This window comes from Paenibacillus piri, assembly GCF_004354045.1.
In the GTDB taxonomy this organism is placed as follows: Bacteria; Bacillota; Bacilli; order Paenibacillales; family NBRC-103111; genus Paenibacillus_S; species Paenibacillus_S piri.
In genome coordinates this window covers 1-57,671 of the sequence record NZ_SMRT01000014.1, presented here as the reverse complement: position 1 = coordinate 57,671, position 57,671 = coordinate 1, and the positions used below count along the sequence as shown (strand labels likewise).

General features: G+C 51.5%; 51 protein-coding genes (1 of these 51 running past the window's edge). 10 read left to right on the top strand and 41 right to left on the bottom strand.

Annotated features, from left to right (window positions below):
* The 24 genes from E1757_RS24525 to E1757_RS24410 all read right to left on the bottom strand — a co-directional run.
* A protein-coding gene (locus E1757_RS24525) for an LCP family protein (RefSeq protein WP_133233150.1) crosses the window boundary here: on the bottom strand, positions 1-358 show its 5' end (the start). 1,130 nt of this gene lie to the left of the window's left edge; 358 of the gene's 1,488 nt are visible here — the first part of the coding sequence; the start codon lies at positions 356-358; its stop codon lies beyond the left edge, outside the window.
* Positions 359-930: 572 nt separating this feature from the next.
* The gene (locus tag E1757_RS24520; RefSeq protein WP_133233148.1) at positions 931-2,127 is read right to left on the bottom strand and encodes a chromate transporter; all 1,197 of its coding nucleotides are present in this window, start codon (positions 2,125-2,127) and stop codon (positions 931-933) included.
* A 37-nt stretch (positions 2,128-2,164) separates the two neighbouring features.
* Positions 2,165-2,386, bottom strand: coding sequence for a hypothetical protein (locus E1757_RS24515; protein ID WP_133233146.1), 222 nt, complete (start codon positions 2,384-2,386; stop codon positions 2,165-2,167).
* Between the two features lie 131 nt (positions 2,387-2,517).
* Entirely contained in the window at positions 2,518-2,835 is a 318-nt protein-coding gene (locus E1757_RS24510; protein ID WP_133233144.1) for a hypothetical protein, read from the bottom strand.
* A 77-nt stretch (positions 2,836-2,912) separates the two neighbouring features.
* Positions 2,913-3,407 carry a dihydrofolate reductase gene (locus E1757_RS24505; protein ID WP_133233142.1) on the bottom strand — a complete coding sequence of 165 codons (495 nt, stop codon included), beginning with the start codon at positions 3,405-3,407 and terminating at the stop codon, positions 2,913-2,915.
* Between the two features lie 302 nt (positions 3,408-3,709).
* Complete coding sequence (locus tag E1757_RS24500; protein WP_133233140.1) at positions 3,710-4,594, bottom strand: AraC family transcriptional regulator; 885 nt, start codon at positions 4,592-4,594, stop codon at positions 3,710-3,712.
* Positions 4,595-4,615: 21 nt separating this feature from the next.
* Positions 4,616-5,395 carry a phytanoyl-CoA dioxygenase family protein gene (locus tag E1757_RS24495; RefSeq protein ID WP_133233138.1) on the bottom strand — a complete coding sequence of 260 codons (780 nt, stop codon included), beginning with the start codon at positions 5,393-5,395 and terminating at the stop codon, positions 4,616-4,618.
* Between the two features lie 289 nt (positions 5,396-5,684).
* The gene (locus E1757_RS24490; protein ID WP_133233136.1) at positions 5,685-6,506 is read right to left on the bottom strand and encodes a sugar phosphate isomerase/epimerase family protein; all 822 of its coding nucleotides are present in this window, start codon (positions 6,504-6,506) and stop codon (positions 5,685-5,687) included.
* A 47-nt stretch (positions 6,507-6,553) separates the two neighbouring features.
* Positions 6,554-7,435, bottom strand: a complete 882-nt coding sequence (locus E1757_RS24485) for a carbohydrate ABC transporter permease (RefSeq protein WP_165972266.1) — start codon at positions 7,433-7,435, stop codon at positions 6,554-6,556.
* 12 nt (positions 7,436-7,447) lie between these two features.
* The gene (locus E1757_RS24480) at positions 7,448-8,419 is read right to left on the bottom strand and encodes an ABC transporter permease (RefSeq protein ID WP_133233134.1); all 972 of its coding nucleotides are present in this window, start codon (positions 8,417-8,419) and stop codon (positions 7,448-7,450) included.
* Positions 8,420-8,549: 130 nt separating this feature from the next.
* A complete protein-coding gene (locus E1757_RS24475; RefSeq protein ID WP_133233132.1) occupies positions 8,550-10,229 on the bottom strand; it encodes a type 2 periplasmic-binding domain-containing protein in 1,680 nt (559 codons plus the stop codon).
* Between the two features lie 67 nt (positions 10,230-10,296).
* Positions 10,297-11,475 (bottom strand): Gfo/Idh/MocA family protein, encoded by a 1,179-nt coding sequence (locus E1757_RS24470; RefSeq protein WP_133233130.1) that lies wholly within the window; start codon positions 11,473-11,475, stop codon positions 10,297-10,299.
* 391 nt (positions 11,476-11,866) lie between these two features.
* Positions 11,867-12,661, bottom strand: a complete 795-nt coding sequence (thyA, locus tag E1757_RS24465) for a thymidylate synthase (RefSeq protein ID WP_133233128.1) — start codon at positions 12,659-12,661, stop codon at positions 11,867-11,869.
* A 257-nt stretch (positions 12,662-12,918) separates the two neighbouring features.
* Positions 12,919-13,179: a metal-sensitive transcriptional regulator gene (locus E1757_RS24460; RefSeq protein ID WP_133233126.1), complete on the bottom strand. Its 261-nt coding sequence runs from the start codon at positions 13,177-13,179 to the stop codon at positions 12,919-12,921.
* 176 nt (positions 13,180-13,355) lie between these two features.
* Positions 13,356-13,838: a DsrE/DsrF/DrsH-like family protein gene (locus tag E1757_RS24455; RefSeq protein WP_133233124.1), complete on the bottom strand. Its 483-nt coding sequence runs from the start codon at positions 13,836-13,838 to the stop codon at positions 13,356-13,358.
* 22 nt (positions 13,839-13,860) lie between these two features.
* The gene (locus E1757_RS24450; protein WP_281282532.1) at positions 13,861-14,043 is read right to left on the bottom strand and encodes a sulfurtransferase TusA family protein; all 183 of its coding nucleotides are present in this window, start codon (positions 14,041-14,043) and stop codon (positions 13,861-13,863) included.
* Between the two features lie 24 nt (positions 14,044-14,067).
* Positions 14,068-14,643, bottom strand: coding sequence for a sulfurtransferase TusA family protein (locus E1757_RS24445; protein WP_133233120.1), 576 nt, complete (start codon positions 14,641-14,643; stop codon positions 14,068-14,070).
* A gap of 40 nt (positions 14,644-14,683) precedes the next feature.
* Positions 14,684-15,835: an MBL fold metallo-hydrolase gene (locus E1757_RS24440; protein ID WP_133233118.1), complete on the bottom strand. Its 1,152-nt coding sequence runs from the start codon at positions 15,833-15,835 to the stop codon at positions 14,684-14,686.
* A gap of 13 nt (positions 15,836-15,848) precedes the next feature.
* Positions 15,849-16,628 (bottom strand): sulfite exporter TauE/SafE family protein, encoded by a 780-nt coding sequence (locus tag E1757_RS24435; protein WP_133233116.1) that lies wholly within the window; start codon positions 16,626-16,628, stop codon positions 15,849-15,851.
* Between the two features lie 322 nt (positions 16,629-16,950).
* Positions 16,951-19,305: a helix-turn-helix domain-containing protein gene (locus tag E1757_RS24430; protein WP_133233114.1), complete on the bottom strand. Its 2,355-nt coding sequence runs from the start codon at positions 19,303-19,305 to the stop codon at positions 16,951-16,953.
* 71 nt (positions 19,306-19,376) lie between these two features.
* On the bottom strand, positions 19,377-20,711 hold the full coding sequence (locus E1757_RS24425) for a sulfatase-like hydrolase/transferase (protein ID WP_133233112.1): 1,335 nt from the start codon (positions 20,709-20,711) through the stop codon (positions 19,377-19,379).
* An 18-nt stretch (positions 20,712-20,729) separates the two neighbouring features.
* Complete coding sequence (locus E1757_RS24420) at positions 20,730-22,253, bottom strand: extracellular solute-binding protein (protein WP_246079461.1); 1,524 nt, start codon at positions 22,251-22,253, stop codon at positions 20,730-20,732.
* A 36-nt stretch (positions 22,254-22,289) separates the two neighbouring features.
* A complete protein-coding gene (locus tag E1757_RS24415) occupies positions 22,290-23,177 on the bottom strand; it encodes a carbohydrate ABC transporter permease (RefSeq protein ID WP_133233110.1) in 888 nt (295 codons plus the stop codon).
* A 2-nt stretch (positions 23,178-23,179) separates the two neighbouring features.
* Positions 23,180-24,145: an ABC transporter permease gene (locus E1757_RS24410; RefSeq protein ID WP_165972265.1), complete on the bottom strand. Its 966-nt coding sequence runs from the start codon at positions 24,143-24,145 to the stop codon at positions 23,180-23,182.
* A 224-nt stretch (positions 24,146-24,369) separates the two neighbouring features.
* On the opposite strand from E1757_RS24410, the gene E1757_RS24405 reads away from it, so the two are divergent.
* Positions 24,370-25,173, top strand: a complete 804-nt coding sequence (locus E1757_RS24405) for a Cof-type HAD-IIB family hydrolase (RefSeq protein WP_133233106.1) — start codon at positions 24,370-24,372, stop codon at positions 25,171-25,173.
* A gap of 465 nt (positions 25,174-25,638) precedes the next feature.
* Here E1757_RS24405 and E1757_RS24400 read toward each other — a convergent pair whose 3' ends face one another.
* The 4 genes from E1757_RS24400 to fucU form a co-directional block, all read right to left on the bottom strand.
* Positions 25,639-26,328: an MBL fold metallo-hydrolase gene (locus E1757_RS24400; RefSeq protein ID WP_133233104.1), complete on the bottom strand. Its 690-nt coding sequence runs from the start codon at positions 26,326-26,328 to the stop codon at positions 25,639-25,641.
* 95 nt (positions 26,329-26,423) lie between these two features.
* Positions 26,424-27,086 carry a TetR/AcrR family transcriptional regulator gene (locus E1757_RS24395; RefSeq protein ID WP_133233102.1) on the bottom strand — a complete coding sequence of 221 codons (663 nt, stop codon included), beginning with the start codon at positions 27,084-27,086 and terminating at the stop codon, positions 26,424-26,426.
* Positions 27,087-27,315: 229 nt separating this feature from the next.
* A complete protein-coding gene (locus E1757_RS24390; protein ID WP_133233100.1) occupies positions 27,316-28,329 on the bottom strand; it encodes a zinc-binding alcohol dehydrogenase family protein in 1,014 nt (337 codons plus the stop codon).
* Between the two features lie 61 nt (positions 28,330-28,390).
* Entirely contained in the window at positions 28,391-28,828 is a 438-nt protein-coding gene (fucU, locus tag E1757_RS24385) for an L-fucose mutarotase (RefSeq protein ID WP_133233098.1), read from the bottom strand.
* A 168-nt stretch (positions 28,829-28,996) separates the two neighbouring features.
* On the opposite strand from fucU, the gene E1757_RS24380 reads away from it, so the two are divergent.
* On the top strand, positions 28,997-29,896 hold the full coding sequence (locus E1757_RS24380; protein WP_133233096.1) for an AraC family transcriptional regulator: 900 nt from the start codon (positions 28,997-28,999) through the stop codon (positions 29,894-29,896).
* Between the two features lie 138 nt (positions 29,897-30,034).
* On the opposite strand, the gene E1757_RS24375 is transcribed toward E1757_RS24380, so the two are convergent.
* Entirely contained in the window at positions 30,035-30,445 is a 411-nt protein-coding gene (locus tag E1757_RS24375) for a VOC family protein (protein WP_133233094.1), read from the bottom strand.
* Between the two features lie 130 nt (positions 30,446-30,575).
* On the opposite strand from E1757_RS24375, the gene E1757_RS24370 reads away from it, so the two are divergent.
* A complete protein-coding gene (locus E1757_RS24370; RefSeq protein WP_133233092.1) occupies positions 30,576-31,340 on the top strand; it encodes a spermidine synthase in 765 nt (254 codons plus the stop codon).
* Positions 31,341-31,375: 35 nt separating this feature from the next.
* Here E1757_RS24370 and E1757_RS24365 read toward each other — a convergent pair whose 3' ends face one another.
* Positions 31,376-32,779, bottom strand: a complete 1,404-nt coding sequence (locus tag E1757_RS24365; RefSeq protein WP_133233090.1) for an MFS transporter — start codon at positions 32,777-32,779, stop codon at positions 31,376-31,378.
* Between the two features lie 557 nt (positions 32,780-33,336).
* Here E1757_RS24365 and E1757_RS24360 point away from each other — a divergent pair.
* Positions 33,337-33,753 carry a collagen-like protein gene (locus tag E1757_RS24360; RefSeq protein ID WP_133233088.1) on the top strand — a complete coding sequence of 139 codons (417 nt, stop codon included), beginning with the start codon at positions 33,337-33,339 and terminating at the stop codon, positions 33,751-33,753.
* 151 nt (positions 33,754-33,904) lie between these two features.
* Here E1757_RS24360 and E1757_RS24355 read toward each other — a convergent pair whose 3' ends face one another.
* On the bottom strand, positions 33,905-34,234 hold the full coding sequence (locus tag E1757_RS24355; protein ID WP_133233086.1) for a hypothetical protein: 330 nt from the start codon (positions 34,232-34,234) through the stop codon (positions 33,905-33,907).
* Between the two features lie 220 nt (positions 34,235-34,454).
* On the opposite strand from E1757_RS24355, the gene E1757_RS24350 reads away from it, so the two are divergent.
* On the top strand, positions 34,455-35,501 hold the full coding sequence (locus E1757_RS24350; RefSeq protein WP_133233084.1) for an acyltransferase family protein: 1,047 nt from the start codon (positions 34,455-34,457) through the stop codon (positions 35,499-35,501).
* A 155-nt stretch (positions 35,502-35,656) separates the two neighbouring features.
* Here E1757_RS24350 and E1757_RS24345 read toward each other — a convergent pair whose 3' ends face one another.
* Entirely contained in the window at positions 35,657-36,973 is a 1,317-nt protein-coding gene (locus E1757_RS24345) for a deoxyguanosinetriphosphate triphosphohydrolase family protein (RefSeq protein ID WP_133233082.1), read from the bottom strand.
* A 376-nt stretch (positions 36,974-37,349) separates the two neighbouring features.
* Between E1757_RS24345 and hisA the strand changes: the two genes are divergently transcribed.
* Complete coding sequence (hisA, locus tag E1757_RS24340; protein ID WP_133233080.1) at positions 37,350-38,111, top strand: phosphoribosylformimino-5-aminoimidazole carboxamide ribotide isomerase; 762 nt, start codon at positions 37,350-37,352, stop codon at positions 38,109-38,111.
* Positions 38,112-38,433: 322 nt separating this feature from the next.
* On the opposite strand, the gene E1757_RS24335 is transcribed toward hisA, so the two are convergent.
* The 7 genes from E1757_RS24335 to E1757_RS24305 all read right to left on the bottom strand — a co-directional run bounded on the left by E1757_RS24335 (position 38,434) and on the right by E1757_RS24305 (position 51,763).
* On the bottom strand, positions 38,434-41,343 hold the full coding sequence (locus tag E1757_RS24335; protein WP_133233078.1) for a chitobiase/beta-hexosaminidase C-terminal domain-containing protein: 2,910 nt from the start codon (positions 41,341-41,343) through the stop codon (positions 38,434-38,436).
* Between the two features lie 116 nt (positions 41,344-41,459).
* Positions 41,460-42,992: an extracellular solute-binding protein gene (locus tag E1757_RS24330; RefSeq protein WP_133233076.1), complete on the bottom strand. Its 1,533-nt coding sequence runs from the start codon at positions 42,990-42,992 to the stop codon at positions 41,460-41,462.
* 47 nt (positions 42,993-43,039) lie between these two features.
* Positions 43,040-43,921 (bottom strand): carbohydrate ABC transporter permease, encoded by an 882-nt coding sequence (locus E1757_RS24325; RefSeq protein WP_133233074.1) that lies wholly within the window; start codon positions 43,919-43,921, stop codon positions 43,040-43,042.
* Between the two features lie 28 nt (positions 43,922-43,949).
* Complete coding sequence (locus tag E1757_RS24320) at positions 43,950-44,873, bottom strand: ABC transporter permease (RefSeq protein WP_133233072.1); 924 nt, start codon at positions 44,871-44,873, stop codon at positions 43,950-43,952.
* A 28-nt stretch (positions 44,874-44,901) separates the two neighbouring features.
* Positions 44,902-47,664 carry a glycoside hydrolase family 2 protein gene (locus E1757_RS24315; RefSeq protein WP_165972264.1) on the bottom strand — a complete coding sequence of 921 codons (2,763 nt, stop codon included), beginning with the start codon at positions 47,662-47,664 and terminating at the stop codon, positions 44,902-44,904.
* Between the two features lie 263 nt (positions 47,665-47,927).
* Positions 47,928-49,445 carry an extracellular solute-binding protein gene (locus E1757_RS24310; protein WP_133233067.1) on the bottom strand — a complete coding sequence of 506 codons (1,518 nt, stop codon included), beginning with the start codon at positions 49,443-49,445 and terminating at the stop codon, positions 47,928-47,930.
* Between the two features lie 17 nt (positions 49,446-49,462).
* Positions 49,463-51,763, bottom strand: a complete 2,301-nt coding sequence (locus E1757_RS24305; RefSeq protein WP_133233065.1) for a helix-turn-helix domain-containing protein — start codon at positions 51,761-51,763, stop codon at positions 49,463-49,465.
* A gap of 131 nt (positions 51,764-51,894) precedes the next feature.
* Here E1757_RS24305 and E1757_RS24300 point away from each other — a divergent pair, with 131 nt between their 5' ends.
* The 3 genes from E1757_RS24300 to E1757_RS24290 all read left to right on the top strand — a co-directional run bounded on the left by E1757_RS24300 (position 51,895) and on the right by E1757_RS24290 (position 54,907).
* A complete protein-coding gene (locus E1757_RS24300; RefSeq protein WP_133233062.1) occupies positions 51,895-52,617 on the top strand; it encodes a FadR/GntR family transcriptional regulator in 723 nt (240 codons plus the stop codon).
* Positions 52,618-52,783: 166 nt separating this feature from the next.
* A complete protein-coding gene (locus E1757_RS24295) occupies positions 52,784-54,112 on the top strand; it encodes an MFS transporter (RefSeq protein ID WP_133233060.1) in 1,329 nt (442 codons plus the stop codon).
* An 18-nt stretch (positions 54,113-54,130) separates the two neighbouring features.
* Entirely contained in the window at positions 54,131-54,907 is a 777-nt protein-coding gene (locus E1757_RS24290; RefSeq protein WP_133233057.1) for an ABC transporter ATP-binding protein, read from the top strand.
* Here the strand turns inward: E1757_RS24290 and E1757_RS24285 are convergent.
* Complete coding sequence (locus E1757_RS24285; protein WP_133233054.1) at positions 54,900-55,115, bottom strand: hypothetical protein; 216 nt, start codon at positions 55,113-55,115, stop codon at positions 54,900-54,902. The genes E1757_RS24290 and E1757_RS24285 overlap by 8 nt on opposite strands.
* A gap of 240 nt (positions 55,116-55,355) precedes the next feature.
* Positions 55,356-56,258, bottom strand: a complete 903-nt coding sequence (locus tag E1757_RS24280; RefSeq protein WP_133233051.1) for a LysR family transcriptional regulator — start codon at positions 56,256-56,258, stop codon at positions 55,356-55,358.
* A 161-nt stretch (positions 56,259-56,419) separates the two neighbouring features.
* Here E1757_RS24280 and E1757_RS24275 point away from each other — a divergent pair, with 161 nt between their 5' ends.
* Entirely contained in the window at positions 56,420-57,247 is an 828-nt protein-coding gene (locus E1757_RS24275) for an SDR family NAD(P)-dependent oxidoreductase (RefSeq protein ID WP_133233048.1), read from the top strand.
* Positions 57,248-57,671: the final 424 nt, after the last annotated feature.

Genomic DNA, 57,671 nt, shown 5'->3' with positions numbered 1-57,671 from the left:
CTGTATTATTGAAATAAGGATAATAGTAGTTGGCTTTACGCGAAGGCAAGCCTTTAGGGGCCATCTGCAAATCGCGCGGCAATGAAACAAGTGTGGCGGAATCGTTCTCCGGATTGAGCGTAACTACCATGATGACGTCCGAGTTCAGACTGCCGGAATCCTCCCGGTAATCAATGCCCATCAGCAAAAACGTCAACGGCTTCACTTTGGCCGATTGCTCGACGGGAACGATCTCGGGCGTACCGATTTTCTCTAACGCCTGCGTCGTTTTATCGAATACGGAATATGCATAAACGCCAGTCGTTGCCGCAATCACGGCCGTCCCGGCCAGTACGATTTTCAAAACCGCCTTTTTCATCCCAGTTTCCTCGCTTCCCGCAAAAGTCGCTGTTACGATTATAAACGCTTCTCATGGCCGAAAGGTTACAGGAAGTTTACAATTCGCCATTTTTCGGCATTTTTTGTCTACTTTGTGACCTGAATCGATCCATCCTTGTCGAAATGCCGGATAGCTCGCCCGTACAGCTCCCTTCTACAGGATCAGACAACGGAGGCTTCCGCATTTCTTTAGACTTCAATACATGAAAGCTGGAACCAACAGATGAGAGACAGCCCGGGAATCGATAGAAAGCCGCCGAAATACCCGATATAAAAGCAACTTCGGCGTTCGCTAATTTACAGTACTTGTTGTGATCAGGTAAAATTCGGGTACACCTGCAGCGCTGCAAAATCGTGAGGAATCATGGAAGCTTCCGCACAATATTTCTCGGGAAATAATGCGGAATGCCGTAAAATATCGACAAGCGCCTACACAGCCGATCTTTGCCGTCATTTTAGGTTTGACGAGACAGAACGCGGCAGACAGAGGGGCAGAACGCGGCTCCACTTTAAAACATGCGCATCGCTGCGAACATGGAGCCGGCAGCCCTATCACAAGCCGGCCAGAGACAGCAGTGCGCCGCCGCATGCCGCTGCCGCGACCACGACCCATGCCGGCAGCTTCCAGAAAATAAGCGCGCCGAACAGCGCCAGAGCCAGCGCGAAATCGCCCGGCGTGCGAATCGCACTCACCCATACCGGGTCATACAGCGCGGCAAGCAAAATGCCGACAACCGAGGCGTTGATGGCGATTAACGCGCCTTTCACTCTGGGATGACGCCGCAGCTCCTCCCAGAAAGGAAGCGCTCCCATTACCAGCAGGAACGCCGGTAAAAAGATGGCGACCGTAGCGACGGCCGCACCGCCCCATCCGTGAATAAGGAAGCCCAAATACGAGGCGAACGTCGACAACGGGCCGGGAATCGCCTGGGTCGCTCCATAGCCGGCCAGAAACTGTTCCTTGCTCATCCAGCCGGAAGGGACCACTTCTTTTTCCAGCAGCGGCAGCATCACATGACCGCCGCCAAATACAAGCGAGCCGGAACGATAGAAGCTGTCGAAGATCGCCAGCCACTGCGACGGATAGACGGAGCGCAGCAGCGGCAGCAGCGCCAGCAAGCCGAAAAAGGCAATCAGACAGCCGACGGCCAGCTTTCGATGACTCGCCGGAATACCGGATGCCGCAGTCGCGTCCGCCGGACCCGCCGATGCCTCCCTCTCCCTGTATACCCATGTTCCAATAATGCCTGCCAGTGCAATAAGCGCCACCTGTACCAGCGCCGAGTTGAGCAGCAGGATGATGATGCAGGTCGCGATCGCAATCGACGCGCGGCCGCGGTCGGGCGCCAAGTTTTTCCCCATGCCCCATACCGCCTGGGCAACGATGGCCACAGCCGCCAGCTTAAGTCCATGAATCCAGCCGGAGCTGCCGACATCCAGTCCCTGGCATAAAAAGGCGAATAATGCCAGCGCCACGGCTGAAGGCAGCGTAAACCCGAGCCATGCCAACAAGGCTCCCGGTATGCCTCCGCGCATATAGCCGATCCCGATACCTACCTGGCTGCTGGCCGGTCCGGGCAAAAACTGGCACAGCGCGACCAAATCCGCGTAGCTGCGCTCGTCGATCCATTTGCGCCGCTGCACGTATTCCTCACGGAAATAACCGAGGTGGGCGACAGGGCCGCCGAAGGAGGTTAATCCCAGCCTCAAAGCGGTTTTTACAATTTCAATATACGATCTATGACGCATCCGATTACACCGTCCTCAAGTACGAATCGATTATAGATTACCATTGAATATTAACGAGGTAAACTAAATTTCGATCGTATGTCGAAGACAGGCCGCGGACGGCGCCGGACTTGACAAAAACGGACAGATACGCTGCATACCATCTTCTCGCAAATTGACGAGTGCTGCGTACTTGATAAGATATTTGCTCTTGCCGCCAACCGCCCAACAGCCGTCCGACAGCCGTAACAAGCGCATCGACGGCGTTCTTGAGCTTCAAGCGTATACCGCCGCTAGAGCAAATAAACCCGAAGCGCCGTGAATCGACGCTTCGGGTTATTATGACTCAAGGGCAAATGCAAAGTCTGCGCTGCCCTTCACAAGCGCCGATGCGAACGACAGACCGGCAGCCTAACGCACCTGCTTCGGCTGCAGTGTGTTGCCGTCCACGATATCCATCGTCTGACTCGCCTGCGTCAGCTGCTCCTGCACCTGCTGGAGCTCCTGCCCGTTCGCATCGTTCCGATGCGCATCGAGCTGGCTTCGCGCCTGCGCCACAGCCCGCTGTGCCGTTTCCAGCTGCTGGATCGAGCTGGCAAGCTTCTGCGGGTTGGAGTCGAGCTGGGCTTGTCGGACGGCCATCTCGGCGTCCTGTGCGGCCTGGATCGCTTTCTCCGCATTGTCTATAACATGCTGCAGCGGCATTTGATGCTGGTTAACATTGGTCATTCGGGCACATCCTCTCAGTTTTTTCAACCATTAAGATGCGCCGAAATGCCCGATTTCATTCCTCATCCCGCTGCCGGCTAACGGACTCTTTCATACGTAACGAACTCGTAATCGTAGCGATTTTTTTCATCCTTGACGCCTGTCGTTCTGGAAACCGCCTTCCACTGTGCGGCATCGATCTCAGGCATAAACGTATCCGCCTCAAAGCTATGTGCAATTTCCGTGATGTACAGCTTGTCCGCATGCGGCATAAATAAGCTGTACACTTCAGCCCCGCCCATGATGAACAACTCTTCATCAGGGACGCCTGCATACCGCTTCAGCGCCTCGTCGACCGAATGAACGACCTCGCAGCCATCGGCCTTAAACCCGCTGTCCCTCGTTAGTATGACATTATGCCGTTTTGGCAGCGGCTTGCCGATCGATTCGTAAGTTTTACGGCCCATCAGCACGGTATGGCCATTGGTCGTTTTTCTGAAAAACGCCATGTCCTCCGGCAATCGCCATGGAATCTTATTGTCGATTCCGATCCCCCGCCGTTCGTCCATTGCAAAAATCATCGATATCGTCATGTCCTGCACTCCTTGTCGTACTCTGCTCGTCAATTATGGACATTGTACCATTTCTTTTGCAATATCACGAGGGCTTTGGAGGAACGGTCAGGACAATCGCTTACGAAAGTGAAGACCGGGAAACAAGCCGCTCCGTGGATCCAATGATCTTCCAATCTCTCCTGAACACAGTCCCCTTTGAACAACTTGAAGCGGTTGGGGACCGTGTTCAAAGGCGACCGCTGCGCTTTTCCAGATTCATTTGCTCCCCTCCGCTTCTGTTCCCCTGTCCCAAATCCGTATGCGATTGCCCTGGAGGAACGCTAACCGGCTTGTTTTTTGCGAAAAAAAGTTGGCGTCATTTTCATTTCTTTGGAAAAAATACGGGTAAAATAATGAATCGTTTTAAAGCCGGTTATTTCGGCAATCGATTTTATGGGCAAATTGGTTGTAACCAACAGCTGGATTGCTCTTTCAATCCGCACCTTGCGGATGTAATCCGAGAAGCTCTGCCCTCTTTCCTCGAAAAAAAGCCGGCTTAAATGCCGTGGCGATAAATGAACGTAGTTGGCTACTTGAATCAGACTCAAATTGGACGACAGATTATCCTGGATATAACTCATCGCCTGAGACAAAGTTTTACCGCCCAGCCTCCTGGTTCTTTTTTTGGCCGGCAAGCTTTTGTGCTGCTTAAAATTGTCCGGAATCGATAACAGGAACTGGTAGGCCATGCTGCGAATAAATTCATCCTTGTCGTTTTTCGTATTTAACGCCGTTTGATGCAGCAGCGCTTTCCACATCAGGACTGTCAAGGTTTCATGAGAGTCATGGCAAACCGTTTTATCGGCGGAGTTCTCCAATTCCAAATATTTCACGTTCAGCTCGGCAGAAGATAACGGCGCTTTCAGCTCGAAGCCGATGTACAGCATAAACAATCCGTCGTCGCTAATAATCTGGTGCATGACACCCGGCCGGCAGCAAACGAACGTTCCGCTGGTCAAGCGATGCTGGACATTGCCCTCCATATAGAAGCCTTCTCCTTCGACAACATAAAAAACTTCATAAAACGTATGTTTATGCGGTTTATTGGTGAAATGCAGCTCGTCTCCCGACCAGTACAGCACCTCGAATACTCCCAGCTCGCCCTTGACCTCTTTTGCGATCTTTCTTAACAAATGGTTGGATTTCAGGAAACAACGATAATCCATTTGCCTCACCTCGCGAAAATATTAGTCATCGCTCAACTTGCCTGTATACGTATATTTTCTGAATATGGGGTTAATGCCGTTAAGCATCAGCCCTTGTCCCCAGCTGACATGCGTATCTTTCGTCGGAAGATCTTCCGGATCGCGAACCTGAACGAGTATATTTCTTCGGGTGTGGCTGCTGCTGTTGACGGGCGAACCGTGAATGGTCAAATAATTGAAAAACAACACGTCTCCGGCCTCGGCTATGCAAGGTACTCCGCTTGAAATGGGATATTCTTTATGATTCAAGTAATAACTGCCGACATGGGGAAGCGGGCCTAATTTATGGGAACCGGGGATGACAAACACACAGCCGTTTTCCTCATTGGTCGTATCCAGATGGATACTGGCCAGCATCATCGTATGTTTTTCATGCGGAAAGTACGGATAATCTTGATGCATCGGGAAAGCGGCGCCTTTCTCGGGCGGCTTGACCATCATCTTGACATGATGGAGCTGGACATTCTCGCCTATCAGTCCGGCAAAAGCTTGGACAAGATTCGGGTGCAGGATCATCCGTGTAAATTGGGCATCATGATACTGCACGTCATGGAAGCCTTTCAGCACCAGCTTCTTCAATTCCTCCGGCGGCAAATAATCGCCTTGCCAGGCATGGCTCCGGTCAAATCGGGAGGCGGCCGCCCGCTTCAGGAACATGTCCACCGAGTTTCGGAGAATTTCGACTTCCTCCGCGGCGTACACTCCTTTCACCAGCAAATACCCATTTTCCTGATAAAATCTTACCTGTTCCGAAGTAATCATGTCGACTCCTCTTTTCCTGAATATAATTCGGGCGCGCACCCCAATTATATTGTATAGCTTTCCGCATGACTTGTATTTGCCCCATCCTGACACGTTTTTACACTTTGAAGTCATTTATTTCGCCTGCGGCCAGTATGGGTCTCAACTTGCCGTTCCGACTCCATACCGACCTTCGAATTTAAAGCCAAAACTCGCGGAAGCCAATCTTTTCGCTTTCCACTCCTCGTTTCCACAGTTCATCGACAGCCATCTCCGGCGACTTATTCACCTTTTCAAGCAGCCGTTCTGTTTAATTCCAGGCTATGGACTGCGCCGCCAGCAGCGTTTTCAACGATTGGATGGCCTTGACAAACCGTTCCGGCCCGGAGCGATCCGGCATGTAGGCGTGCAGATGCGGCTCGATCGACAGGAAGCCGGAAAAATTCGTTTCCTTCAAGCTGCGGATAAACGGAACGAACTCCCCGTCTCCTTCGCCGGCCGGAACGAACATCCGCTTATCCGCTACAGCGTCTTTCACATGCACGTACTCGAGATACGGCTGCAATTTGGGCAATGCCTGCGTTACCGGCTTCACTCCGTTCATAATGAAATTGCCGGGATCGAAGGCTAAGCGCAGCCGCGGACTATCGCAAGCCTGCAGAATATCCAGGCATCTGTCGTCGACGTCTCCGTAAACCTTGCTTTCATTTTCCAACAGCAGCGTCGCCTCATACGACTCCGCCATTTCTATTAACCGCTTCATACGCGATATGACTTCATCCCTGAATGACGAGGCTTGCTCTCCCTCCGGGATAAAATAGGAGAAGACGCGTATATACGGCGCGTTGAAAAAACGGGCGGCCTCGCAGGCCAGCCGGATTCGCTCCAGCTCGGCTGAAAAATCGTCCCGGATTCCGTACTTGCCCAAAGGCGATCCGATCGACGAAATGCGAAATCCGCGGGCATCCAGCCTCTCTTTAATTTGTTCCATTTCCGCAGCCGTCAGCGCAAGCACATTTTTTCCGTTAACGCTGCGAAACTCGATATGGGAAATGCCTTCCGATTCCATCACATTCATTTGCTGCTCCAGATCGGGGGAAATTTCATCGGCAAAGCCTGTAAGAGTGACCACAACATACACCTCGATTGTTCATAGATTTGTCTGGAAGCAACTACGGTTTAACCTTTCACCGCTCCGATCATGACTCCCTTGGTAAAATATTTTTGCAGGAACGGATAAACGACGATAATCGGACCGGTGGCGACGACGATGGTACAATATTTGACGATTTCGCTGACCGGCTCTTTATCGCTGCCGCCGGAACCGGTAATCATGCTGTCGGTGCTGCTGTTGATTAAAATCTCGCGCAAAAATAACTGCAGCGGATACATGTCCCTTTTTTGCAAATAAATCATCGCGCTGAACCAGGAATTCCAATGTGCGACGGCATAAAACAAAATCATGACCGACACGACCGCCTTTGAAAGCGGCAGCACTATTTTCATCAGGATCGTCACATCGTTGGCCCCGTCGATTCTCGCAGACTCTTCCAGGCTGACGGGGATCGCCGCAAATGCCGTCCTCATAATGATCAGGTTATACGTATTGATCGCTCCCGGTATGAGCAACGCCCACATCGTATTGTACATCCCGAGGCCTTTGACCAATAAATAGGTTGGAATCAAGCCGCCGCTGAAAAACATCGTAAACACGATGATCATCATCAGCGGGTCCCGCAGCATGACGCCTTTCCGGGATAAAACGTAAGCCCCGAGCGAGGTCATAATCAGATTGATAGCGGTTCCAACCGTCACGTACAGGATTGTATTGGTATAGCCTGTAATGATGTTGGGATTGCTGAACACTTTGACGTAGCCGTCGATATTAAATCCGAGCGGCGACAGCAGCATGCCGGAATGGGCCGCCAATTGCGACGGATCGCTTACCGACGCGAAAGCGACGTAGAGGAACGGATACAGCGTGATGATCGTTAGAAATAGTAAAAAACATACGTTAAAGACACCGAAAATGCGTTCGGTTGTACTTCGTTTCTGGTTCAATATGCTCACTCCTTACCAGAGACTTGTCTCGTTGACTTTTTTGCTGAATTGGTTGGTAGCCACAAGGAGCACAAAATTGATGATCGAGTTAAACAGCCCGACTGCCGCGCTGAAGCTGTAGTTCGCCTCCAAAATCCCTTTTCGGTACACATAAGTCGAAATTACATCCGAGGTCTCGTACGTCAGCGGATTGTACAATAAAAATATTTTATCGAATCCGACATTCATCATGCTGCCCATCTTCAAAATAAACAGGATGATGACGGTCGGCATGATCCCGGGAATCGTCACATGCAGCATTTGTTTAAACCGCCCGGCCCCGTCGATCGTTGCGGCTTCATACAGATCCTGGTCAATGCCGGCCAGCGCCGCCAAATAAATGATCGAGCCCCAGCCAAGCTCCTGCCATATGTTGGAGCCCACATAGATCGATCTGAACAATTCCGGTTTGAGCAGCATCGTGACTCGCTCCATGCCCATGAAGGCCAACAGATCGTTGATGATCCCGTTGCGCGATGTGAAATCGACAATCAGACCGCACAACACCATGACCGAAATGAAATGGGGCAAATAAGTAACGGATTGAACGAATCGTTTGAACAGCTGCTTGCGCACCTCATTTAATAGAAGCGCCAATATAATCGGTGCCGGAAACCCGAAAATCAGATTATATACACTGAGCAGCAGCGTATTGCGGACTATTCTTGTAAAATAAACGTCTTTAAAAAAATCGCTGAAATTTTGAAAGCCTACCCACGGGCTCCCCGTAATTCCTTTCATGGCCGAAAAATCTTTAAACGCAATCGAAGCGCCGTACATCGGCCCGTAATCGAAAATCAAATAGTAGGCGATCACGGGCAGAGCCATCAAATAAATTATTTTGTTTTTAACCAAATCTTTGGAAAGTCTGCTGGCAAAGCTGTCCTTCCTTCTCACATACACATGGCCGGAAATGGCCTGTTCGCCAATTTTTAAATCCCCCATCTGCAGTCTCCTTAACCGTTAGGATTTCATGCCCTTATGGCGGTTCCCATAGCACAATCACAGGAGCCTGTATGCCCTGCCGGCATTTCGCTTGGGCGCTGCCGGCAGGGGCAGCCTGCCTGCTTGCCGCTTATTTTCTGGCCATATATCTGTCGTAAGCGGCTTGCTGAATTTTTATCGCATCTTCAATTCCCATACTCTTCATGGACTTCATATAATTATCGAACTCGCTGAGCGGAGTTTGTCCCATGACGAACTTCAGGAACTGCTCGTCCTTATACGTATTGACCGCAGACAAAATGGACGCCATTCGGGTCGATTCCTCGATGGTCGGCGTTACTCCGGGAGGCATTGTTCTATCGTACGAGCCTTCCTTCCATAACCCGATAATTTTTTGTTGTTCCGGCAATGACATCCGCTGGTGCCATATTTCCGGCGTCATAATAAAGGCTAAGCCTCCGGACCCTCTGGAATATTGGGATAACGCCTCATCAATGGACAAGCCTTTCGGGTTATTCGTAATGACGGGAAGCAATTGCGGCGAACCGTTCACCATCTGATAGCTCTCGCCTTCGATGCCAAACGTATTGAGCAATCCTCCTTCGGGACTGTATCCGTAGTCCAGCCACATTGCAGCTTCCTTGGCGTGCTTGCTTTTGCCGGAGATGGCTACGCCGCCGCCGCTGGCAACCTTGATTTCATCGATATTGAAATTATACGATTTCGTGCCTTTGACGTAAGGAGGAACCGTGCCGAGCAATTTCACGTTCGGATCTTTGGCTTTCATCAATTGCACAAACCGGCCGAATGTTCCCGATGTAGCCCCTGTCCATGCGCCCGCACGGTTTCCCATGACCTTCGCATCGAATTGTTTAGCGTCCGTGATCGCAAAGTCGGGATCGATCAAGCCTTCCTTGTACCATTTGGCCAATGTCGTCAACGCATCTTTATACTCCGGCGTATAAGGCCCGAATTTTACTTTGCCATCCTCATGGTACCAGCCGTAGTTGATTCCCCAAGCCCGGATCCAGTTCTGCAAATCCCCCGCTCCTTTCGGCGCCAAAGGAATCTCGTCGTTTTTACCGCTGCCGCTAGGGTTCTTGGTCTTAAACGCCGTTAATACTTCATACCAGTCGTCGATCGTTTTCGGAGATGCCAGATTTAACTTCTCCAGCCAGTCCTGGCGGATTTGCCAGCCGAACGTCTGGAATGCGGGATTCGGATTCGGATTGACTTTGGCGTACTGATTGGGCGACTGCGACTCGGGAAAAACGTAGATCGTTCCATCGTCCGTACGCATTTGCTTATTCGCCTTCGGGTCGGAATTCATAAACGCTTTAATATTGGGCGCATATTTATCCACCAGATCGTTCAGCGGTAAAATCACGCCGTCCTTGATCGCCTTGTTGGGACCGCCGTTAAAATCGTTGATCCAATTGTAATAAATCATATCCGGCAAATCGCCCGATGCGACCATTAAGTTGAATTGTTCTTTAATCCCTGCCGAGTCCATCGCTGCCGGATGAATGAAATCAATATGAATCCCGGTTCTTTTCTCCAGTTCTTTGAAAGCGGCGATTTCGTTATAATTTTTCATGGTAGCCGCTACCTTCGGGTCCATGGACACAAACATCGTTAACGTGAGCGGCTTATCGACAATAGGCAGCGGAATCGAAGCCAGCGGGGCGTCGTCGCTTTTTTGTTGTGACCCCGCATCTTTTGCGGAATTGGGCGAACAGCCTGCGAACAGGCTGGCAAACAATGCAAAGGAAATCACGAATGCCGAGGGTTTGCGGAATTTGCCAAGCATGGAAAGTTTCCTCCTTCATAGTTCCCGATCAATTTTCGAGAAGGCTGAGCGTTTTTGCTGCAACAGGCTACCCTTTAGTGAACGTTAGATCCGTTCCCTCTACGCTTCTTGTCTTTTTTACATATTTGGAGGATTGAATGAGCTCCTGAAGCTTCTGCTCATAGGCGTCGCCGTCCATAGGAAGCGTGACGGTCTGATCGGTAAATGACGAAAGCATGATCGCATTGCCGATCGTCAATCCGTTTATCCCCTCCGGCCCGTAAGCGATCAGCTCTCCGCCGCCGTTCTGGACGGCAGCAATGAATTTTTCCATCACGATCCGGTGTCCGCTCGGGGCATTCGTATCGACCGGAATTTCGGTGTACCAGTTTTCGACATTTCCCATCCGGGATTGCGATTCTTTAATGAACTTCAGCATCGACTCGCGGGTTCTATAAAAAACAAGCTTCTCGTCCTCGTAAACCAGCTTGCCGAATTCCCCCACCACTTCCATGCGGTTCGATCCCGGCGTTTCGGCCGTGGTTACGATAAAATGTCCGACCATCCCGTTTTCATGCTCAAAATAGCCCGTCACTTCGTCTTCGACTTCTATATCATGGTATTTGCCGATGTGCGCAAACCCGTTAATGCGGGACGGCACGCCAAACAGCCACTGGTATAAATCGAGATTATGAGGACACTGGTTGGTCAATATCCCGCCGCCCTCTCCGGCCCAAGTAGCGCGCCAATCTCCGCTGTCATAATAAAGCTGGGACCGGAACCATTTGGTATTAATCCAGGTCGCCCTGATTAATTTCCCGAGCTCGCCGCCGTCAAGAATATCCTTGATTTTTTTATGAAAGGGCAGCGTTCTTTCCTGAAACATAATGCCGAAAATAAGCTCCGGCTTTCGTTCCTTCGCTTGCTCATAGGCGGCGATCATTTTCTTGGCGTCATTGACATGAACCGCAATCGGCTTTTCACAAAGAACATGAATGCCCAGATGGAAGGCGTCGATCGATACCGTCGTATGGTCATAGTGCGGCACCGCGATCAGGACGGCCTCCAAGCCCGATTTCTCGAACAGCTCCGCATGGCTGTAATACGACGTCGTTTGATAGTTAGCCGCTACTTTGTCGGCCTCTTCCGCAACAACATCGCATACGCCTACGATTTCTACGCTATCCATTTTACTCAAATACCGGAGATGGCTTTTTCCCATTCCGCCTAAACCGACCACACCCAGTTTCACTTTTTGGTTCTGCATTTTTACCCCTCCTATGGATGCCCTTGTATAAAACAATATGAATGCGCATACAATTTATCCCGGAATATATCGCCCGCCTTCCTCTTTCTATGGTGCAATCTAAACATATCTTACGTTTTTTTCAATTTTATGTATTTATCAAAAGGGGACATATATTTGCACTTTGAGGCCATATTTTTGCCCTGCTTCGTCCTGTACCGCCGCGTCTTCTTTGGCCTATTCGGGTACTTTGCGGGAAGATCCGAAACTTATAAATTTGTCAAAAAAAAGAGAGACGGTTCTCCGTCTCTCCGTTTCACCTCTATGTTTTCTTCACGTTCCGCCACGCGCATACGCAAACAACCCCCTTTACGCTTGCGCGTACAAAGGGGGTTGAAGTTGGCCGTATCGATTAGATCGCTATCGGCGCCTTAATGCCGCGATGCGGCTTATAGCCCTCGAACTCAAAATCTTCAAACTTGTAGTCGAAAATCGATTCCGGTTTGCGTTTGATTTTAAGTTTCGGCAATGGAAGCGGCTCTCTGGTCAACTGCAATTGAACTTGCTCCATATGATTTAAATAAATATGCACGTCGCCGCCCGTCCAAATCAGGTCGCCCACTTCAAGATCGCACTGCTGCGCCACCATATGCGTGAGCAGCGCATACGACGCCAGATTGAATGGAAGTCCCAGAAAAGTATCGACCGACCGCATCTGGAACATACACGACAGCCGGCCATCGGCCACGTAAAATTGAAAGGCGTAGTGACAGGGCGGCAAAGCCATCTGATCCACTTCCGCGACGTTCCAGGCGCTGACCAGATGTCGGCGGGAATCGGGATTCGCTTTGATTTGATTGATCACATTCGTTATCTGGTCAATGGCCTGTCCGTCCGGAGCGTGCCAGGTACGCCACTGTGCCCCGTACACCCGGCCCAGATTGCCGTCCTCGTCGGCCCACTCGTCCCAGATGCTAACGCCATTTTCGCGAAGATAGCTTACATTGGTAACGCCGCTTAAAAACCACAGCAGCTCGTGCACAATAGATTTGATATGCAATTTTTTTGTCGTCAGCAGCGGAAAGCCTTCCGCCAAGTTGATTCTCATCTGTCTGCCAAAAACCGAAATCGTGCCGGTGCCGGTGCGGTCTTCTTTACGAACGCCATGATCCAGCACATCTTGAAGCAAATCTAAATAAGCTTTCATTAATCCACCTCTAAATACAGATTGTAGCGCCGCAGCGCAAAATTTATTATTAATCTTTATTATATAACGTCACCTGCTTTTCAACCACCGTTTCATAATCATCCGTATTGACCGATCATTCCGATTCATGGATCAAAGGTAAGGTCAATTTCGGCAAGCTATAGTTGCTAATCGACGAGCCTTATGTAAGTCAACAAAAAAAATCATTAGCCTCATCCTAGAGCTAATGATTTTTCGTTTGTCCTTTGCCCTCGTCCTTAACGGCTTTTGACTAACAAGTCAATCGCCTGCTGAACCATTTTGCTCGTATCTCTGCCGGCTGCTTTTTCTTCCAGTATGCACTGTTCCAGGTTTACGGCAACGATATAGGCAATTGCTTTATCGGCTGCGCTTCTTACGGCGGATAATTGGCTTACGACGTCTTTGCAGGGCTGTTCTTCCTCCATCATTTTTAAAACCCCGCGAATTTGACCTTCGACACGCCGTAATCTTTTTTTCATATCATCATCGTATTGCATCTGTAATCTCCCTTTCCTTATACCTGTATAGGTATATTATGGCGGAATGAACGGACAAAGACAACGTTAAGGAAAAAAAGGCCGGGCACCGGAATAAATGGCTTCGCCGTCCTCGGATGAAGAGCGCGTTTGTCAAGGTTGGCGAAGCAAGGCATTGAGCTTATATTTTCAGCAGCTTAAATAAATAAATTCACTTTTGCGTCTGCGGCGTCGCCCAAATAAGCCGCAACCCCTGCATAATCGATCCCGTCAAGCAATTCTTCCTTTTGCAGCCCGAGCAGGTCCATCGTCATCGTACAGGCCACCAATTTAACCCCTTGCTCCTGAGCCAGTTCGATTAATTGAGGCAATGTCAACGCATGATGCTTTTTCATGACATGCTTGATCATCTTGGGACCCAGCCCGCCGAAGTTCATTTTGGACAACCCGAGCTTATCCGCGCCACGCGGCATCATTTTGGCAAACATGGCTTCCAGCCACTCTTTTTTCACCTGAACAGGTTCGTCCTTGCGCAGCGCATTGAGTCCCCAAAAGGTAAAGAAAATCGTCACTTCATGATCATATGCGGCTGCGCCGTTGGCAATAATAAATGCCGCAATCGCCTTATCCAGCTCCCCGCTAAAAAGTACAATCGTCGATTTCTCCTTATTCTCCGCCATGAAGCCCATCCTTTCATTTTGCCTATACTCGTATAGCTCTCGCTTCCATTAATTCGTGACCTGTTTGGTTGACCCAAGCCTGAAAATCTTTCATCGAGCCTTTATCCGTCGTTTGCAGCTTCATAATTTGTCCGGGCGCCAGAGAGTCCATTTCTTTTTTCGCCTTAACAATCGGCATCGGACAAGCAAGTCCTTTGGCATCCACAACTAAATTTTCTCTCGTTATGTTTCAATTTTCCTGCTCCTGGTCATACGTCCACCCGGACATCCCGGGAGTTACATTTTTAACTTGTTGAAATCCGTTATCGGTGAGGATCTGGCACGCCATATCGCTTCGATTTCCGGTGCGGCATACGACATAATAGGACTTGCCCGGATCAAGCCCGGGTAATTGCTCCTCAAGCCGGCCCAAAGGGACCGAAATCGCACCCGGGATACGTCCAAACGCATATTCAGCGGGTTCCCGGACATCGATGACGGTGATGGCTTGCCCTGAACAAATTTTGCTGTGCACCTCTTCGTTTGTAGCGGTATGAGGGTATTTCTTTTCCGCCTTCGTATCGGCCGGTTCGGCTTTGCGAATAAAGTGATGAAACACGCCATTGTCTTCCTTTAATCCGACGTATTGATGACCTGTACGGTTGGACCAGCTTTTAAGATCGGCAACCGAACCTTTGTCCGTTGCGCGAACTTCCAATACTTCGCCTGCATTCAGTTCGTCAATCGCCTTTTTGGTGCGGACTACGGGCAGAGGACAAGCAAGCCCTACACAATCCAACATGCGATTCGCTTGTAATGATGTCATGAATAAAACCTCCACTGATATAAAATGATTTCGATTTGATTTAAGCGTCATGAATGGCACAACGATTGGGTCCGATCTCCATCTCTCGTTGTTCCTCCTCCGTCGGTGTCATTTTTCCCATATTGATTTGCCGTATTTCCTCATAAGCGTTGGGCTGCGGCGGCAGCTTCCCGGTAACCGTATGACGGAATGCCGATTCATCCTGTATATTCAATCCCGGATTTTCCTTATACAGATCCCCAAGCCGGGCGCATACCCGGCCTCCCTCGCCTAACTCCGTCACTTGGCCGAAATGGGCGGGAAGGACGATTAAATCAGCCGATAACCGTTTATACCGCTCGTACAGCGTTGCTCTGAGATCGGAAGCCCAGTCCTCCGCTTTACCCGCCAAGTCGGGGCGACCGATGGATTTGACGAATAAAATATCGCCGGAAAGCAAATATTGATGATCAATGATTAAAGATGTGCTTCCGATCGTATGGCCCGGGGAATAAATCGGTTGTATCGCAATTTCGGTATCACCCACGAGAATACGATTCCCTTCTTCAAGCTGTTCGTAGTGAAACGCCACTTCTTCCGCATCCTTTGGCGGCAGCCAATATGCGCCTCCCGATTGTTCGGCTAGTCGACGTCCCCCGGAAATATGGTCGGCATGAAGATGCGTATCGATCGCGTGCTTAATTTGTACGTTTTTCTTTTGTGCAAAGCTTTCAAAAATCGATGTTATACGAACGGCGTCAATGACGGCAGCCTCACCGTTCGAGATCACCATGTAAGACAAGCAGCCTTTCCCAATGCGGACAAATTGATAAATTTCCCCTCCATCCTTCAAATCGCCGATTTTAACGGGCTCCAGATGCTCGCTCCATGCTTTCATACCTCCCATCAGGTAGGCAATGTTCGCTTTGCCTTGTTCAATCAATTGTTCCGCAACAAATTTTGAAGAGCCTTCCTTGGCACAGACGACCAACACTTCCCGATCATCCGGAATTTGTTCCAAAACAGCGGCTGCTGCTCCATCGAGTATCTCAAAATAAGGCACGTTGATGACATGAACATGCTTGCCTTCGATTTTCCATTCGTCAAAGTCGCTTTCATTACGCACATCTAAAATAAACAGCGGTTCGTTGTCGAAAAGCTTTTTCGCCAATTCGGCCACGCTCATCCCTTGCAATTGAACTTCGTTTAACATACTGCCTTCCTCCCTAGAACAATATTGAAATCCAAATTTTAATGACGGTCGCCGTAATCAGGGCAGCCAATAACCATTGAAGTATGCGGGTATTGATCTTTTCGCTTAATTTGGCGCCGATCGGCGAAGCGATGATACTGGCAACCACAAGAACGATGGATGGAATGAGAAGCATATGCCCGCCCATCAGCTTGCCTGTCGCCGAACCGATGGATGATATGAATGTAATAGCCAACGACGATGCGATCGCTACTCGTGTCGGAATCTTCAAAACAACCAGCATGACCGGCACCGTGATGAACGCGCCCGCGGCACCGACAATCCCCGATACCATCCCTATTATTAACGCAACAATAATAGAAAGAGGCTTATTAAACGTAACCTGGCTTATATCCTGGACGTCGCTGACTTTATTCGGTAGAAACATCATGACTGCCGCGATGAGCGCCAAGACGGCGTAAACCATATTGATTACTGCACTTGGCAAAAAATTGGAAACAAAGCTCCCGACAAAGCTGCCAATAACAATGGAAATACCCATATAACCAACTAACGGCTTATGCAAAAACCCTCCTTTGCGGAAAACAAGCATTCCCGTCAAGCTGGCGAAGAACACCTGAACCGCACTAATCGCCGATACTTCCTGAGCGGAAAAAGCTGCAAAGCCTAATGCCGCCGGAATAAACAGCAGCATCGGATAGTTGACGATCGATCCGCCGATCCCCACCATACCGGAAATAAACGAACCCAGGAAGCCAATCGCGAAAATGGTCAATATCCATGCCAATTCCATAAGGCTCCTGCCTTTCTACGATACAATTTGTTTTTCTGATGCTTAAAGCCTTTTATCTTATACCCTATGGGGTATATTTTCGAGCAAAAAAAATGGCCTATTCGATTAGACATTTTAGTATTGGACAGCTTTCCCATGGATGAACCCATTTGGAGCGGGAATCATTTTAAATGAACCCTCCTTTACGATTATGCTTGAAATACATATACCTGTATAGGTATTAATTTACTATAATAAAATTTGTCCGCTTCGTCAACCCCCGGATTCTCTTTCCAAATGTCATGATGCAAAGAACCCCGACATGCACAAGCATATTCGGGGTCTAATACTTCTCATATAACTGACGGTAACGGCTTGGCGTAATGCCTTCGCATTTTTTAAAAATCCGGTTAAAATAGGTCGGTTGATAGCCGACCCGCTCGGCGATCTCGTTGATTCTGCAGTCGGTTTCCGCGAGGAGCTGCTTGGATTTGTCAAGACGGATGCGGGTCAAGTAATCGATGAAGTTCACACCCGTTTCCTGTTTGAATATACGGCTCAATGTAAAAGGATTGATCCCGAACTTATCCGCGCACCATTCGAGCGAAATATCCTGATGGTAGCTCGCATGCAGCAAATCGGTCATCTGCCGAATCATCAGCTTATGCTGTTCGTCGTGGGATTCCACAAGCTGCTGCACTTCCCGGGTGTAAGGCCCGATAATGTGCTGCCGAAACCACGATTCCGCATCGTCCGGCTCGCTGATCCCCGCCAGCTCCACGTGCAGATCGGCGGACACGCCGATCTTGTACGGATTGCGTCCGGCCTTGAGCAGGCCGAATTGCACATTGCCAAGCAGCTGCAGCATCCATTGGATGAACATCGACTGCGTCGCTTGATGCCGCTTCAGCTCCCGGCAAAAGCCGCTCAGCGCCTGCACGGCCTGCTCCTCCTGTCCGGCACATACGGCTTGAATCAATTCCGTTTCCAGGGCGAACGGATATTGAACCGCTTCCGGTTCATTCGCGGTATAGTCTTCCACATCCAGAATTTGATCGGAATCCGACAAGCTCCGGTGCTTGACCGTCTGCCTGGCTTCCTCCAGTACCAGCGGAGCTGACTTCGCCTCGTACGTCAATCTGCCGATGCATACGGTAATCCCCATCCGGATAAACCTTCCAAGCACTTGCGTCAGCTGCTCAGCCAAACCGTTAAGCTCCCCTTTGATTTGCGCGACAGATTGATCGGCGGGAAGCAGAATGAACAGAGCTGCCGTCAAGTCTTGAAAATTGATGACTTCCGCATGGGAAAACTTCGATCTGGCCGCCTCCTCGATAATATTCGAGGTGGCGTACGAGATCAGCTGGCGGTCTCCTTCCGTAAACCGGCCGGACAGCTTGGCGATGCCGTGCAGCTGAATAAACAGGATGGCAGCGGAAAACCTGTCCATATCCCATCCGAGCTGCTGCATATGCCTCCTGATCTCTTCCTCCGTCCATGAATAAAAATTCCCTTGAACGAGCTGCAGCAGGAAGCCTTCACGCAGCTTCGGCAGCTGCCGCTCCACGCGCTCGCGCAAGCTTTCGCTCTCCGACGTGAGCCGGTTCCATTCCTTCTCGATCAGCTCGATCTCGTTGTCGGAGCCGCCGGAGCCGGCGGACATCCGGTTGATCCGGAACAGTCCGGTCAAATAGCGGACAGGCTCGTACAGCTTGCGGGAAGCGACAACCGACATGAGCAGGCCGACAAGCAGCCCTCCGATGCTTACCGCGTAAATCAATCTTGAGGCGAATACCACCGGGGCGGTCATTTTGGAAACCGATACGGCGGAAATGTATATCCACTTTTTCCCCAACCGATTGAATGTACTATAAGATACGCTATATTCCTCGCCTTGCCAGCGGAAAGGAAACGTATCCGATAGGCGGCCGCTTCCCAGTACTGCTTGCTTCAATGCTTCCTCCTGCGGGGTCATGCCGGACGCGTCCGTGGTGACAACGAACTCCCCTTCATCCGTAATCAGAAAGGAGCCGGAATTCTCATCAGCGGACGGTTCGCTGATCAACTGCTCCAGCTTCACCTTATCCAGGTAAACGATCAGCGCCGCCGCCGACTGCCCGTTCTCCACAGGAAGCCGGTATATTAAAGCCGGAGCCAATTTCGACTGATCGGGCGGCAGCAGATTGAACTCCGGCAGCCAGTACGTCACGTTCGGCCGTGTCAGCAGCGATTGCATGCGGGCTTTCGCCGCTTCATCCTCCAGAGCCGCGGCGCCGCCTTCCTCCGAATATATCGTACCCGTCACATCCATATACAAATACGCTTCGCTCACTAGCGGATTGGACCGTTTCAGCAAAAACAACGTTTTAATAATTTCACGGATATGCTCATAGTCGTAATGGACGGGCAAATTGAGCAGTTTCATGCCAAAAACCGGATTGAACGCCCACTGGGTCGTATTTCTCTCCAATTGGGACAACGTATCGTCCGCCCGTACGACAGATTGTCTGACCTGATTTTCCCTTGTGACGGCGATCGATTTCTCCATCTGGCTGACGCCAATCCGGTTGACGGCAATGCCGATCAATAAGGCGGGCAAGCAGGTAATCGCCATAATAAACAGCAGACTTCTCCGGTAGAAGCGGCCCTGCTTCCATAAATTATCCGAATTACGAAACCATGCTCCCCAGTTTTTCACAGATTCTGGCCACCTCTCCTTCAGTAAGATGTTTAATTATGACCGCGTCCCGCTCCGAGCCGCACGGCGGTTCATTCCCAGGGGAAGCCCAGCTCCCCGGCCCGTTCCCGGAAACGCTCCGCCTGCTCCGCATACTGCGGATCGGCTATAAAATTGACGGTTTCCCCAGGATCCCGCCGCAGATCGAACAGCACCTCCGGGCTGTCGGGGCCGTAGTATTGATATTTCATATGATCTCGCTTGATCATCAGGTTCGTTCCGCCGAACTGGGATACCGTCTCGTTGTCCCAGCCCGCCGCATCTCCCGACAGCAGCGGCACCAGACTGCGGCTGTCCAAATCCGGCGGAGCCGGCACCTCGCACAGCTCGCACAGCGTGGCAAACAAATCGCACAGATTAACATTTTCCGATATATGAAGGCCGGCGTCAAATCGCTTCGGATAACGAATCACAAGCGGAACCCGGGCGCTCGCTTCGAAAAACTTTTGCTTTTCCCAGACGCCGTGCTGTCCGAGCATTTCTCCGTGATCCGTCGTATAAATAATGATCCAGTCGTCCAGGTTTTGGCCGACATGCTCCAGCGCGTCCATCACTTGACCGAAGTAATCGTCAATCGTCTCGATCATCCCGTAGTAGGCGGCCGTCGCCCGGCGGATTTCGCGCTCCATAGCGTGCAGTCCGGCCTTGACAGGCATCCGGCTCAGGAAAGGATGGTCGAACAGCGGCTCGTCCGCATAAGGCACAACCCGGTTCAAATAATACGTAAATTTCTCCTCGCTCGTCAAATACGGATAATGCGGCTGGAGCACGCTGACCTTGAGCAGCAGCGGCTGAATCTGTTCCCTGTCGTAATAGGTGCTGTTAAAATAATCGTCGATGAATTGAATCGCCCCCTGTACGGCGTATTCATCGTGGGAGACGCACGGCCCGCGGCCGATTCCCGCTCGCGCCACCTCTTTCTCCTGCGGCCACTTTTGCGGCGGTATATCGTATTTAGCGTATTCTTCCGCCTGCCGATTGTCAATGAACGGCGGCATCACCTGCATGTCGCCGCCGATCCGCCGCGTCCAGCCCATCATCTGGTCGCTGCCCATGTGATGTAGCTTGCCGCTCACGACTGTCTGATACCCGTACTGTGCCAGCCGCCGGGAGAAGGTCATATGCCCTGGCGGCAAATCCTGGCCGTACTTCTCGCACCCGGTCGTGCGGGGAAACTGCCCCGCCATCATGCTTTGTCGGCCGGGGATGCAAATCGGCGACGGCGTATACGCGTTGCCGAACACGGCTCCGGTCCGCGCAAGCCGGTCCAGATTGGGCGTGCGGATGACGTTGTTGCCTGCAAAGCCGGTGACATCGGCCCGATGCTCGTCGCTCATCAGAAACAAAATGTTCGGTTTCCTGCTCATCTGTCCGTTCCCCCTCCGTTATTTTCCTTTGCGCTGCGCGTAATCACCGTTGATTTCCGTAATAATCTGCTGGTACTGCGCATCGGCTTTCAGCTTGCCGACCATATCATCCCAGGCGGTAATCGGCTCGCGCCCGAGAATGATTTTTACTTTCAAATCCTGTATTTTTTTATCATAGTCTTTGCCCGCCTTGATGTACGTATCCGAGTTCAAGCCTACAGCCGGGGCCGGTATGCTGTACTTGGACCGCTCGTCCACGATCTGCTTGTTCCGGTTCAGGAAATCGGCCGGAATTCCCGTCTGGTACGCCCGCTCATATTTGTCGAGATTGGCGAACAGATGCACGAACACGCCTACATTATCTTTCACCGCTTGTTCCGTCGGCGCGATAACGCCGTCTTTTTCCGTATAATGAACGTCCTTGAGCCCATAGCTCGCCAGCATCCAGCCTTCTTCCGTAGCCCCGTAATCCATAAACTGCAGCAGCTTCTTCATCTTGGCTTCCGGCACCGACTTCGGAATGACATACATCCCGTAAGCCCCCGAATCCTTCGGTACGAACTTGCCCGCCGTCCCTTCCAAATAAGTGAGCGGCAGGATATCGGCCTGCGGGTTCGTTTTGCGCATTTGTCCGGTCAGCAGCCAGGACGGCTTCATCGCATCGGCGAATATGCCCGCTTTGTTGGTCGTAATCATTTCGCGCACCTGAGACGTTTTCAATGTCGGAAAATCGGGGGCGATAATGCCCTCCTTATACGCTTTGTTCAGCCAGACAAGCGACTCCCGCGTGCCCGGCTCGAAGACAGTGTCGACCAGCTTGCCGTCCTTTTCCTTCCAGCGGCCGTTCGTTCCGTTCATAACGTTCTCCACCCAGACGAACGAGCCCATTCCGTCGGACGATACAAGGCCGGTAAAGCCGACCGTGTCTTTCTTGCCGTTTCCGTCGGGGTCCTTCTCGGTAAACGCCTTCATCACTTCGTACATTTGATCCATCGTAACCGGAGCCTGCATGCCCAGCTTATCCAGCCAATCTTTGCGGATGAGCGGGAAGTTGCCGGAGCCTTCCAGCGGTCTGACGCGGACAATACCGTAGTTTTTACCGTTGATCGCCGTATTTTTCCACGACTGGGCAGGGAACGCGCTTAAATTTTTGTAGTCCTTGATATAAGGGGTCAGATCCCAGAACGCTCCCTGCGACGCCATCATTTTCACTTGGGGGCTGTACGGGTCGAGGACGAGCATCATCTCGGGAATATCGCCTGAAGCGAGCGTCACGTTCGTCTTGTCGTCATAATTGTTGGAAGACACCCACGATATGTTCAGCTTCGTATTCGTGTTTTTCTCGATTTCCTTCTTGGTCACGTCATCGTCGCTCGGCGGCTCGGGGGTAAAAAACACGGTCATCATATTGATTTCCGTCGGGCCTTTATCGGCTTCCGCCGCTTTCCCCGCCTGCGGCCCGTCTTTCGCACAACCTGCAAATAGCATCGCGGACCCGATCACGGATGCCATGACTGCGGTGCCTAATCTTTTTGCTGCCATTTTTAATTCCTCCAATAGATATTATAATAATGGATATTATTCCTTCACCGAACCGACCATCGCACCTTTGGCAAAATGCTTTTGCAGGAACGGGTACACCAGCAATATCGGAATCGTCGCGACGACGACGGCCGCCATTTTCAACGTTTCCGAAGGAATTTGCTGCTCGGCCGTCAGCTCCAGCGCCGCCGATCCGCCGGACGCCGTGGATGCGTCGATCAGCATATTTTGCAGCAGCACCTGCAGCGGCCACAGCTCGTGCTTGTTGATATACAGAATCGCGTGGAAAAACGTATTCCAGTACGCCACCGCGTAAAACAGCCCGAAGGCGGCCATCGCCGGCAGTGAAAGCGGAAGAACAATACGCAGCCAGGCCGTAATGTCGTTGCAGCCGTCCATCGTCGCCGCTTCCTCCAGGCTTTCCGGAATGCTGTCGTAGAACCCTTTCATCAGCAATACGTACCAGCCGCTCGTCAGCACCGGAACGATCAGCGACCAGATGCTGTTGATCAAGCCCAGCTCGCGTACCAGCAAATAATTCGGAATGATGCCGGGCTGGAACAGCGTCGTGAGAAGCACCATCAGCATCAGAATTTTTCTGCCCTGCAGACGTTTTCGCGAAAGCGTATAAGAGAAGGCGGACGTGACGATCAAGGAAAGGAGCGTGCCGACCGTTGCCAGAAAGCCGCTGATTCCGATGGCATTGATGAATGATTTCGTCGACAAAATATACCGGTACGAGATTAAACTCCACGTCTCGGGAAACAGGACGAAGCCTTTATGGAAATACTCGTCCGGGTCCGTGAACGAAACGATAAATACGTAATACAGCGGAAACAGGCTGATCGCGGCAATGACGCTTAACAGCGTTACATTCGCAGCCGTAAACCACCGGTCTCCCGTGTGCAGCGTTTGCAGCTTCATCGTCAATACACCCCTTCCTCGCCCATTTTTTTGGCAAATTTGTTCGCCCCGATCACCAGAATCAGACCGACGAGCGATTTGAACAAGCCGATCGCCGTGCTGTAGCTGAACTGCCCCTGCTTGACGCCGACCCGGTACACGTACGTATCGAATACATCCGCGACATCGGATACCGCGCCGTTCATCATGAGAAACACCTGCTCGAACCCGACATCCATAATATGCCCGATCCGCAAAATAAGCAGAATGACGATCACATTGCGGATCGAAGGAAGCGTGATATGCCATATTTGCCGGAACCGGCTCGCCCCGTCCATCTTGGCCGCTTCATATAGTTGGGGATCGATGCCGGCAATCGCCGCGAGAAAAATAATCGTTCCCCAGCCCGCATCCTTCCAGATCGTCTGAAGCGTCAGCAGCAGCCAAAAATAATCCGGATTGGTCAAAAAGTCGATTTGCACAAAGCCGCCCGCCTGAAGCATCTTATTGACGACGCCTTCCGAGTGGGAAAGCAATAAGAACGTAATGCCGACGATAATGACCCAGGAGAAAAAATGCGGCAAATAGACGATCGTTTGCACCGTTTTTTTGAACAGTACGTTTTTCAGCTCATTTAATAGAATGGACAGCAAAATCGGCAGCGGAAAAAACAGCAGCAAGCTCAATGCGTTAATGCCCAGCGTGTTGCGGAACAGCTTGAAAAAGTCGTCGTTGGCGAAAAAACGCGCGAAATGCTGCAGGCCGATCCAGTCGCTGTGCAGAAAGCCCTGATAAGGCGAGTAATTTTGAAAGGCGATCAAAACTCCCCACATCGGCACATATTTGAAAATGAGGAAATAACAAATGCCCGGCAGCGCCAGCAAATACAAATATTTGTTGCGCCGCAGCGTTCGCAGCCAGCGCCCCGAGCTTGCCGTTGAACGCTCCGTTCCCGGACTGCCGACCTTCAGCGCCCTTGTTGTGCTCATAGCGTCTCGTCCTCTCGTGTTGGAATGTGCACCTAGCATATCGATGAAATCGCTTCCCGGCAATAACACTTTTTTACGTTCCGCTTTTGGGAACATTGGACTTTTTTTCGCTTTATACTTTTTTGCTTTTATTACGAAGTCGTTCCCGGCCCGCGGTATAGTTCAATGCGTGAAACTGAGGTATAATGGTAGCCGTATATAGAAAAAATCAGGAGTGGATAACCATGTACAAAATGCTGGCGATCGACATCGACGATACGCTGATTAACGATGCAAAAGAAATTACTCCGGGCACGAAGCAGGCGCTGGCCCAAGCAATGGCGCAGGGCGTCACGGTCACTTTGGCGACCGGCAGAATGTACGCGTCGGCAAAGCAGCTTGCTTCCCAGCTGGAGCTTAACGTTCCCTTAATCACCTATCAGGGATCGCTCGTCAAAAACTCCCAGGACGACCGAATATTGTACGAGCGGTCCGTGCCTGCGGAGGCGGCGCACTTTATATTTGATTACTGCGAGCGCAACGGGCTCCATCTGCAGACGTATTTGAACGATACTTTGTATGTAAAAGAGCAGAACGAAAAAATCGAAGGCTACGCCGCATTGTCGAAAATACCTTATACGATTCATCCTGATTTTAAAAGCCTGGCCGACCAGCCTTCCATCAAGCTGCTGATCATCGACGAGCCGGCCAAGCTGGACGAAATCGCCGTAGAACTGCGCAAGGAGATCGGACATCTCGTTCACATTACGAAATCGAAACCTCATTTCCTCGAAATTATTCATCCCGAAGGGACCAAGGGCGACGCGCTGCGTTATTTGGCCGGACAATACGGCTACGATATGTCGGAAGTCATCTCGATTGGCGACAGCTGGAACGATCACGAACTGCTCGAGGCCGCAGGCTTCGGGGTGGCGATGGCCAATGCGGTCGATTCATTGAAGCAGATCGCCGATTATGTGACGCTCAGCAATAACGAGGATGGCGTCAAGCATGTGGTTGAAAAGTTCGTGCTGCAGCCGACCCGATAAAAGCATAAAATGCAAGAGGGCCGGTCGCTTGGACCGGCCTCTTCTTGCGTTATGGAACAAACGCGCCGCGGCAGCTCCGGCGTTTGCGTACGTACAGTCGCAGCTTGTTATCGATGTCGCGGCGCGGCGAAACGGACATGGCTGCCGTTGATTGGGCACGATTTCGTCCTTTTTAAATTGTGACGGACAGGAAAGTCGTTATTTGACTCTCCATTCACTCAGTTGAGACATTTGCCGCAAGATAACGTCACCCCGGTCCGCTACGTTTGAAAACCTCTCGATTCGCCGTATTTAACGGCTCTGGTGTCCATCAGAGCAACAATGCCGCCTTGCGGACTGGCATCGGAGTTGGACTGACCGCCAAGCAATTGCCAGAACTCGCGCCCGGGATTCGCGCGCGGAGTGGGCGGGCATATGCCGCCGCCTCGCGCGTAACGAGCATAATCGTACCCGAGAAGACCGATCCTACTTAGCGCTGCCGGCATTCCGGTGCCGGTTATAGCTGCTGTTCATCCATTCTAGCTTGTAAGCCTCGTACTGCTCATGCGGCCGGACCACTACGCCGCCATGGCAAATGCTGAGCAGCTCCGGCTTCAACTGCTCCACGATTGCGCCGCTTTCTACGGCTTGCGCCATATCCGCGGTAAACATCGCCATCGGCTGATGGAGCCTGCCGCGCTTCGTCGTAAACAAGTCGCCGGCCAGCAAAACCCCGTCCCGCTCATGATAGAAGGCGGTATGTCCCGGTGAATGGCCGGGCGTCCAGTACGGCACCAGCCCGCCAACCGGCTGCTCCATGGCAAGCGGCTGCACCAGTCCCGCTTCGACGGACGCCTGCGCTTTACGGCGTCCGGGATACGGCTGCCGCCCTTCCATGCAGGCAATTTCAGCTTCATGCACGTAGACCGGAACCTCGAAATGCTCGCGCAGCTTCCGGATGCTTCCCGTATGATCCGAATGCCCGTGCGTCAGTACAATACGCTCCAGCGGCAGATTCATCGCTTTAATCTGCCGCAGCAGTCCTCCCGCCATCCACGAAACCCCCGCATCCACCAAGGTCAGCCCGGTTTCCGTTTTCACCAGCCATACGCTTACCGGAATAATCGTCCATATGCTGCATTCCCATACATGCTCCGAAAGCTGCTTTATTTTCATCCTAGCCGCTCCTCACCGAATAATTTACTGTTTCATTCCGTTCCTTTGTCGTTTAAGTTCATGTTCATTCTAAAGGAATGCCTCTGCATTATTGTTTATTGACCCGCCTCTGAACCGGATCGGGCTTTGCAGCTCATGCCGAGCAGGACAATGTCGACCGACTGGTCAAGCAGCGGGAAAATTCGCTCCAGCAGCTCTTCCAGCGGCTCCTCGTTGTACAGATACGTCATCACCATACCATTCAGCACATAAAAGTAGACGCGGCCCAGGTTCACTCTTTCCGTGGCGGAGCCGGCGGGGATCAACTGATTCACACACTCCGTCAAATGATCGAACAGCCTGATTCGCAGCCGGTTCATCTCGCTGGTCGGGTCCACTTCGTCCACACGCACCGCGCGCATATTGAAAATGACGGAAACCATGCTTTTATGCGACAGGCAGAAGCGCAGAAACTGCCGGCTCATCTCTTTCAGCTTCTCCCCGGGAGCCGTGGAGAGCTGATTCATAGCCGCGATGAAGGCCGCTTCCAACGTTTGCAGCGGCGGTATAGCAAGCTGCTCCAGCAGTGCCTCTTTATCCTTAAAATACAAGTAAATCGTTGTATGGGAGCAGTTCGCTTCCTTGGCGATTTCCCGCATTGTTACCGTTTCGTAGCCGCGCGTCGTGAACAGTCTCCCTGCCGCTTCCGCGATGCTCCGCTTCGTTTCCTCGGAACGAAGCTCGTGGCGAGTCTTTCTTTTTGAAGTCTCCACCGTCATCAAGAATCTCCTCCATAATCATAACCACTGGTTAGTAACCGTTGGTTTCATAATAACCGATGGTTATAATTTCTGCAACCCTTTATTTCTATGTTTCGTTATTTTCCCGGATTTTCATCCGGTCCGACAGTCATGCGCCGGCCAAGCGCAAACAAGCCTCCGGCACCATCACCGGTGCCGGAGGCTGTAATACTCATTGGTTTCCTCTTTACGCTATTGCTTGCTGCATTTACAATTCGACCATCGCTTTAATCACCTTGGACTCCGGCTGCAGCCAGCTGTCGAAGTGTTCGATCATTTGCCCGAACGGCACACGGTGAGTAATATAGCTGTTTACGTCGATGCTTCCGCCTCTTACCGCTTCCATCACATTGTCGAAATCTTCCCGGGTTGCGTTGCGGCTGCTCAGCAGCGTCAATTCATGCTTGTGAAACTCAGGATCGTTAAAGCTGATATCCGCTTTGACCAATCCTACATAAACGAGCTTGCCGCCATGGGCGACAAGACCGAATGAATCGGTCATTGACCGGAGGTTCCCGGTAGCGTCAAATACAATCGTCGGAAAATCGCCGTTCGTTAGCGCTGCCAGCTGCTCCTTGGGCCCGTTCAGCGCATTTACCGTATGGTCGACTCCGGCCCATTGGCGGCAAAATGCGAGCCGCTCGTCGTTGATGTCCATCGCGATTACCTGCGCGCCGCGGTGCTTCGCGAAGGCCATCACACCCAGCCCGATCGGTCCCGCCCCGATGACCAGCACCGTCTCGCCGGCGCGCAGCTCCGATCTCCGCACCGCATGAGCACCGATGCTGAGCGGCTCCAACACCGCAGTCTGATCGAGCGTAAGCTCATTCGTGCGGATCAGATGGGTGACCGGCACAGACAGCAGCTCCCGCATACCGCCGTCGGAATGAACGCCCAGCACCTGAAGACTCGTGCAGCAATTGGTCTTGCCGTTGCGGCAGGCGATACAGCTCCCGCAATGCATATACGGCATGATACCCACCTGGTCTCCGACCTGCAGCCCCGCATCGTTGACGCCTACGCTTTCAATTACGCCCGCCAGCTCATGTCCAAGCACCCGGGGATATGAAAAGAAAGGCTGATTGCCTTTGTATGCGTGCAAATCCGTTCCGCAGATGCCGATTCTCCGGATGCGTACAATCGCTTCGCCCGGTGTCAATACCGGTTCCTCCAGCTCGATATACTTGAACTTTTCCACTTCTTCACAAACGATACCCCTCATGAATAAAGCCTCCTGACGTATTTAAGATTATGAAAGGAAATGACCGGTTCGTTCCCAAGCGTTAGCTTTGCCCCTTAATAACGCCCTTTTTCAAAATGATATTGGCGTACAGCGCCTCTTCGCCTGTCGCGACTATTGCATAAGCCTCCTTCGCCCGCTCGTAAAATGCAAACCGCTCTACATATTCAAACGGCTGCTCCACTGCGGCGTATGGAGCGACAATAGTTTGATACCGCTTCCAAATAGGTGTTTCGACCGTATCGCCGGGGACCTTGTCCATCAGAGCCGCGGGATGCTGCACGTAAGTATCGAGCGGAAACAGTTTAAGGATCGCCTCGAGCAGCTCCGGCACCGGATGCCCGTCACAGCGGACCAGCCTCTGCGCCATGCTTGCCGCAGGGAAGTTGCCGTCCGCCAGCACAAGCTCGTCCCCATGGCCCATCTCCATCAAAATTTTGATCAATTCCGGTGAAATCAGCTTTGAAATACCGATTAGCATATTCGTATCTTCCTTTCATGCCGGGATTCGTTCCAAGCTTTATTTTATCAGCAAATTGCTATAATAAAATAGCTTATGTTTGCAAATTTGTACTCTTTTTTGATAAGCTGATGCTTGTATGGGCGGCAGGCCTGCCGCTGACCGCAAAAACAACTTCAGGAGACGCGAATGAATCCCATCCGCAAGCAATTTGATGCCAATAGCGCTTTTCCCTTCTCGTTCGCGTACAAAGGTACGAAAAGCATGCAAGCCGAGCTGCCCGATCACATTCACGATTGGTACGAGCTCGTCTATGTGTACCGCGGAAAAGGCACATTATTTATCGACCAGACGATTTACGATATGCGGGAGGGCGACCTGTTCGCAATTCCCGGAAATACGATCCATCGCGCGCTGCCGGACAAGGACGATCCTGTCACCTCGACCGCCGTTTTTTTCAGCCCTATGATCGTACAGCATGCTTCCTTCGGCGATTCCTTCTCCTATCTCCACTGCTTCGAACAGCAGAAAAAGCGGAAAAGCTATAAATTCGAGCTGGCACACCCGAAGAGGCAGGAGCTCGAAGCCGCTCTTGATCGCATACAGGAGGAAATCCGCTCATCCGCGACAGGCTGCCGGCAAGCCATCGTCCTGCAGCTTCAATCGATGCTGCTGCTGCTGAACAGGGAAAGCGGCCCGGCTCACGGGCACGGCGCCGTCGATTCATCGGTCGGACCGAGCTGGATGAAGCCTGTTTTGCTGTATATCGACGACCATCTGTTCGATGACGGGATCGAAATCGGCCTTTCGGCCGTTTCCTGCAAAGCGTCCGTTACGCCTGCGCACTTCAGCCGCGTGTTTAAGCAGACGATCGGCATGAATTTGAGCGAGTACATAGTAACGAAACGGATGATGAGAGCAAAGGAACTGCTGAACGATACGGACCATAAGATCAGCCTGATCGCCGAAATGTGCGGCTTCGAATCGCTGCCCCATTTTCACCGCATGTTTAAAAAGCTGCTAGGCGTAACGCCGGCGGCGTACCGTAAATTGGCCTGGACGCCAACGCGACTTCCTGATCGGACGTGAAGCTCTGAAGCAAATTCCTATTACTTTTGGGGGAGCCCCCGGTTATCTGCAATAATTTGCTTCGCATCATTTCCCGACAACAAAAAGAAGCCTGCCCGAAACATTCGGCGGCCTCTCATCAGGATATGAATAACGCGCTTAGGCTTGACCGGCTTTCGGCTCGTAGCTGATCATCCATGAAACGCCGTACTTGTCTTCGAGCTGCCCGAACAGCGCACCCCAGAAAGCCGGCGAAAACGGATGCCTGACAACGCCTCCGTCCGCAAGCTTATCAAAAGCTTCACGCGCTTCAGCTTCCGTTTCGAATTCGAGGCTTAGATTGATCCCGTTTCCAGGAACCAACTGTCCGAATACGAAGTCGGTCATATAGAAGGTAACCCCGCCGGCAACCAGACTCAAGTGCATGACTTTATCCTTCATGTTTTGGCTTGCATCCGGCAATTGACCATGCGTCATAACGGACAAGATTTCCCCGCCGAGCGCTTGCGTGTAAAATTCAGCCTGGGCTCTTGAATCCTCCGAGAAAATATAAGGCGTAAGCTTTGCCATCCTGCAACATCCTTTCAAGTGGGATTAAATGCTTGCCCTTATCTTAGCATACGCCTTCTTCCCGGATTTCTTACAGATTGCTATTTGGACAAGTACTTAAAATAACGGAATACAAAGGAGATCGACCCTCTTGCAGCTGCTAGCCAAGGAATTCAGCCGCATTCACGAAATTGCGGTTTACGAAACCTCCCAACTATATGGACAACTGGGGAAGTATCGCTTCCTGCAGTTTTCGGATCATGCCGTTCAAGGCGCAATGGATATGAACGATCCGAAACGTATCGTACTGGAATACCCGCGTGCCATCATTCATTGCATGGAGCATAACAACCCGGCCTTTGAGCATGTGTTCGTGATCGGACACGGAATCGGGACGATTTCCGGCCATTACCCGCAGAAGCGGTTTAAAGTAGCGGAGATCGACGAGACGGTAGCGGAGCTGAGCAGAGCATTTTTCCAGTACGGCAAAGACGATATCGTGATCGGCGACGGACGCCTCATCCTCCAGGACGAACAGCCGGGGACGCTGGATTATATTATCGTAGACGCCTTCACCCGCAAGGGAACTCCGACTCATTTGACATCGCTGCAGTTTTTCGATATAACCCGGCAGAAGCTTAATCCCCGCGGGGCCATTATCTTGAATCTTACGGGCAAAATCAAAAACGACAAGCACATCAACGCCATTTACACGACGCTCAAGGAATCGTACGCCTGCACCAGAGCCTTTTCCTTGCCGGGGGAAGCTGCGTCAGACATTAGAAACATAATAATCATCGGCAGCAGCAGAACCACCGATTTTCAGCCTCGGCAGATGGCAGAGTTTATCGAAATCGAATTGGAGCCGGGGTATGTCATTACCGATCAAACCCCATACCCGCCGGCGCGCCGGTGAATATGGGGAGTTGCAGATAATTGAAGTCCGCGATTTTAGGCCGAAGACTTCACCTTGAATTTGATCAAACCGTAGCTGCGGTAAAAAATAACGGCGCCCAATATAATCGCGGCCACAAACATGAGCAGCAGGTTGCTGTACAAATGCGCTTCGGTGCCGCGAACCAACGGATTGACCGGAAAGCTCAGCAGCTTTTCGTCCAATACTCTCGCAACGACTGCCGTCCCGACAGCCCCCGAAATAAAGCCGACCAGATTGAACAGCCCCATGCCTACGCCAGTTTGATTCCTGTCCAGCGTCAGGGAGACGCTGTTGGCCAGCGCCGTTTGAATGAACGAGAAACCGATGTACAACAATACCATTGCCGCGGACGTAAGCCATGCGTTCAAGCCGAGCATGGAAGAAATCAGCAGCAGACTGATCGTCAGCAGCGTAATTCCGATCGCAACTACATAGTTGTTTCCTCGTCTATCCGCCAAGCTGCCGCCTATCGGACCGAATACAACCGCGCTGATCGCCCCGGGGAACAAAATCCAGCCGATTGCGCTCGTGCTTAAGCCTTTCAAACCGCTCAGCATAAGCGGCATGACGAACATAATGCCCATGACGGTGCAAAATAAAATAAATCCGACGATCAGACCGCTGCGGAATAGCCGGTTTTTAAGCAGCTCCGGCTCGATAAACGGCTGCTCGACCCGGCGGATATGAACGATAAACCATGCCAGCAGCACAACACTGGCAGCCAAATAATACCACTTCGGTATCGTGAAAAATAAAATGAGCGCGGCAAGACCGAAGCCGATCAGGCTAGCCCCCGGAACATCCAGCTTCCCGTCGCGCGTTTCTTCATCCGGCAGCACTTTCCGGAAAAACGGAATCGAGATGAGCGTAAACAGCGGGATGAGGAATAAAAACGACCAATGATACGCCGCCGAAACAAATCCGCCAAGAACGGGTCCGACGCCAACGGCAAAAGCTATTGTCGAGTTCAAAATACCGAATACTTTACCCCGGTCGTCCGGCGAAAAATATCTCGCGACGACGACCATAATTAACGCGGGAATGGCCGATGCCCCGGCGCCTTGAATCGCTCTTGCGACAATAACCATCGGATACCACGCCTGAAAGCAGATCCCTACCACCGACCCGACATTGTACACGATAATTCCGATCACGATCAGCTTCTTCAGGCTGTAAATATCCGACAGCTTGCCGTAAATGACGGAGCCGATCCCGAAAAAGATGATGAAAGTCGTCAGCACCCAGCTGACGCCCGATGGCGTCAATTGATATTGGGCGGCGATGTTCGGCGTGGACACGTTGAATACCGTCTCGTTGAGAACGCCGAAAAAAATAATAAAAATAATCCAGGGCGCCGTCTTGCGCAAATCAAGCGACGACCCTTGCGTACCCGTTGAAGCGGTTGAAGCGTCCAGCATAAATTTCACTCCTGTTCCTATCTCTTATTTTTATATAGCAGCTATTTTATAATAACAAACTTGGACCTGTCAACGGTACGGAGAGCTTTTTTAAAACAATTGTTTACCATCTCCGCGGTCCCTGTCACCATCTGTACGAAGGCGCATAAGGTGTAGTAGCATTGCTTGGGCTCATGCCTCCCCCATCCTTCGGCATAGGAGTTCTCATTTGACCGGATCGATCCAATTGTATCATTGAAAGATGACAGGTATTGTCATCATTGGAATGAAGCTTTTGTAAATAAGCTCGTTCAATTTCTCACAAAAAAGCGGGAAGGACCGTCCGCGGCAAGCGGTCCCTCCCGCTTTTAAATTTTTTATGACCGGCAGGGACACCTGCCCATAAGGATTAGGCATCCGTTACATATATTGTAGGCAGGTGCCGATTCCACAACGATTACTAAGGAGATGTTAGCCGTATGACAAAACCGAAACAGAAGCAACAACGGGCTGCACGCCCTAAATCAGCAAGAGGTCTTACTCCGAGCTTGCGAGCCTTGCCCGGAGGAACGTCTGGGATGCCGGGCCCAGGCGGTTTCCCTGGAGGACCGGGCAGCTTCCCCGGAGGACCCGGCAGCTTCCCCGGAGGACCGGGCGGCTTCCCCGGGAGCCCGGGACCCGCACCGTTTCCCGGCGGCCCCGGGCCAGCCCCGGGAGGCGTCTCACCACCGGGCGCTCCGGAAACGCCTCCGCCTTCCTTCATTCCGGCTATGCCGACTACAGCCCTGTTTGCGGTCGATCCCGGAAGCATCCGCCGCTGCATAAACCGCTACGTTTACATTTGGCAGGATAACGGCGATAGTTACTGGATGTTTTTGACCTTTGTCGGTCGGAACTCCATTTCCGGATTCCGCTGGTACGGTACCGCTCCTTTCGGCTTCTGGCTATTTTTCGGACTCGACCTCAGAAGAATCCGTCAGTTTACCTGCTTCTAAAAGAGATATCGAGCCACAGTCAGGCCCAACTTTTATGGCAAAGCAGAACAACCCCCCTTCAACCTACAAAAAAAGCTTCCGACATCGAACAGGCAGGTTCGGTCGGGAGCTTCTTTTTGGCTTGAACGGCTGCGACGAAAGCCGCTGCCGCTTACGAAATGTTAAGCAGCAGCCGGGCGATCAGCTGTGTATTATCCAGCTTATTTTTTAAATAATCATAATCCACCTTCGTCTGATCGACAGCCATTTTCGCTTTGATCAGCGCCCGCCTCAGCTCATGGGAATGCTGCCACAGCTCGGCATCCCGCATTTGCTCGTTTTTCCCGGTAATCCGTCCGAGGCTGAACAGCTCGCACTCTTTCGCATGCAGCGCCAGCTTCGCATCCTCCAGGCGGCTAACCGCCGCGTAATACCCGGACTCCGCTTCCTTCAGCTGCTCCGGCAAGCTCTGCAGCAGCTCCAGCACCTCTGTCTTCGTCATTATCCAAACCTCCCGCCAACATGAATCTGTTCTTACTTTCAGTGTATGCAACCGATTTGCGCGGCATGGCGGCAATTTGCTTTTTATTGGAAACAGGACAATTTTCAGCGTATGCTCAGCTGTCTTTCAGGTTAGCGTCATATATTTGTCATGAACAAATGAGATGATCGTAGGTACAGACGATCCATAGACAAATAGAGAGAGAAGTGGAGAGAAACGAATGGAGAACCGGATGAGCATCCCTTATATCCAGGCTGCACGGGGCATCGCCGTTGTGCTGGTCATGCTGTTTCATACGTCCCAAATGTCCGACAAATATTTTCATATCAACTTTTTGGGCATCAACGGCATGGGCCGCTCAGGCGGCTATGCTTATTTTTTTGTATTGACCGGCTATTTGATGGTTACGATTTACCGCAAGCATTTCGGCGATATCCGCGTATGGGGATCGTTTATGAAGAAGCGTCTGCTGCGCATTTACCCGATATATTGGATCGTCACGCTGGCCGTAATTCCGGTTTATTTCCTTGTGCCTTCATTCGGCTTTGGCTATGAAACGAAGCTGCCGGAAATTGTTACCTCGCTGCTTTTGGTGCCATACAGCAGCGCGCCGATACTTGGGGTCGCGTGGTCGTTATCGTATATCATGTTTTTTTATATCGTCTTTTCGCTGCTGTTCGTTTTGAACAAAAAAACGATGCTGACGCTGTTTGCCTTATGGCTGCTCATTGTCGGCCTGCAATCATTGGACTGGATCCGGCTGAAGGACAGCGTGCAGATCCGCTTCCTGTTTGATGCGATGCATCTTGAATTCGTGCTGGGCATGCTGATCGCATATGCGGTGCGCCGCCTGAAGTCAGGCGGCATCCTGTGGCTTACCGCAGGCTGTCTCGTGTTCCCCGCAGTATGGGTGGTGCGCGCGCTCCATCCGGATTTCGCTTATCCGAATGTCATGTATACGATCGGCGCGACGCTCGTGCTGCTCGGCATCGGCCTGCTGCGGACTGCCGCTCCGGCCTGGCTGAAGCCTGTTCAGTTTCTTGGCGATGCCTCCTATTCGATCTTGCTGACCAGTCTCATTTTTTTATCCATTACGCTCAAGCTGTCCCGGGCCGTGCATCTGGATCTCCGGATCGGTCCGATGCTGACCACGAGCCTAAGCTTTGTCGTATCGTTGGCGTTATGCTGCCTGTTTTACCGCTATATCGAGAAGCCGCTCATCCATTATTTCAAATCGATGACCGCCGCTAAAGCCCGAACCGCATAGCTCCGATTGCATACCACGGTAACGAAGCCGTCCGGAGTACCGCCGACTACCGCGGGCTGCGCGGCGAAGAATTAATGCCTTGAAACCGCAAAAACGCGTTCCTGCAAGCCGTCATAGGCCGAAGGAACGCGTTTTTTAATGTGCAGAAGCTATTGTCAATCCATTTCATAGATCGAGCCGGACTTGCTGGCGAACAGCTCCGCATACACCTTTTCCGCATAGGCGTCGGTCATGCCGGAGATATAGTCGGCGACCATGCGCTCCCAGCTCCATTTACTTTTATGCTGCTCGTAGCTTTCGATCCAATCCGGCGGCAGAATCAGCCGCCCTGTGTCGTGCACCTTGAAGCTGTCCCACAGCTGACGGATCATGATTTCGCTGCGTTTTTGCAGACGCTGTACCCGGAAGTCTTTGATCAAGGTAACCCATGCGAGCTTCTTCAAAATTTCCATTGTACGCAGCAGATGCAAATCCTGCTCTCCGTCTTCGACGAACGTTACCTTTTTCCAGCCTCTTTTCGGATCGTCGATAATGCCCACCTTGTTGGCGAACCGGCTGACCCAGCGGGCTTTCATCTCCCTACGGGTCTTCGAGGCTTCGCGGTTGCACTCGGCATAGATCGTCTCCCACTGCTCCAAGTAATCGTCCAGCACCTTCCGCACCATTGCCTTCATATCGACCTGATCCCAGCCCACGTCGACATTGCCTTGGTCGTTCACAATTTCCAGAATAAGGTTTTCCAGCAGCCTTTCCTCTTCGAAAAAGGAGCGGTTCATCTGGATTTTCCCGGCGCGAATTCCGTCTTCGATATCATGGGTGGAATAGGCGATATCGTCGCATAAATCCATCAGCTGCGCTTCCAGCGTCGGGCAGTCCTGCGGCATATTCCAGGCGTCACGGAGGAAGCGAATCCCTTCCCATTCCATCTTGTATACGCCTTTAATGCGTCCCTTCTCCTCCAGCAAGTAAGGATATTTATTGATTGCGAGCAGCGAAGCCGCGCTCAAATCGAGCCCGCTCCCGCTCCCCGCCCGTTTTTCGAGAAACATCAAAATGCGGAAGTTTTGCGCGTTTCCTTCGTAACATAGTCCGTACTCCTCCGACAGCAGCCGGTTCAGCACGTCTTCCCCTTTATGCCCGAAGGGCGGATGACCGAGATCATGCGCCAGCGACGCGACCTCAACTACCGCCGGATCGAGCATCAGCCCCGGATGCTCTCTGCGGGCCAAAAACGGGTACGTCTTCTCCATCCGCCGCGCGACTTCACGGGCGATTTGCGACACCTCCAACGAATGGGTCAGACGCGTCCGGTAATAATCACCGGAGCCTGCGCCGAACACCTGCGATTTTCCCTGCAAGCGGCGAAACGCCGGCGATTGAATCAGCCGCGCATAATCTTTTTCGTATTCATCCCGCTCCTCGCTGGAATTGGCGTTGGTCGTATCGTAAAGCCTCATTTTACGCAAATCCATATATGATCCTCATCTCTCGCTCCGCCCCGACAGCGGTTATTAACTGGTTTCTATTTATATCATATACAAAAAAACAGCGTCCGTGAGGAACGCCGCCCATAGGTGTTGTATAGAAAGCATAAGTTTATACTTTGCTTCGCACAACGTTGACAAACGCGCTCTTCCTCGAAGGACGGCGAAGCCGTTTATCCTTGTCCGGTTGTCGCTTTCGTTCCTGCAGCTTATTGTATCATTGCGCAGCCACGCTTTGCAAAGCGGCCAGCCCTCCGGCCCGTCCTTTCAAATAACTGAAAACCGCCGCATTTTATGCTATGCTGTTAAAGACTGAGTACACGTGTTTGTGACTTAAAATATTTAATGATCAGGAGAACCGACTATGAAATTCAGACCGTGCATCGATCTGCATCAAGGCAAAGTGAAACAAATCGTTGGCGAATCGCTCAATGTGGATAACGATACGGAAGTGATTGAAAATTTCGTTTCGGAAAAAGACCCCGCCTATTACGCGGACATGTTCAAGCGCGACCGGCTGCTCGGCGGGCATGTCATTATGCTGGGCGGCGGCAACGAGCAGGCTGCCGAGCAGGCGCTGCGCGCATACCCCGGCGGCCTGCACATCGGCGGCGGTATCACCGCGGACAATGCAGCCTCCTATCTGGAGAAGGGCGCGTCCCATGTCATCGTGACATCCTATATTTTTCGCGACGGCGAGCTGAACACGGCCAATCTCGATAAAATCGTATCCGAGGTCGGGGCGAAGCGGCTTGTCATTGACTTGAGCTGCAAGCAGCATGAAGATAAATGGGTCGTCGCAACCAACCAATGGAAGACGATAAGCAGCTTCGAGGTCACTGCGGAAAATTTGCGATATTTGGCGTCCTACTGCGATGAGTTTCTCATCCATGCCGTTGACGTCGAGGGCAAGCGCGCCGGCATTCAGGAAAGTCTCGTCAGCCATTTGGCCCAATCGGTGCCATTGCCGACGACGTATGCGGGCGGAGCCCGGTCATTGGCCGATCTTGAGCTGTTCCATCGGCTGACGGCAGGGAAGCTCGATATTACGATCGGCAGCGCGCTCGATATTTTCGGGGGCAGCCTGCCGTATAAGGACGTTATTGCCTGCTGCAACCGGCTGTAGGACAAGAATGTCCTCAAGGGCCTCTAAGGATCAAACATTTGCTTAAACGTAATTTTTTCGAATTGCGAGGCAGGTTCGCAGAGATTGACCGTAGCAGCGTATAAAGCTTTTGCTTCTACTCAATAACAAAAAAGGGACCGTCCCAAATGGCATCAACCGGCGGGATAGTCCCCAAAATTGCAAAGCCGCCTCCAACACCACTATATAAGTGGGGATGGAAGCGGCTTTTACATGCAGATTCATAGCAGAGTGGGGGCTCAAAATCCAAAAATGACTTTGGGAAAGCCCCCTCTTGATGCCATTGGAACGGCAGCCTCTTGCCTTAATTATCTTTCAAACGAATCGATAGCTGCGGGCCATAGTCGCTCCAATTTCCGGCCGCATCCACCGCTTTGACGGCAAACGTATACGGTCTGCCTGGCGCCAGATTCGTTAAATCGTATTTCAGAGCATTGCCCGCGTTCGCAATTTCGGTAAAATGATTGCCGCTCAGCACGTAGATTTTATATCCGGCAACGCCTACATTGTCGGAAGCTGCGGTCCAGGCAAGCGCAAGCTCCTTCTTGCCGACCTTGGAAGCGGTCAGGCTGCTGTTGCTTGGCCATACCGGAGCTACATTATCCGAACCAGGACCCGGATCCGAAACATGGTAAGCAAACGTTGCCACTTCGCTATCAATCATGCCTGCCTTTATCGCATACGCCTTGATCGTCATGTCCGTTGTAATCGTGATCGGGCTGTTGTATACCTGACTTTTGAGTGTCGGTGTCGATCCGTCTACGGTATAATAAATGGTTGCTCCCGGCGTAGCCGTGGATAAGGAAATCTGTGCGCCCGCCGCTACCGGTCCTGCGGCCGGACTTGCCTTCACGCCCGCGACCGCTTCCAGCTCGGTGCCGTCCAATCCCTGTGTCAGCACTTGCTGGATACCGAGCAATGCGAGGCTGTTCGACTCATTGCTTACCCAGTTGGAAATACCGGAAATCGTCCAATCATCGTTTAATTCATAAGAGTATCCGGCATTCGAGGTCGGATACCCGTTTAAGGTTTCACCTGCCGGGCGTGTGTTCGGCAAAAACATGCCGCTTGGCAAATCATTGACCGTATTGGCGACTACCGACCGCATTTCCTCTTCAAGGTCGGCCCATTGGTTCCCCATCAGCATATTGGCGATATGGTATGTGCCCAACAGGGAGCTTTGCCGCATTTCTTTGGTCGATTTGTCCACGTACCCTTCCGGCTTTCCTTCATAGCTCGGACCTAAATACATCTTGAAAAAGTACCCGCCGTTGACCTTGTCATGCACTGGAAGATCACGCAGCGCATTCAGCATTTTTGTGGAAATTTCGTAGAAATCGTGCTTGATTTGCGGATCGGTCGTAACCGCCCCCGCCCGAACAAGCGCATCGACCTCCTCGGATACCTCGCCTATTTTGGCTTGCATATCCCACACGATATTATCGCCATAGTTCGCGTCATGCAAGACATAGATGCGGGGGAACAGACCGAATTTCTCGACAAACGTTTGCTGATAGGCTTTCATCGTTTGATTGTAGCCTGCCGTAACCCATTCGGGTTTATTAAACCTTGTGCCGGCATCGACCAAGGCCGCGCCTACTTGAACCTGGCGGTCCACCCGGTAGGCGTCGTCGAGGAAGATAGTGCTGGTGCCGCAATCGCAGTTGGGCATATCCCGGTCGTGCTGTATGCCAAGCACCGGATCAATGGAGTTGTACTGCTCCTGCGCCCAATTCAGGATGGTGTTCATCCACATGTCTTTGTCGGCCGGATTGTCAGCATAGTTGTGCAATCGAAGCATGACGTAATAGATCCAGCCTTTGCTGGCCGTATTCGTACTCCAGTCCTTCCTCACCTTGGGCGCCAAACGGTTGATCATCTCGTCATATGCCGTGTCCCCGTTGTGCCGCCATTTGTACCAGTACAGATGCTGCAGGGCGCGAAAATCGTTTTGAATGTCGTGGCGCGTCGGTCTGCTGCGGTCGTCGCAAGAGCTGCTGCTGCATTGCACCTTGCTCAGGTCATCCCGCCGCCAGTTGATGAAAATTCCTCCGTTGACCGGATCCCAACCGTAGGAACTGATGCCGTTCAACGTTGTTTTCACTATCGCATCAAGCTCGGCGTCCGTTGCATGGTTTTTAGGCGTTTTATCAATCGGTATCGCCGGATATACGTATAAGATATACTCCGTTGTGATTGTCGTTTGGCTGCTCAAATCCGTGAAGCTAACCTTGATCGTCGTGTAACCGTCTCCGACCGCTTTCACCAACCCGGTTTTGGATACGGTAGCAACGGCCGTATTGCTGCTGCTGTACTGCGTTTGCGGCGAGTTGGTCACATCGAATTTTTTCTGGTTGCTGTATACGGCGGTTACGACAGTCTGCATCGATGCGCCGGCCGTTCCAAGCGTCGCAGGCGCTAACCCTTTTAATTGAACCCCTACTAACACCGGTCCTGCACCAGTGTCCGGCGGCTCCACATAAGCGCTTGCGGAATTTGTCGTAATTTTCAAGTTGCTTTTACCGTTAACAGGATCCGTATCATAAGCCGCTTCGCCTTGAGTGATCTTCAGCACAATATCGTAATACAGCTGATCTCCGACATCGAATGTTACATCCGCAGCCGGAGCGGCCGGGGCAACCTGGCATGCCGCTTTCCCGTCCGTGCTCTTGCAATTTTCGGAAACCAGATCGACAATCGGGGTATACACCGGGTTCGGCGTCCCGGCTCCGCTTAATTTAAATACCCGTAAATGTAGATCCCCGGTTATCCCGGCAGCTGTCTTCGCCTTCAGCGCCTGAGAGCCATGCCAAAGACCGTCCGTCGTAAACGTTTGACCGGCAAAGCTGCCCGGATAAATAAATCCATGTCCGGATGGCTGCGGAGGCGTATCGCCAGGCCTTACCAAGTTAGCCTCCGAACCGGCACCGTGCGAATCCAATTCCACCCAGCCGAGGGCAAGCGGCACGAGATTCGTCTGGGGAGAGCTTGTCGCGCTCCCGCTTGGCGCAGTCATAACAAGCTGATTGGCGGTCTTAAGTACGGCGTCGGCCGTATTTGTTACATAAAGCGCACGCGTCGAAGGCTTGTACACATCCGCCGCATGAGCGACCGGCTGTGACAGCGCCGGCAGCAAACCGGCCAGCAAGCATCCGATCAGAACGATCGGCAGCCATCGCGAGCAGCGACGGGTCAAATAATGAATCGCTTTCATAAATAACAGCTCCTCTCATGTTTTTGTTCATTTTTGTATCACTAACCTCTCTGCTATGCGGCGAGATAAGGCGAGCATAGCAGAGAAGTGCAGCAACCATTCGTTCGCGGACCGGCTTATTTTTTACCCGCTTTGGCGTACTCCGCGTTGTACTCCTCAATGACTTTGCTGCCGCCTTCCTTCAACCATTGTTCCACTACTTTGTTGAATCCGGCTTCGTCCAGCTGCCCCATAATAAACTTGACGCGGGCGTCGTCGATCAGCTTGGTCAGCTGCTTCCCTTGCGAATTCATCGTATCCGAGTTGTACGGATCGATGGGCCGCGAAACGGCATATTTCACGTCATCGCTCTGCAATTGTTTGTATTTTTTGATGATAGCCGACTCTTCGCCCTTTGTTGCCAGCTCGCCGCGGTCAAAGCGGAGCTGGTTGTAGGGCGCCCATATTTCGTCGTTCCACACTTTATCGTCCAAACGGACAGGCTTGCCGTTGTCCAACTTGTAATGCTTGCCTTCAATTCCCCAAGCCAGCAAGTTTTGAACGGCCGGATCGGCAAATTTATCGAGACGCGCTAATACTTGCTTTAAATCGGCTTCCGTTTTGATGCTCGTTTTCGGGAATAAATACATCCCGTTATAACCGGAACCGGCCTGAATTCTTTTCCCGTTCTTTCCTTCGATCGGACCGATCACATCCAGCACGGCGCTCGGGTTCGATTTCTGCAGCTCGGTAAAACGGGAGCTTACGTCGTCCAATACATTAAAGTAGACGCCGGCTTTGCCTTTATTAATCAGAGTGGTGCTGTCGCTGAGCACCGCGAAATCCTGATTGAACCATTTATCCTGATACATTTGGCGATATAATTTCATAACCTCCATATAGGTTGGAGTCATGAAATCAGGCGTAAATTTGCCATCCTTTACCTCCCACTCGTTCGAGCCCCCGTAATACATCATAAAATGCTTGAACCCTGTCGGCACAGGCCCCTTTGAGGCGAAAGCGTACGTATCGTTTTTGCCGTTTTTATCGGGATCGTTTTCCGTAAACGCTTTGAGCACCTTCAGCAGATCATCCAGCGTCTGCGGCTCCTTTAAACCTACATTATCCAGCCAATCTTTACGGAAGACGATACCGTCGCGCGTCAGCTCGCGCAGCTTCGGAATGGCGTACAGCTTGCCGTCGATCGATGTGTTCTGCAGGCTTAATTCCGGCATTTTGCTTAAATTGGGATACTGCTTTAACAACGGGCCGATTTCCCAGAACATGCCGGAGCGGATCGCATTCACGACGACAGGGGATTTATCAACGACAAAGAATACTTGCGGCAGCTCGTTTCCTGCGATCATCGCCGTCATTTTGTCGGCAATCGCAGGATTCGGAATCCATGTAATTTCCATCTTGGTATTGGTCAGCTCTTCAAACTTTTTCATAAATTCGCTGTCGCTCTTCGGCGCTTCGGTAGTAAAATATACGTTTGACATGGTCATTTTCAGCGGGGTGCCCGGTTGTGCCCCTGCCGGGGCTCCATCCGGCGCTTGCTGCGCATTGCCGGTCGCCGCTGTCTCCTGCTTGCCGCTGCAGCCAACCGCAACCGCAGCCAGCAAACTTAACGCAGCCATCGTCGCAGCCATTTTTCTCTTTGTATTCATGGGTAACTGCCTCCTACTTGTTATTTAATGATTTTATGTATCGAAGCTCACCCTTTGACAGAGCCGAGCATGACACCTTTGGCAAAATGCTTTTGCAAAAAAGGGTAAACCAGCAAAATCGGTACGGTTGAAACGACAATAACAGCCATTTTGATCGTTTCCGCAGGCGGCGCGACATATTCCGGGCTAAAGTCCTGCGAATCGCCGATGCCTCCCTGCGCCAGGATGACGATTTGCCGCAGAAGCACCTGGATCGGCCATTTGCTGGAATTGTTAATGTATAAAATGGCGCTCATAAACGTATTCCAGTGACCGACCGCATAAAAGAGCGAAAATGTCGCCAGCGCGGGCGTGGACAAAGGCAGCACAATCCGAACTAATATTTGGAGCTCGTTGCAGCCGTCAATTTGTGCCGATTCCTCCAAGCCTTCGGGAAGCTGCTGGAAAAAATTTTTGATCACGATGAGATTGAACGAATTGATAGCGCTTGGAATAATGACCGCCCAGTAGCTGTTCAGTAGCCCCAATGCTTTGACGACCAGAAAAGACGGGATCATGCCGCCGCTGAACAGCATGGAGAAAATAATCATCAGCATGATCGTATTGCGGCCTTTCAGCCCTTTTTTGGCCAAAGGATAAGCCATCAGCACCGTAAACACCAAATTAAACAATGTGCCCATGACGGTTATAAAAATCGTCACCAGCAAGCTGCGGATGAGCGTGTTCGTAGAGAAAATGTACCGGTACGACTCCAGTGAGAATTTCGTAGGGAACAGAATGAAGCCCTTTTCCAGCAGCTCTTGTGCGGTGGAGAATGAACCGGCTATCGTATATACGAACGGAATGGCGGCAGCGAGCGCAAACAACAGCAGCAGCGTATAATTGATGCAATCAAACAGGATGCTTCCAATCGTTCTGTCCTTTACCATAGGTGTTCTTCCTTTCGCATTAGTCGCATTAATATAGTCCTTCCTCGCCGAGTTTCTTGGCCAATTTGTTAGTCGCGAGCACGAGAATGAGACCGACGACGGATTTGAACAAACCGACAGCCGTTGTAAAGCTGAACTGTCCCTGGGTAATACCGACCGTGTACACGTACGTGTCGAATACTTCGCCCACCTGGCGGTTCATGGCGTTCAACATGAGCCAAATATGCTCAAACCCGGTATCGAGAAAATGACCGACCCGCAAAATAAGCAAAATAATGATCGTACTGCGGATAGCCGGCAAAGTGATATGCCAGATTTGACGCAGCCGTCCGGCTCCGTCCATGCGGGCAGCTTCGTACAATTGCGGATCTACGCCCGCCAGCGCCGCCAAAAAAATAATCGTTCCCCAACCGGTTTCCTTCCACAGCGTTTGTGAAATAATCATCGAACGGAACAAATCGGCGCTTAGTAAAAACGGAATTTTTTGCCCGCCATACGCAGCGATCAATTCATTGATAAGGCCACCTTCCGTCGTTAAAAAAATATAGGACAGGCCGACGACGACGACCCAGGAGACAAAATGCGGCACATATACCATGGTCTGCACAAAACGTTTGAACGTCTCCTTGGCTATTTCATTTAACATAAGCGCAACAATAATCGGCATCGGAAAGAAGAAAGCGATATTATAAAAGGCCATAATTAACGTGTTGCGCAGCAGCATCCAAAAGTCGGGCATCGTAAAAAAGCGTTCGAAATGTTGAAATCCGACCCATTTGCTTCCGAAAAAACCGAGAAAGGGCTGGTAATTTTGAAAAGCGATCAACACTCCCCAAATGGGAATGTATTTGAAGATGATATAGTATAAGATCCCCGGGAACAGCATGATGTACAGCCAGCGATGCTTGATAGCGTAAGCGATAAGCTGCGACGGGCGCGATTTCGTCAGCATGGTTGCCTCCTTTAAGTTTTTTTGAATGTTACCGATTCAGATTCAGATTCTCGTCGGAAAGCCGATTGATCTCGTGAAGTACGTCCATTGCAACGCCGCGGGTAATTATGGCGTCGATGTAGTCGTGCGCCAGCTTTTGCTTGAGCTGTCCATTCCATTTCCGTGCATGTATAAACGCCAGAATGCGGCAGCAATCGTTAAAATGCCCGATAATGAAATTGTAATCGTCGGCTACGGTCAAGCCGCGGTCTTTCTTCAGCTGCACGACCATCGCATCGACTAATGCGGCAAATGCGGGGGTTCCTACGTTTATATGCAAATTCCGCTGCCATATCCATTTGGACATCTTTTCTGCGTACGACGCTTCATCCGCTCCCCTGAAATCGATATCTTCAACCGAATCTTCCAGGTGATCGGCTTGCTGCGACGATTCCGCGCCTGCCGATTCCGAACTGGCTTTGATTGTCAGTAAACCGCCTGTCACCGGCGGCTCCGCGATCCCCTCGACCGTGTCCTGCGCGGGCGCAACAGCTTCGATTTCGATAGTCGCCGACTGCAGACCCGGCGAGGAAACGATAAAGCGGATGGTACCCGCTGTTTCGGTAGAACGGACCGGTACGGAAACCGGCGCGTCGATATACATGGTTCCTTCCATCTCGTTGCATTTATGGGTATCGGATATGTAGCAGTCCGGTCCGACCAGCTTGGCGGGGCCATCGAGCTTAAAGTGCAAATCGTTGGTCGCGCCGTACACATGTACCCCATGCTCGTCAACGATATCGACGGTCATAAGGACGATGCCCGACCGGTCCGCCGGAATTCGCATATGGGAGGCGGATACGGCCAGCTTGGCGGGAGCCCCGGCCATGACGACCTCATTCCTCACGCTCTCGCCGTTTCGCGTACCGATCGCGGCAACCGTTCCCTCTTCGACCGGTACATCGGTAAATACAACCGTAAAGTCATTGCTTTCCGCCGGATGGAGGCTGCCGATTGCCCGGCCGTTCACATACAAGGCGACTTCATCGCAGTTGCTGTTGACCGTGATGTTCCGCCGCTGTCCCAAATAGCGGGAGGTCCAATCGTAAGGATGAATGAACGCCATCGTCTTCCGGGACCAATTGGCCTGCCACAAGTAGTACAAATATTTCGGCATCCGGTAGCCGTCCACCCACCCCTTCGGGTTGATATGATTCAGCGGGCTGTTTAAATATTCCCGGTCGCAGCCGTGATCGGCATAGAGCCATTTGCCGCCGTTGATCGCGAGCAGCCGCTCCCCGTTCCTCGTGAGCGATTGGTCGTGCTGCCATTCCTCGTGCCCGGTATGCTGGTGATTCGCCGGCTCCAACGGCTTCACATCGGCGTTGTACCAGCCGCGAACCGTGCAGCGCAGCATATGCTCCATCAGCATCTGTCGGTGGGTATGCGGCAAATCTTCTCCCATGCCGGCGCAATGGCGGCAATGAAGGATGCGGGTGTCGTCCTCCGCATAGGCCCACCGCGGATCGGCGGCATGGTTGGTTTCGTTGCCCATGCTCCACATAATAATGCTTGGATGATTGCGGTCCCGGCGGATCATTTCACGGACGTGCTGCTCCTGTATATCCGCGCCGAACGCAATATTTTTAATATTGGGAACTTCCTCGCAGATCAATATACCGTATTGGTCGCACAGATCGTAAACATAAGGATCCTGATTGTAATGGCATGTCCGCATAAAGTTGAAGCCGAGGTTAAAGCGGATGTCGCGCAAATCTCTGCCATGCATCCATTTCGGCAGCGCATCTCCCAGCCATGGGTATTCCTGATGTCGGTTCGAACCGTGGATAGGGGTACGTTTCCCGTTCAAATACAACTGATTTTCGGAATAGTTCCATTCGAACCAACGGAAGCCGAATGTGCTGGCAAATTGGTCGGTCGAGCGGCCACCCAGCTCCAAATCGGAAGTGACTTTGTACAGCGCCGGCGTTTCGGGGCTCCACAGCTGCGGACGATCGATGCGGCCGCTCGTCTGATCGAACTCCGCCAGCTCGCCGGCGGCCAGCCGTCGTTCCGACATCATGCCGGTAACAAGCGTGCCGTCGGGCCCCCATATCCGCGTATTCAATCGGCAGTCTACTTCCGTTTCATATTCATTCTTGACAAAGGTACGCACCCGCACGTTCCCTCCGGCCGCCGACAGATCGGGTGTCGTAATGAACGTGCCGCCCTCATGCAAGGCTGAGCCTTGGAACGGTATGTGCAGCTTGTCTTTAATGACGATCCGCACATCGCGGTAAATGCCGCCGTACATGTTCCAATTGCCTGCCGTCATCGGCGGTATGCCTCCGAAAAGGTCATTGCGCCGATTGGACACCTCGACGGCCAGTATGTTTTCCCGATCGAATTGTACGGCGTCCGTCACATCGCAATAAAATGAAGTGAATCCGCCTTTATGCTCGCCGGCAAATTGTCCGTTCAACCAAACTTTCGAATACTTTTGCACGCCGTCAAACTCGATGAAAATCTTTTTCGAACGGTAGCGGGCATCGAGCGTAAACTTCTTCCTGTACCAGCCCCAGCCGTACCACCAGAAGGAACCGTCTTTTTCCGAAGGGTTTCGGATAAACGGGTGCAGCTCTCCCGTCGTTTCATAAGTGCTCCATGTGTGCGGAACGGCGATGGCGGGCCATGCCCGGTCATCGAAATCGGCCGCGATCGGCGATAAATCTTCTTCTTCCGAAGGATAGTAATTAAACTTCCAATCACGATTGATCGTTTTTTGTATCCTGTTCGCATGTTTCTCACGCATAGCTATCCCCGCTCCCCTTATATGCTCTATCATTCACTATGAACATACCGGAGGGGAGCCGTTACAGCCATAATCATTTTAAGATATTCGCCTATTAAGGCTGGAAAGAGCCCATAATCATTATCAAACATCCATAATCATCTGCTTAGAACAAAAATCATCCGCCGTTTCAGCCGATGATGCCGCTGATACGACGAATGATTATGCCGGAATCCATTTTCCGCTTCCATTTTGCCCGTTTTCCTGCAGGAGGCGCTTTTTGCTCACTTGCCGCGTTTTTTTACATACGCCGTCTCATACTCCTCGATTACTTGCGTGCCTCCATTTTTCTTCCACTGCTCCACGGCATCCTTCCAGCCCGCTTCATCGATATCGCCGATAATAAACCGGGTGCGGGCATCGTTGACAATCGTGTTCAGCACGTTTTCCTTTTCCGTATAGGTCGGGGAATAGAGCGCTATGGCAGGGTTAGGCACCGCAATTTTAACATTAGCCTTCTTTTGCTCGATCAGCTTTTTTTCCAAAGCGCTTACGTCGCCTATCGTAGCATCCAAAGTGCTCAGCTTGATTTGATGCATATCGTTATTGGCCAGATAAGCTTTCGTATCGGTCCGTATGTACATGCCGTTTTCGACCTTGTAGTGCTTCCCTTCAATTCCCCACTGGAACAAATCCTGCATGGCAGGGTCAAGAAGCTTATCGAAAAATGCGAGAATCTCCCTCAGCTGCGCTTCCGTTTTCACGCTCGCTTTGGGAAACATGAAGACGCCGTTATAACCGCTTGCCGCAGGCAGCCTTTCCCCCTTCGGCCCCGCGATTCTGCTGATCGGCTCCATCAAGGCGTCGGGATGATGTTTTTTAGCCTCGCCTTCAAATACCGTCGCCGCTTTGGATTCAAGGAAAACACCCGTTTTCCCCTTATACACCAATTCCCTCGCTTTGCTCGTTATCGCAAAATCTTGATTCATCAAGTTTTCAGCATACAGCCTTTTGAAAAATTTTAAAGCGTCCAGGTACGCCCCGGTCATGATATCTGGAATAAATTTGCCGTCGGCATTCACTTCCCAACCGTTCGGGCCGCCGAAATAGCTGACGATCAGATCAAAGCCTCCGGGTGTCGCCGGTTTAATATCCAGCTTGTTCAACGCCAGCCCGACGGTATCGTTCTTCCCGTTGGCATCCGGGTCGTTCCGCGTGAATGCTTTCATGACTTGATACAAGTCTTCCATTGTTCTGGGTTCCTTCAAATTCAAACGATCCAGCCAATCCTTTCTCACAATAAATCCGCCGGTAGCCAAATCTCTTGCCCGATATAGCCCGTAAATTTTACCTTCTACCGAAATGTTATTCAAAATACCGGGATCGAGGCCGCTCAAATTTTTATAATCTTTCAAAAACGGGCCGATTTCCCAAAAAAATCCGGAACGAACGGACTCGATAATAAATTGTGTCCTGTCGTTTTGAATGATCAATGCCTGCGGAACGTCTCCCGATGCGATAGATGCCGCTACTTTATCGTCATATGCGCTTTTGGGAATCCAAGAGATGCTTAATTTGGCGCCCGTATAATTTTGTATGGCCTGTACGATTTCGTTATTGGACTTAAGAGCTTCCGCTTCAAAATTGGGAGCGAACATCCGGATTGCAAAAGGTTTATGGCCGTTTTCATCATTCGGCGCGACAGCCAGCTTGTTAGAGTCTGCGGCATCGCCGCATCCGGCAACGAACATACAAATCAATGCCAACATGCAAATCCAAATGCGGTTTACCGGGGAAAACAACGAAAATTCCTCCTGCCCTATTTGTTTTGCTCCCGAAATTGGCCCGGCGTGATACCTACCATTTTGCGGAAGTACCGAATAAAATTTTGCGGGTTGTTGTACCTAAGCTTATCGGCTATTTCGGATATTTTTAAATCTGAATCGATCAGCCATTTCTGGGCAATTTTCAACCGGTACTGCAATAAATAATCGCTAAATTTGCTGCCCGTTTCTTTGAGGAATACTTTGCCCACATAATTGGGATGCAGGTTCAGCCTCGACGCGCATAAATCCAGGGTCAAGTCCAGATCGTACTCATCGTGAATCATATGAACGATCTGATCCGAGATCGTATGATAAGGCAGCTCCCTCTGCATTTGCAAAGCTGCCATGATCGGCGGGATCAATGTATTTGCAAACCATTTTTCAATATCTTGAATCGTATGCAGGCTGAACAATTGGTCAAACAGCGAGGTCTCCGACCCGATTAACGACTGCAGTGATTCTCCCCCTTTTTCGGCCAGTCGAATGAGTTCCATGAGCAGCCGGACCAGATGAACCTGGTAGTCCTGATTGCTCGCTTCCGGTTTGAAAACCTCGACGATAAACCGATGCAAAAGCTCCTCGGCCTTTTCCTGCTCATTGCCCTTGATACTGTCGATCAACTCATTCTCTATTCGTTCGGGAATTAGATACCTTACCGTTTGGACAGGCGTCAAATCGTCGAAGCAGAGAATAATCCCGCGTCCGAATTGAATCCGGTATTTCAAAGCTTCGATGCCTTCCTGATAAGCTTTGGGCGTGTGGACGAAATCGTGAAAAGGCCGGCTGATTCCGATGCTTACCGTAAGCTCCAGGTAGTGTTCCACCGCCTTCTGAATGTCTTCGACCAATGTGTAAATATCCGTTTTAAACTGCTCGAGGCTTTGCTGATTTCCTCCTACCAGCGTAACCTGCGATTGCTCGTAAAGAATAGGGCTTAGACGGTACTCCTGCGGAATATGGTCGCTGACAATATTATTGATCGCATACATCAACAGATCGCGGTCTTCCTCTTTATACCGGGGATTCATGATCGTATCCACTTGAAGATTCAGCACGCATAACCAGTCGAATGAGGAAGGGTAGCCGAAGGAAGCAAGCTTCTCGGCGATTTCCTTTGGTTTTAAAGCTCCCTGAAACAATTTGAGAACGAACAGCTCTTTCAAGGACTGCATTTGAACCGTAATTTGACTGGCCATCATCGACTTGGTTACTAACAATCGGCTTAAGCCTTCGTCAATCATTTGAATCTCGTCTTTTCCCGATTTGGGTATTTCCGTTTCCAGGCTCCCTGCCAAATTTTCGTAAATTCTTTTAATCGGAATATACATTTTCGTCGATCCGAATACGGAAAACAAAAAGGCCAATAAAGTGATGCCCAGACAAGTATACATCGTAATCCAGCCGATCGTTTTCGATTCCTTCGTAATATCCGATTCCTTCATGATCGACAAATAAATCCAACCGTTATATGCGGATTTGCGGAACGTAATCCCGACTTTTCCAACCGATTCCAGGTAAGTGTCCAGGTAACCGCTTTCACGACTCATTTGCTTTAACTGCCCGACGATCGTTTCGGTTAAAAGGTTTTGGGCGAACTTGCCGTCATCTCTTTCATAATCAAGCAGACGATAGTCCTGATCCAATATCATCATTTGCCCGAGATTGCTGCTGCCGGTAACCAGCTCTTTAATTTTGTATCCGGATATTTCGGCAATCACAAGCCCGGTCGGATTCAATGTATTGATTGGAAGCTTTTTCACAAAGTTTATCGTATATTCATGGTCCTCCTTGTCCGGATTGCCGTCCGTTGGGAAAGTCGTTTCCTTGACCCAGAAGGAAGGCCGCGGTTCATTCGCATAGTCTACATAATGAGCGGTCCTCTCTACTTCGTTGAAGCGGAACATCCCGCTGTTATTCATTCCCCATTCCTTATTCAAATTAATTAAATACATATCGTAAAGTCCCAAATTGGAAGCTTGAAGCAGATGCAGTCTTTGCGAAAGCTCCCCGGCAATAATAAAATCCTCGGACGTTAAATTTTTTTGCAGCGAATTACCGATGATCGGAGAATTAGCGAATTGGGTGATCGTCGTGTCCACCGTTTTCAGAATTTGCTCCACCCGCATCTCCGTTTGCGTCAATATTTGCTTGTTTCCCTCATTCACTTTCTCCTGTATCTTATCCGACGCTTTCAAATAGGAAAAATACCCGCTGATGAGTACAGGGACGCTGCATAAAATCGAACTGAACAGAATGAGTCTCCGCAAATACTTCGATGAAGAGTATTTCATCATGCTCCCCCTGGCTACTTTTGTAAATATAATACCATAGTCGCTGCCCGGAGGCACTCCTGATGCTGAAAACAATGCTGGATTAATGAGCAAACCATGTGGTATAGTAGTTCCATTAAACAGGAGATGATCTGATGAATTCACAAATTTCTTTTCAAAATGTAAGCCGCCGGAAGCTGGTCGATGAGGTCGTGCTGCAGCTGCAAAAGAAAATATCGAGCGGCGACATTCCGCCAGGCCACAAAATTCCTACGGAGCCGGAGCTGATGGAGCAGTTCGGCGTAGGCCGGTCGACGATCCGCGAAGCGGTCCGGGTGCTTGTACATGCAGGCTTGTTGGAAAAAAAGCAAGGCTTCGGCACGTTTTTAAGCACGAATCCGATTATTCAGGAGCCGCTGGATCACCGGCTGCGCCGCGCCGAAATATTGGATGTATTCGAGGTCAGGCGGATGCTGGAGCTGGAAATCGCCAAGCTCGCGGCCGAGCGGCGCGATGAAGACGATCTCGCCCAAATGCGGGAGCTGTTGGACAATCGCGCAGCGGCTTTGAATAGCAAGCGCATTAACGATTATTTGAATTCGGATGTCAAGTTTCACATATCCGTCGCGGCGGCCAGCAAAAATGCGGTCGTCATCGACCTGTACCGGACATTTTCGACGGTGCTTCGCGAAGCGCTCGGCTCTTTGTTTCTGGAGAGGCCCATGCATGACCCGCATGTGCAGTTCCACGAAAATTTGTACGATGCGATTAAAAAGCAGGATGCGGCGGCGGCGATTCATTGGACGATGCTCAATTTGGACGAAACCGTTGCCGGGCTGAAGCAATCGCTGGCGAATCTGGACGGCTCCGAGCAGTAGGTCGAGCAGCGACAATCGATAAAGGTTCGGCCGCCCCTCCGGCAGCGGTCCGATTAAAATCGGCTGCTTAGTCGTCGTTTTAAACATCAGATGATAGGATGTTGATAAGCATGAATGAATCTATTTTCATTTATTCATTTTTTACATATTACAATGAGGTGATCGCATGAGTGTTTCAGCCAGTACAAGTCCGAGTCCAAGTGCAAGCAGCAGTCCCAATGCCAGCATGAGCAGTCCGCAGACGACCGTCTTTTCCATTATATTCGCCATCAGTCTCGTTCATTTGCTGAACGATTCGATCCAATCGATTATTCCGGCAATGTTTCCGATTTTGCACGAATCGCTGAATCTGACCTACGCCCAGATCGGTTGGATCGCGTTCACGCTGAACATTACAGCCTCGTTCCTGCAGCCTCTGATCGGCTTGTATACCGATGCGCGGCCCAAGCCTTACATCCTTCCGCTCGGCGTCGCCTTCTCGCTTGCCGGTGTCGTGCTGCTCGCTTATTCGGGGACGTTTGCCCTGGTGCTGTTTTCCGTCATGCTGCTCGGGATCGGCTCGTCCGTGCTTCATCCGGAGGCGTCGCGAGTCGCCTATTTGGCCGCAGGAGCGCGCAGAGGTCTCGCCCAGTCGATTTTTCAGGTCGGAGGGAATATCGGACAGGCGCTGGCGCCTATTTTTACCGCCCTTATTTTCGTTCCGTTAGGCCAGCACGGGATCATCTGGTTCACGATTGCCGCGGCCGTAGCCATCGTCGTGCAAATCTATGTAGCCAAGTGGTACAAAAGCCATTTGTCGCTGCGCAAAAAAGCCGCTCAGACGGTCAAACGAACCGTAAGCCAGCTGCCCAAGAGCACACTGTGGCTCGCGCTGTGCGTGCTCGTTGCGCTGCTGTTTTCGAAGTTTTTTTATTTGTCGGCGATGACCGGCTTTTATTCCTTCTTTTTGATTGAACACTTCCATATGCCGGTCGACCGGGCGCAAATGATTATTTTCTCGCTGCTGGCCGCAGGCGTTGTCGGCACGTTCTTCGGAGGTCCGCTCGCCGATAAATTCGGCAGACGCAATATGATCTGGTTTTCGATTCTCGGCGCGGCGCCGTTTGCGATCCTGCTGCCTTATGCCAACATGTTTTGGTCCGTTGTGCTGTGCGTATTTATCGGCCTGATCATTTTATCCAGCTCCTCCGTAATCGTCGTTTACGCGCAGGAGCTTGTGCCCGGCAAGGTAGGGACGGTTTCGGGGTTGTTTTTCGGTCTGTCGTTCGGACTTGGCGGCGTCGGCTCGGCCGCGCTCGGCACGCTTGCGGATGCAACCAGCATTACGTTTGTCATTCAACTATGCGCTTATTTGCCGCTGCTCGGATTGCTCGCTGCGCTTCTGCCGTCGGATCGCAAGCTGAAGCTCGCACCGGATCAGATGCAAGCAACGGAAACGGCTTCGGCCGATGCCGCCGCGTCCGACAAATCTAACGGCAATTCCTTGAACAGCTAATCAGGAGGCTTGACTGCAATGAAGGTAATCGATATGAACAATGTATCGTGGAAAAGAGAGCATACAACGCTGCTTAGCCATGTCAGCTGGCAGGTCGAAAAAGGCGAGCACTGGGCGATTCTTGGTCTCAACGGCTCAGGCAAGACGACGCTGCTCAATATAATCAACGGCTATATTTGGCCAACCGAGGGCGAGGTCAGCGTGCTGGGGCATAAGTTCGGCACGTTCGATTTAAGAGAGCTGCGCAAATCGATCGGTTGGGTCAGCAGCTCGCTTCAGGAGAAGCTGTACGGCAGCGACCGGACGCAAAAGGTTGTGCTGAGCGGCAAGTTCGCCACCATCGGCTTGTACGACGTGCCCGAGCCGGGCGATCTCGAGCGGGCGCTGCGGCTGATGCATCAGCTCGGCTGCAGCCATCTGATCGACCGCACCTACCAAACCTGCTCGCAGGGAGAGAAGCAGAAGCTGCTGATCGCCCGGGCGCTGATGGCATCGCCGCAGCTGCTCATATTGGACGAGCCGTGCAACGGGCTCGATTTCCTGTCCAAGGAAACGCTGCTCGCAAGCATCAACGAGCTGGCCGGGCAGCCCGATGCGCCGAACATTTTGTATGTCACCCATCATACCGAAGAAATATTGCCGATCTTCTCGCATTCGCTGCTCATCCGGCGCGGCGAAGCGTTCCGCAGCGGCAGGACGGAACATATTATGGAAAGCGCCTGCCTGTCGGAGTTTTTCGAGACGCCGGTCGATGTGCAGTGGCGCCATGAGCGGGCCTGGCTGTCGGTCAAGTAGCCAGCAAGCTTTTTATGTGGCGAATGGCTTGCAGCGCGGATTGATCCAGCCGTTCCGCCATTCCCTGCTCCTGCCGCCGCCCGGCGACGGCATAAGGATTCGAGGCGGACGGCATAAATTCCATCGTCAGTGCGCCGGCGTATCCGATCTCGCGCAGCTCAAGGCGGCTATCCCCATTATATACCACATATTTGTACGGCAGGGACATTTGGGAAAAACGCCTTGCGGCGTTTTTGGTCTAGGATTTACGTTTGAGCGTGGGGAGGATGGATGTGGGGTTACAGCCGTTGTTGAAGTCGTGTTCCTTCGATTAGGGCAGGGGAACACGACTTCAAAGACGGCCCGTAAACTTTCCACCCCACATCCATGCCCTTTTCTGTTCTACTTTTGTGCCTTCTGCTACCTCTTTTTTTACTAACCGGTTCTCGATCCGGTATAACGGCAAGCTTTAGGGAACAAGAGATGTCGGTTCAAACACAACCTTAACCACATTAACAAACGCTTCTATCGCAGGCGACAACCATTTATCCTTATGCCGCAGCATCTGGGTAACGACATGAAGATCAGGCATTCTCCAGGGTAGAGAGACAAGCTCGCCCCGCATCAGCTCTGCTTTTACAGCCATGTCCGGCAGGAAAGCAATGCCCATTCCCGTCATAGCACAGTGTTTAATCGCTTCTGCACTGGAAAACTCCAAGCTTGTCATTCCATCGATCCCCCGTCTCTCAATGGATCGATCGAATAAAGTTCGATATGTGCAGCCTTTCTCCGTTAGCAAAAACACTTCTTCTTGCAAATCCTGGACTTGAAGTCTTGTTCGATCCGCAAGCGGATGGTGCGGTGCGACAAGAAGATGAAATAATTCATCCTTTAAAGCTGTTGAAATAAGTCTCGGCGCCCTTACCTGTTCATCCAAAATAAAGATAAGATCCGTAAGTCCTTCATACAGGCTATTTATCAAACGTTCATTGGGGAGGGGACGAAAGTTGAATCGAACACCGGGGTATTGAGTGCGAAAAGCATGAAATAGTGCAGGCAACCGATATGCGCAAAGAATCTCGCTTCCGCTGATCGTAATGGTCCCCGTGATTTCCTCATTTTTTTGTACTGCCAGCCGGGCTTCGTCCAGGTCGCTCATAATCTTTTCAGTATGCCACAAGAATTTCTTGCCTGCTTCTGTCAACGCAATTTGTTTGCCTAATCGATCAATCAGAGGAACGCCCAGTTCCTCTTCCAATGCTTGAATTTGCATGGTCACATTGGAGGGCACATAATTGAGCGCTTCTGCAGCTCTAGTGAAATTCAAAGTCGAGGCAACGGTGCGAAACGTGATAAGGTGACGTATTTCCATTATTGAGTACTCCCTTTTTTTCAAAATCATTGAATGATAAAATCAAAATCATTCAATTTAATTAAATCCCTCCTTATATTATACTAATCAGTGCAAGAGTTATCTCAAGTAAAAATATAAAGGCGCGGACGGAATGACCGCTTACGTAAGGGAGATAAGCTATGACAAAGACATTCGTAATTACAGGTGGCACTGATGGTATCGGCGCAGCCGTTGCCCGCGCGCTATTTTCGAGGGGAGATCATGCCGTAGTGATCGGAACGGATCCGAAGAAAGGCGATCGGCTCATCCGAGAGGCGGCCAGTGCGCCAGGAAGCGCAGCCTTCGTCCAGGCAGACCTCAGTCTGATGTCGGGCACGAAGCGTACCATCAGTGATGTGATCGAGGCCTACCCCAAAATTGATGGCCTTGTCATGTGCGCGCGTTACTTCCGGACGTATCGCTCGGTGACCTCCGAAGGATTCGAACACAACTTTGCGCTTTTCTACCTGAGCCGCGTTCTGTTTAGCTACGGGTTGCTCGGCGCTCTCGAGAAAGCGGATAGCCCGGTCATCGTCAACGTAGCCGGCCCGGGCCACGAAACACCGATAGACTGGGAAGATCTGCAGAGTGCCAAGCAATACGATGGTATACAAGCAATGTTCGTGACCGGACGGTTCAATGATCTGCTCGGGGTTACCTTCGCCGAGCGACATGGCGAGGGCCCGGTCAGGTATGTGCTGTTTCACCCGGGAACGACATCGACGAGCTTCGCCGGTGAGTTCGATGCTCCGACGGCGGCATATATCGAACAGCAGAAAGCGCTGGCGAAGCCTGCAACCGATGTCGTACCTCCGATCGTCCGGCTGCTTGACGATCCACCCAAGGAACCGCTCAGCGCGTTCAATATGTACACTGAACTGAGTATTCGAAGCAGTCTGTTCTCACCCAGGTCGGCGGCCCGCCTCGCGGACATTACGGCAGAGCTGCTGGAACCCGATGCGAAATAACAGGTTATCACGGGTGCGGTAAATTTGGTCGGCCAGTACGGCTTTGGGATAAAAACCAAGCCGTGCACGATACGTTTCTACAGAGGCTTGAAGGGTTACGCTCTCATTGTAGCTGTCCGCCTCAAATCGGATAGGAGGCTACCCATTAGTTGAGTAGCCGACCTTCCACACCACCGTGCATACCGTTCGGTACACGGCGGTTCAACCGCTTGAGTGCAACTGACGTAGACGCTCGTATTGGGCAGGGAAGTCATAGTACCCTGCCTGTGCGAGCTTTTCGTTTGTAACAGAGCGATTCAATACTGCGCTTCCGGCTATTCGCCAGTAACCTAGCCTTGTGTTCCCCCATTGGTAGGCCTGCCACTCCGGCACTCCCAGCTTTCGCAGGTTTTGCACCTTCGTCCCCGGCTTCTTCCACTGTTTC

Bases quoted from the DNA above. Each gene is read 5' to 3' on its own strand.
- E1757_RS24520 (WP_133233148.1), bottom strand. From the start codon at position 2,127: ATGCGTCATAGATCGTATATTGAAATTGTAAAAACCGCTTTGAGGCTG.
- E1757_RS24510 (WP_133233144.1), bottom strand. From the start codon at position 2,835: ATGACCAATGTTAACCAGCATCAAATGCCGCTGCAGCATGTTATAGAC.
- E1757_RS24505 (WP_133233142.1), bottom strand. From the start codon at position 3,407: ATGACGATATCGATGATTTTTGCAATGGACGAACGGCGGGGGATCGGA.
- E1757_RS24500 (WP_133233140.1), bottom strand. From the start codon at position 4,594: ATGGATTATCGTTGTTTCCTGAAATCCAACCATTTGTTAAGAAAGATC.
- E1757_RS24495 (WP_133233138.1), bottom strand. From the start codon at position 5,395: ATGATTACTTCGGAACAGGTAAGATTTTATCAGGAAAATGGGTATTTG.
- E1757_RS24480 (WP_133233134.1), bottom strand. From the start codon at position 8,419: ATGGGGGATTTAAAAATTGGCGAACAGGCCATTTCCGGCCATGTGTAT.
- E1757_RS24475 (WP_133233132.1), bottom strand. From the start codon at position 10,229: ATGCTTGGCAAATTCCGCAAACCCTCGGCATTCGTGATTTCCTTTGCA.
- E1757_RS24470 (WP_133233130.1), bottom strand. From the start codon at position 11,475: ATGCAGAACCAAAAAGTGAAACTGGGTGTGGTCGGTTTAGGCGGAATG.
- thyA (WP_133233128.1), bottom strand. From the start codon at position 12,661: ATGAAAGCTTATTTAGATTTGCTTCAAGATGTGCTGGATCATGGCGTT.
- E1757_RS24460 (WP_133233126.1), bottom strand. From the start codon at position 13,179: ATGCAATACGATGATGATATGAAAAAAAGATTACGGCGTGTCGAAGGT.
- E1757_RS24455 (WP_133233124.1), bottom strand. From the start codon at position 13,838: ATGGCGGAGAATAAGGAGAAATCGACGATTGTACTTTTTAGCGGGGAG.
- E1757_RS24445 (WP_133233120.1), bottom strand. From the start codon at position 14,643: ATGACATCATTACAAGCGAATCGCATGTTGGATTGTGTAGGGCTTGCT.
- E1757_RS24440 (WP_133233118.1), bottom strand. From the start codon at position 15,835: ATGTTAAACGAAGTTCAATTGCAAGGGATGAGCGTGGCCGAATTGGCG.
- E1757_RS24435 (WP_133233116.1), bottom strand. From the start codon at position 16,628: ATGGAATTGGCATGGATATTGACCATTTTCGCGATTGGCTTCCTGGGT.
- E1757_RS24425 (WP_133233112.1), bottom strand. From the start codon at position 20,711: ATGAGCAGGAAACCGAACATTTTGTTTCTGATGAGCGACGAGCATCGG.
- E1757_RS24420 (WP_246079461.1), bottom strand. From the start codon at position 22,253: ATGGCAGCAAAAAGATTAGGCACCGCAGTCATGGCATCCGTGATCGGG.
- E1757_RS24415 (WP_133233110.1), bottom strand. From the start codon at position 23,177: ATGAAGCTGCAAACGCTGCACACGGGAGACCGGTGGTTTACGGCTGCG.
- E1757_RS24410 (WP_165972265.1), bottom strand. From the start codon at position 24,145: ATGAGCACAACAAGGGCGCTGAAGGTCGGCAGTCCGGGAACGGAGCGT.
- E1757_RS24405 (WP_133233106.1), top strand. From the start codon at position 24,370: ATGTACAAAATGCTGGCGATCGACATCGACGATACGCTGATTAACGAT.
- E1757_RS24400 (WP_133233104.1), bottom strand. From the start codon at position 26,328: ATGAAAATAAAGCAGCTTTCGGAGCATGTATGGGAATGCAGCATATGG.
- E1757_RS24395 (WP_133233102.1), bottom strand. From the start codon at position 27,086: ATGACGGTGGAGACTTCAAAAAGAAAGACTCGCCACGAGCTTCGTTCC.
- E1757_RS24390 (WP_133233100.1), bottom strand. From the start codon at position 28,329: ATGAGGGGTATCGTTTGTGAAGAAGTGGAAAAGTTCAAGTATATCGAG.
- fucU (WP_133233098.1), bottom strand. From the start codon at position 28,828: ATGCTAATCGGTATTTCAAAGCTGATTTCACCGGAATTGATCAAAATT.
- E1757_RS24380 (WP_133233096.1), top strand. From the start codon at position 28,997: ATGAATCCCATCCGCAAGCAATTTGATGCCAATAGCGCTTTTCCCTTC.
- E1757_RS24375 (WP_133233094.1), bottom strand. From the start codon at position 30,445: ATGGCAAAGCTTACGCCTTATATTTTCTCGGAGGATTCAAGAGCCCAG.
- E1757_RS24365 (WP_133233090.1), bottom strand. From the start codon at position 32,779: ATGCTGGACGCTTCAACCGCTTCAACGGGTACGCAAGGGTCGTCGCTT.
- E1757_RS24360 (WP_133233088.1), top strand. From the start codon at position 33,337: ATGCCGGGCCCAGGCGGTTTCCCTGGAGGACCGGGCAGCTTCCCCGGA.
- E1757_RS24355 (WP_133233086.1), bottom strand. From the start codon at position 34,234: ATGACGAAGACAGAGGTGCTGGAGCTGCTGCAGAGCTTGCCGGAGCAG.
- E1757_RS24350 (WP_133233084.1), top strand. From the start codon at position 34,455: ATGGAGAACCGGATGAGCATCCCTTATATCCAGGCTGCACGGGGCATC.
- E1757_RS24345 (WP_133233082.1), bottom strand. From the start codon at position 36,973: ATGGATTTGCGTAAAATGAGGCTTTACGATACGACCAACGCCAATTCC.
- hisA (WP_133233080.1), top strand. From the start codon at position 37,350: ATGAAATTCAGACCGTGCATCGATCTGCATCAAGGCAAAGTGAAACAA.
- E1757_RS24335 (WP_133233078.1), bottom strand. From the start codon at position 41,343: ATGAAAGCGATTCATTATTTGACCCGTCGCTGCTCGCGATGGCTGCCG.
- E1757_RS24330 (WP_133233076.1), bottom strand. From the start codon at position 42,992: ATGAATACAAAGAGAAAAATGGCTGCGACGATGGCTGCGTTAAGTTTG.
- E1757_RS24325 (WP_133233074.1), bottom strand. From the start codon at position 43,921: ATGGTAAAGGACAGAACGATTGGAAGCATCCTGTTTGATTGCATCAAT.
- E1757_RS24320 (WP_133233072.1), bottom strand. From the start codon at position 44,873: ATGCTGACGAAATCGCGCCCGTCGCAGCTTATCGCTTACGCTATCAAG.
- E1757_RS24315 (WP_165972264.1), bottom strand. From the start codon at position 47,664: ATGCGTGAGAAACATGCGAACAGGATACAAAAAACGATCAATCGTGAT.
- E1757_RS24305 (WP_133233065.1), bottom strand. From the start codon at position 51,763: ATGATGAAATACTCTTCATCGAAGTATTTGCGGAGACTCATTCTGTTC.
- E1757_RS24300 (WP_133233062.1), top strand. From the start codon at position 51,895: ATGAATTCACAAATTTCTTTTCAAAATGTAAGCCGCCGGAAGCTGGTC.
- E1757_RS24295 (WP_133233060.1), top strand. From the start codon at position 52,784: ATGAGTGTTTCAGCCAGTACAAGTCCGAGTCCAAGTGCAAGCAGCAGT.
- E1757_RS24290 (WP_133233057.1), top strand. From the start codon at position 54,131: ATGAAGGTAATCGATATGAACAATGTATCGTGGAAAAGAGAGCATACA.
- E1757_RS24285 (WP_133233054.1), bottom strand. From the start codon at position 55,115: ATGTCCCTGCCGTACAAATATGTGGTATATAATGGGGATAGCCGCCTT.
- E1757_RS24280 (WP_133233051.1), bottom strand. From the start codon at position 56,258: ATGGAAATACGTCACCTTATCACGTTTCGCACCGTTGCCTCGACTTTG.
- E1757_RS24275 (WP_133233048.1), top strand. From the start codon at position 56,420: ATGACAAAGACATTCGTAATTACAGGTGGCACTGATGGTATCGGCGCA.